Origin of the sequence: Trichocoleus sp. FACHB-90 (genome assembly GCF_014695505.1) — a bacterium.
Classification (GTDB): Bacteria; Cyanobacteriota; Cyanobacteriia; order Cyanobacteriales; family FACHB-T130; genus Funiculus; species Funiculus sociatus.
On record NZ_JACJOK010000054.1, the window covers coordinates 57,672 to 115,342 of the forward strand.

Below are 57,671 nucleotides of genomic sequence, written 5' to 3' on the forward strand. Positions count from 1 at the left end.
ATTATCTAACTTTCCCTTCAAAGCAGTGAAAGTCACCTGCTGAATTAATGTATTTCGGTTGGGGTCGGTGAATATGGTTTTTTTAATTTGATATTTACCATTTTTGGCTTTGTTGGTGATATTCCAAGAAAGCGATCGCGTATTATTTAAATTAACCTGACTGGTAGTATCCTGCTTCTCTTCATCAACCCAACTGTTAGCAGCATCCCCCACTAAAAACTGCCAGTCTACCGTAGCCGCCTTATCAACAGAAGGGTAAAATACCTCACCAATAATGCCATTAAAACCAGTGAACCACACTTGGCTAGTAGGATTTTGGGCAGTACCAAGAAAGGTAAGGGTTGAAGGCGACCAAATCGGACAAGCACCCGGATAACCAAAAGCTTCATCTTTGGTCATAGCAACCGAAAATAAAACTTTATTTAATATAACCATCATCAACGCAATGACTATGATGGCACTTGCAACCCAATTAAACTTCTTCAAAGACTTTCTCGCACCAGATAACAGATGTGATTTAATCTTACACCGTTATAAACAACTAGATGGTAGGGCAGAAAGTCTGTCTACAAACGAAAAACTATTTTACAATCTATTTAAGATTGCTATATATAGCAATTCAAGGGTTGGGTGCGATACATATTTAGGGACATGGTAATGCCATGTCCCTAGCAAGGTGGGGAGAACATCAGAACCGCGATATATTCCGCCCAACTGAGAAACGCTATACACTAATATTTATTAAATCAAAAAGTCTAATGTGACAACACCGGAGGCTTAGCAATAGAGAAACCCCGACGTGTTTGCCTATACTCAGCCAACTGAACTTGAAAGCTTACCTTATCCATCATTTCACCGCTTTTAGCTTGCAAAGTCCACTTACCAGGACGAAGCTGCCAAAATAGAGAATTGGACGACTGCGTAGCTAACTTTTCCCCATTCAACCACCACTCTACAGGCTGCGTAGGCATTGCCGCCAACCTAAACTCCAACCGTTGCTTTCCTCCTCCCTCTGCGTCCTCTGCGCCTCGGCGGTTCGTTTCTTCACCTGGATGCAACAGGAAAAAATCGCCATTGTGAGGAGACAAAATCTTCAGACTACTAGAAGTAAAACTCGGTTGATCCTGTCTTGCCAACCACTCATCATACTCTAAAGGTAAGTTAACAGTGTGTGACTGACGCTCATAATTGCTAATATCTTCTGTAAACAAATATTCTTGCACTACCGAGGGACAATCTGGCGTAGGCTTCAACCCAGAAATTGCACAGATAGGACGTTGCACGAGGTTTTCTGGAAGCGGAAAAGCGGCGGGTTCTTGATGTGAGTGCAGGTGTAACATAATTCGATTCCATAGAGGTGCTGCACCTGTCACTCCAGAAACTTGTCGCATCGGTTCGCCATTGAAATTGCCTACCCAAGTTGCAACAGTATAATCGGTAGTAAAACCCACAGTCCAAGTATCTCTAAAATCGGAAGAAGTGCCAGTTTTAACTGCCGCTGGAAACGGTAAAGCTAGTACAGATTCTACACCAAAAGCTGTAGCACGAGCATAGCGATCGCTTAATATATCAGTAATTAATTCCCATTCCGATTTTCGATTTTGAAATCCCTCCTTTTGCAGATTTCCCGCTTGATAAAATGTAGTTACAAGCGGTGTCGCTTCTCCAAGTCTTGCTAAGGTGACATAAGCCCTCGCCAACTCCCATAAACTAACTTCACCGCTACCTAAAATTAATCCCAAACCGTAATATTCTGGCGACTGAGTTAAATGCTCAAATCCCAATTGATGCAGACGATTAAGAAAATTTTGTACGCCTATCTTTTCTAACACCCGCACCGCTGGAACATTTAGAGAATTTGCCAAAGCTAGGCGCACCCGCACTGGCCCTAGAAAGGTTTCATCGTAATCGGTAGGACTATACAGTTTTGCGCCGGGAATAGCGTAATGAGTCGGCACATCAGCTAAAATTGTATTAGGGCTAATGGTACGATTTTCTAAAGCTAATTCGTATAGAAAAGGTTTGAGAGTTGAACCCGGTTGACGTAATGCCTGAACTCCATCATTGCGTCCCAATGATTCTTCATTAAAATAATCGGGAGAACCGACATAAGCCAAAACTTCTCCAGTGTGGTTGTTAATTACTAAAGCAGCCGCATGATGAACATTATTTGGAGTGAGGGTGCGAATTACCTGCTGAACTTGTGCTTCCACAAATTGCTGTAAGGGACGATCTATAGTGGTGCGAATTTGAGAATAATTCTGCTGAGGTAATTGACTGGCTGCCCAGAATAAAAAGTGAGGTGCGGCAATAATTCCCTGTTGTCGAGGTGCTAGGGAAATTTCTTCTTTATATGCTCGTTCTGCTTGATTAGGTGTGATATAATTGTCTTCAACCATGCGATTTAAGACATAAATTTGCCGCTTTTTTAAGCGTTTCCAATGGTCGTAGGGATTGAAGTAGGTGGGATTATTAGGAACGGCTGCGAGAAGACTAGCTTGGGCAAGATTAAGATCGCTTGCAGGAATATCGAAATAGTTGCGGGAAGCAGCTTCTAAACCATAAATATTTCCTCCCATTGGCAGGCGGTTGATGTAAGCAGCGAGAATTTCATCTTTATTCATGCCAGCTGCTAGTCGCCAAGATAGCCAAATTTCACGCATTTTGCCTGGCAAAGTGCGGGGAACAGGATCTAACATCCGGGCTAGTTGCATAGTAATAGTGGAAGCACCGGACGTAATTCTTCTCGCCTGAATTGCATCTTTAAGCGATCGCGCTACAGCCTTCATATCCAACGCCCCGTGATGATAAAATTGTTTATCCTCGGCAGCTAAAATAGCGTTGATAAACTGGGGCGAAACTTGATTGAGCGGCACAACAGCAGTATGCTCTTGATCGCGGGTGAGTAACGTGCCGAGAGGAAGTCCATTGCGATCGCTAAATTCTATCGCTTGCGTGTCCTGGGCAATATCTTTAACGCGAACAGGTGCCAGATAAGGAAGCGATCGCACTGTCAAACACAGCAACACTAAAGCTAACAATACGCGAAATTTCTTGTTTATACGCCAAATCAACCAATTTTTGGGTTGTCTCATCACATAACCCCACTAAAACAAAGACTTACCATTACTTCATTGTGGCGATCGCCTTTACCGGATGAGGGTGTTTTTAGGGGAAGTGCGATCGCATCTTCCCTATAAGCGCTTGAAACTGGCAGATGGTACGCTTCCACCTCAAGACAATGATGGGTAATTCTTCCTAATCACCCAATAGAGTCCACCAATCGGGTGAAGAAAGTACCCTTAAACCGCCGTAGTTTTGTAGTAATACAAGTAACTCATCTATAAAAAGATACGGTAGCCATTATGAAGATTGTTCTACACACTTATGGTTCCCTAGGCGACCTGCATCCTTATATAGCGATCGCCCTAGAATTAAAGGCACGCGGACATCAAGCGGTAATTGCTACATCTGGGTTCTACCGTAACAAAATTGAAGCTGCTGGTATTGAGTTCCACCCAGTCCGTCCCGATTTTCCCACAGACGTTGAACAGCAACGAGAAGTTTTGCGTCTGTTCATGGACAAGCAAAATGGCACAGAATACGTCTTTCGCCAAGCACTCTTACCGTATCTCCAAGAAACTTATGAGGATATGATGTCGGCAGTGCGTGGTGCTGACCTGCTAGTGACGCACCCTATCAGCTTCGCCGGATCGCTTGTTGTTGAGAAAACAGGAATTCGTTGGGTTTCCAGTGTGCTTTCTCCAATGTCGTTGCTCTCCGCCTACGATCCCCCAGTGGTGGCTACTTTGCCCAGTTGGCTGAATCTACGCTTGCTTGGCCTTGGCGTCAATAAAGCGTTCATCCGCCTCGCCAAAAATCGTTTGAGTTCGTGGGGCGAACCCATCCGGCAGTTACGGGCGCAGCTTGGTTTATCTCCCCTTGCCAATCCAATGGTTGAAGGGATGCACTCCCCTGACTTAGTGCTGGCTTTATTCTCTAGCGTTCTGGCAAGTCCCCAACCCGACTGGCCAAAACAGACTTGCGTCACCGGATTTACTTTCTACGATCGCAATGGCAATACTGGTCTATGTCCAGAACTGTCCTCATTTCTGGATGCGGGAGAGCCGCCAATTGTCTTTACTTTGGGAAGTTCCGGGGTGTGGGTTGCTGACGACTTTTACCTTGAAAGTGCTAAAGCTGCTTTAAACTTGGGCTGTCGGGCTGTATTGCTGGTTGGGAACGATAGCCGCGCCCTGCCAAAAGAGTTGCAATCTAAGGATATTGCTGTTTTTGACTACGCTCCCTACTCGGAACTGTTTGACCGGGCTGCTGCTATTGTGCATCAAGGAGGCGTAGGCACAACTGCACAGGTGTTGCGTTCCGGTCGCCCGATGTTGGTGGTACCCTTTAGTCACGACCAACCAGACAATGCAGCACGCATTACTCGTTTAGGAGTAGGACGTACAGTTGATCGCGATCTCTACACAGCTTCTCTTGCGGCTAAGGAACTCGATTGCCTATTGCGCGAACCTCGCTACCAGGCTAAAGCCTCAGAAGTTGGCACTAAGGTACGGGCAGAAAATGGAGTCAAGGTTGCCTGCGATGCGATCGAAGCACAATTGAAAAAAGACAAGAACGCTACCAGCCTTCAAGGTGCCATCGCGTCGCCTGTTTAACTATTTTGTGGAGAGTGCGATCGCGTCTTTAGAAGATTGGAGCGATTTTTGATGGACGCGATCGCACCTCTTGCATCAGTAAAATTTGCCAAAACCTTAATAACGAAACAAGGGGATGACATTCTAGAGTTTTATGTTATAACATATGTAGTTACTATCCAATTAAGAGGTGATAGTATGCATACTCTAAAGATTCGACGGATTGGCAATTCTTTGGGAGCAACGTTCCCTAAAGAAGTATTGCAGAAGCTGAATGTCAGTGAGGGAGACAGCATTTTCCTGACAGAAACTCCAAATGGAGTTCAAATAACTGCTTACGATCCTGACTTTGAAGCCGCGATGCAGGCTTTTGCAGAAACCCGCAAAAACTACCGTAATGCCCTTCGTGAATTAGCTAAATAGGATGGAACCCAGATGGGTGCCTGAGGCAGCAGTAAGCGCCATTCATGAAGAGCTAATTGCAGAACATGGGGGGAGGTCTGGATTAAGAGATGCGGGGTTACTTTCAGCGAGTTTAGCCAGACCTCGCCACTTATTCTCTTACAGTGAAAATGCAACTCTGTTTGATCTGGCAGCAGCCTACGGCTACGCTTTGGCAAAAAATCATAGTTTCGTTGATGGCAACAAGCGCGTTGCCCTTGCTGTCATCGACGTTTTTTTACGATTGAATGGCTATAAGTTAGTAGCACCAGAACCAGAAGCAGTAGTAATAATGATTAATCTTGTGGATGGTTTGGAAGATCAAGAGAGCCTAGCCGCTTGGATTGCTGAAAACTCTCAAGAACTCTAAATCCTCAACCGTGCAGTAAATGGGAACCAAGGAAGGATGCGACCGCACTTTTCGGCGCATCAGTACCTAGATAAGGAATTTGGAGGATGGGTTACTGTTTGGATCTTAGCTAAGCGAGAGTAGTATCAATCTCCCATAAAGTAAAGATTTTAGTCTTTAATTGTTAAGCTCCCCGGAAGGCTGACAGATTGAGATGTAGAAGATTGATTAGTAAGTCAGTCGGCAGTTGTCATGCAAAATATCGGCATTTTTAGAACTTGGGCGCAGTTTTTATTCGTCCTCATACTTACATTAGGCATGGCTGGATGCGGCGTGATTAATCTCTCTGGAAATGAGCCACTTCCAGCCGTTCCATCTTTACCCACTCCGCAATTACCAGATTGGATTGAGCAAATTAGTCCGACTGGGGAAGCTGAACCTCTAAGCCAAATCTTGATCCGGTTTAAAGAGGCTGTAATTCCAGTTGAGAGTCTTGATAGTCCAAATCAGCAGGAAAAACTGCAAAAATTTGAAATTATACCGCCTTTGCCGGGGCAATTTCGATTTTTGACACCACGAATGGTGGGATTTCAGGCAGATAAAGCACTGCCAAAAGCAACGCGAGTCAAAGTCACCCTGAAGGCAGGTTTAGCGGATCTAAAAAATCATCGTCTGGATAAAGATTTGGCTTGGACTTTCAATACTGAAACAATTAAACTAACTAATTTACCTAACACTAATAGTGAAAATTCCGATAATCAAGCCATTGATTTAAAACCAACCCTGAAATTTAACTCAAATGTGGAATTGGATCTTGCTTCAATACAAGAACATTCGCAGCTAATTCCAGAAGGGAAGAATAAGGGCGTGCGGCTCAAAGTTGACTTGGAAAAAGATGCAACTCCAGCGGATAATGAGCAGCCGCAGGATAAATCTGACCCTTCAAATCCCACCTGGACGTATACTTTAGTACCGCAACAAACTCTCTTAAAGGCAACTCGTTACCGTTTACAGTTTTCTCCTGGTTTGCGTCCGGCGCGTGGTAATTTGCTTACTGAAATGCCAATTATCAGTAAAGTGGCAACCTACTCGCCGCTGAAATTTCAAAAAATCCAATATTACGGACAGCCGGATGCAGGCGGAACCTACGGGCGGTTTGTGAAAGGTAGCCCACAACTGCAATTTAATAACGGCATTCTTGCAGATTCAGCTATAGATAATATTACCATAAATCCTGCACCAAAACAAGCTCCTAAACTGGTTCAAGCAGTGGATGGGGATAGTTTGGTTAGTCTCAATCCTTGGGCATTGGAACCTGCTACGAATTATACAATTACCATTGGTGCCATCAAAGATAAGTTCGGGCAAACCTTGGATAAACCAGTCACTGTGCAATACGAACCAGGCGATGTAGCTGGGGATATTTGGGTGCCTTCCAGTTTGAATATTTTTCCCGCAGGTAAAGATTTAGAACTGAATATTTCTACAACAAATTTACCGGAATCGAAGTATAAAGCAGCTTATCGAGTAGTTCAGCCAACAGAGTTGGTTTATAGCGATTCTGCTTATCCGAGAGGAGACGGAAACGATTTATTGCCTAATCCCAACTCTTGGCAAAGCTTCAAGGTATCGGGTAAGAAAAATCAGTCTATTGATGTTACTGTTCCTTTGCGAGAAAAATTGGGTAACGCTACGGGAATGTTAGCTTATGGCGTTCAGGCGCGAACCAATCGCTACTTAGAAAATAATAAGCAGCAATGGCGCGAATCGACGAATTATGGAATGGTGCAATTAACTAATTTGGGTGTATTTACACAGTGGTTTCCAGAGTCAGGTTTAGTTAGAGTGCATCATCTTTCTGATGGTTCTCCTGTAGTAGCTGCACGCCTTGAGATTTATGAATCAAAGTTGGAAGCAAAATCTCGTCCTCAACCTACGGCTTGTGCAACTGGCGAAACCGATCAAAATGGTACGCTGTTGTTAAATCGTCAGAATTTGCAGCAGTGTTTGGGTGGAAATTCTGGCTTTGAGAAAGCACCGAGATTGTTAGTAATTGCTCGTGAAAATCAAGATTGGGCATTTACCCGAACGGAGGAATATAGCGGTGCTTATGGCTATGGTGTTGATTCTGGCTGGGATGATGGGAAGCCACAATCGCGGGGGGTAATTTTCTCAGATAGACAGCTTTATAAACCTGGAGAAAAGGCGGCATTTACTGGTTTTGCTTACTATTTAGAAAATGGCAGTATCAAGCAGGACAAAAATGCTAGTTACAAAGTAACGGTGTTAAATCCAGATGGTCAAAAGACAGATTTAGGCACTCAAAGCACAAATGAATTTGGCACGTTTTCCCTAGAATTGCCGTTGCGAAATAATCAGCCTCTAGGCTATTATTCCATTCAAGCTAAAGGTAAAAATGGTAGAGAAATTTCTGGCGACTTTCGGGTTGCTGAATTCAAACCGCCCAATTTTAAGGTTGAGCTAAATTTAGACAAAGAATTTGCTATAGGTGAGCAACAAGTTGAGGCAAAAGCTGCTAGTAATTATCTGTTTGGTTCGCCTGTAGAAGGAGGAAAAGCTCAATATTATGTCACTAGGTCACAAATTGATTTTATCCCGAAAGGTTGGGAGCAATTCTCTTTTGGGCGTAAGTGGTTTTGGCCAGAGGAAAGTCCTACTATCGCCAGCGATGTGCTGCAATCAAATCAGGCGTTAGATGGTGGCGGGAAGAGTAGCCAAATTGTCAAAATTGCTAAGGATTTGCCTTACCCGATGACTTATCGGGTGGATGTGCAAGTTGCGGATGTTTCTAATCTGTCTGTCTCTGATTCTAAAACGTTTACGGTATTGCCAAGTCATCGCTTAATCGGACTTTCCACCAATTTCGTCGCTGATGCTCTTCAACCTTTCCCCGTCCAGGTTATCGTCACCGATGCTACCGGAAAAGCGATCGCAGGTCAACGGGTGCGCGTCCAACTACAACAGATAAAGTACAGCAGCGTCACGCGAGTAGTGGAAGGCAGCAATACTGCTAAAAATCAGGTTGAATATAAGACGGTAGGAGAAGTAGAGGTAAAATCGGGAAATAGTCCTCAATCTGTATCGCTGACTCCGACAGAATCGGGTTCTTATCGGATTCGCGCTAACTTTGTTGATTCTAAAGACGAAGCAACCGCTACAGATTTGCAGATTTGGGCAACTGGCGAGAACGCGGTAAACTGGGGAGAGAGAGAAAGCGATCGCTTAGATGTAAAACTCGACAAAGACACCTACAAACTCGGTGAAATTGCCACAGCTTTAATCCAGTCTCCCTATCCGGAAGCAGAATTATACTTTGCAGTTGTCCGCGACAAACCTCTTTATAAAACAATTACCAAAGTTAAAGGTGGTGCGCCGCAAATTAAATTCCAAGTGACACCAGAAATGCTGCCAAATGCAGCAGTAGAGGCTGTCTTGGTTCGACAAGGCGCTAATATAAATCAGGTGGATTTGGGAAATCTGAAAAACCTGATGCGAATTGGTTTTGCACCTTTCAAAACCAACTTGGACGACAAGTATTTAAAAATTGTCGAGACGGTGAATGCACCATCTTTACAACCCGGTGCAGAACAAACAGTACAACTAGAATTGAAGGATGCTACCGGAAACCCAGTAAAAGGACAATTTACTGTCATGGCGGTGAATGAGGCGGTGTTGCAATTGAGTGGATACCGTCCGCCGGATTTGGTAAAAACCGTTTATGCAGAGCAGTCTATTTCTACTCGCTTCAGCGATAATCGTCAGAATGTAGTAGTACAACCCAATCAATTAGCTAAACCCAAAGGCTGGGGTTATGGCGGGGGACAATCAGCAGTCGCAGCAAGTACGCGCATCCGCAAGGATTTTCAAGCTTTAGCTTACTACAATAGCGTTGTCACAGACGAGAGTGGACGAGCTAGCGTGACTTTTAAGTTACCAGATGACTTGACGACTTGGCGGGTGATGGCTGTTGCTACTGATGGAAATTTGCGCTTTGGGAACGCTGAGACGACGTTTATCACAACGAAACCGTTGCTGTCTAATCCTATATTGCCGCAGTTTGCGCGTCCAGGCGATCGCTTGGAAGTTGGTTTATCTGTCACTAATAACACCCAACAAACAGGAAATTTGGCGATTAACGGTGTTGTCGGTGGTTCCTTACAGTTTGCAGACAATCATCGGGGGATACAAACCACAGCAGAATCTGGAACTCGCGCCTATCGCTTTCCTATAGTTGCAGGTAGTGCAGGCGAATCTCAGGTGAAGTTTACCACGCAGTTGAACGGTATATCTGATGCTTTTGAAGTGCCTTTGCAGGTGAAGCCGTTAGAAATTACTGAACAGGTTGTAGAATCGGGAACGATCCCCCCGAACCCTCCTTCAAAAAGAGGGGGAGAGGTGAAGATTCCTGTGAATGTTGATAAAAATGTTGTTCCTGATGCGGGAGGTTTGGAGATTTCCCTAGCTAGTACGCTGATACCGGAAATTACCGCACCAGCGAAACAAGTTTTGCAGGATGAACAATTACCTTTCTTGGAACCTGCGGCGAGTCAGTTAGCGATCGCATCCAGCTTACAATCTCTTTCTGAAAAATATGGGAATTTCAAACAGTTTAACCCAAGCCAGCAAGCAGAAGAGGCTGTCTTAAAGTTGCAAAAACTCCAGCAGGCTGATGGTGGTTTTGCTGCTTTCCCCGGACAAGAGAAATCAGATCCTTTTGTGACTCCCTACGCCGCACAAGCTTTGGCTAAAGCATCTCAAGCAGGATTGACGGTAGATTCTCGAATGATCTCTCGGCTAAAATCCTACTTAAAGAAAATCCTAGCAGCTCCCGGTCAAAATGATTTTTGCTCTCAAGAATGCAAAAATCAGTTGCGACTAAAAGCACTGATAGGATTATCAGAACTGGGAGAAAAACGCAATGACTTTTTAGCAGATATCTATGCACAACGCAGTCAATTTGATTTAGTTACTCAGATTAAACTGGCGCGTTACTTATCTGGGTTTCCAGAGTGGCAAGAAGAATCGCAAACCCTCTGGAATCAATTGCAGCAGAATATCTATCAAACAGGTCGTACAGCTACAATAAATCTTCCCCAAGGCTTATCGTGGCTAAGTTCGCCAACAACTGCACAAGCTGAAGCTTTGCGTCTTGCTATTTCTCAAAAGAGTAACCCTGAAACTTTGGATCGCCTAGTGCAAAGTCTCCTGGGACTGCGGCGCGATGGCACTTGGCCGAATATTTATGATAACGCCCAAGCATTGACAGCTTTGGTGGAATACACTCAACTCCAGCCAACACCGCCTAATTTTGCCGCCACTGTGAAACTAGCTTCGCAAAATTTAGGTTCAGCTCAGTTTAAAGGTTACACCAACCCCAGCCAGGATATCAAAGTGCCAATGGCACAGTTACCGCGATCGCGTCACGACCTGATTCTGCAAAAATCCGGTCAGGGTACGCTACACTACCTCGTTGCTTATCGCTATCGCTTACAGGGAAATCAACCGGGGAGATTCAACGGTTTGCGAGTGGTGCGGGAAATTCGTCGGGTTAGCCAAGAAAAAATCTTGCAAAAACAAGGTCTTTATGGTAAAGATGAGCCGTTGACTGTGGAAGCGGGACAGGTGTTTGATATCGGTTTGGAGATTATCGCCGATCGTCCTGTGGATCGGGTTGTGATTACCGATCATCTCCCGGCGGGGTTTGAGGCGGTGGATGCCAGTTTCCAGACTAGCGGTGTCAACGTGCGATCGCAGTCCGATAACTTTGCCTTCAAGACGATTTATAGCGATCGCATTGTCGCTTATAGCGATCGCCTTGAACCTGGAGTTTACAACCTGCACTACCTCGTCCGTTCCGTCACCCCAGGCACTTTCCTCTGGCCCGGTGCAGAAGTTCATCTGCAATATGCTCCCGAAGAGTTTGGACGCACTGCTTCTTCTACATTGAAGGTGTCACAACCGAAGTAACAACGCAAAAGCAACGTGTAGAGACGTTGCTTTTGCCTATTTTTGCCTTTTGCCTTTTGGTTTGGTTGCGATCGCCCATAGCCGTGCAAATATTATGATTATTTGCCACAACGGCAATTATTGCGATATCAAGACCTAAGTATATTCAATAAGCAACATGGCTGGAAAACCCGTAAATAGTAGTGCAGGTGGTTGCCTGGTTGTCCTTTTGCCAATTGCCTTTGGAATTGCCTTTCTGTTTGTAGCATGGCCTGTGCTGTTAGCACTGCTGTTGCTGGGAATTATTTTGAGGCTTTGGCAAAACTATCAATGGCAAAAGTGGAGTCAGCAAGTAAATCCTTTTTTTCATCAGCTGATCCAAGAAACTCAAGGGCGCGTTACCGCACTTGACTTGGCAATGAAAGCAAATCTGCCTGCATCAGCAGCGCAACGGTACTTAGAGACAAAATCTCAGGAATTCGGCGCTCGCGCCCTTGACTATCAAGACCAAGGCACAGTTTATTACTTTGTTACCGCTAGCACTCTAGGCACCATATTTGACGATAGTGAAGAGTACAGCCTAGATGATGATAGCGATGATGCCTCAGAAGACGAAACAACCTCACTAGATGAGCAGCCAAGCACGCGCTTACAAGACAAACAAACCACTGAAAAACAAACAAGCTCTAAAGGTATCATCCAATCCGAACTGGCAAGGCGGCTTGATGTTCACTCCAGCACTGTTTACAAACGTAGAAGTGAGCCATACTTTTCCGATTGGAGCAAGAGCCGAGATCCAGAAGGAATTGCCTGGAAATACTCCTCTAAAAGTAGGCTGTTTTTTCCCATAGAATCCTAGCCAAAAGAAAATAAATCAGCCAATAGGAAGAAGGTAAAAATACTTATTTTTGCCTTCTTCACTTCCAGAAACAGCCCAGGTATTATTTTGCCTGCAAAATATGATAATAATAATAACTTTGTTATTTTGCCTTGCCTTCACACGAGCAATCGTAGCTTCATACAAACAATATATCAATCCTGTAAAAGATTGAGAATAGTTAAGAAATAACAAGAATATTAAAAATTAATAAAAATAGTAAAATATTAGTTATAAAACGGTTTTGCAGCCTATATATACCCATGCTTAAATGAGTATTTATAAATGATAAAACCACAACTAGCTAGTAATCGAAAAGTTAAACTAGAGACAAATCACCAACCTCGTATCATTGATGCCAATATGACCCTAGTGCCGCGCCAGTTCAGCCCAAAACAGGCAGAGGCACTGCAAAGTTTAGCACGCCAGATCGTTGCCCAACAAGAATTACGCCGCGATTTGGCTCGTTTGACCTATGCCCCAGGACGCCAAGAAGTAGAAAAATTAGGGCGTTTCTTCACGCTTTCTGAGGAGCGCCTGCGCCTACTAGAGTCAGCAGTGGTCAACGCTAATGATGGGATTGTGATTACCGAAGCCGAACCGATTGAGGCGCCGCTTGGCCCTAAGATTGTCTATGTCAATGAAGCCTTTACCAGGATGACAGGTTATAGCCTGGAAGAGGTTGTTGGCAGGACTCCCCGGTTTTTGCAAGGGCCCAAGACCGAGCGATCGCAATTAGACAAAATACGTCAGGCTATTTCGCGCTGGGAGTCAGTCAGAGCCGAGTTAATCAATTACCACAAAGACGGTTCGCAATTTTGGGTAGAGCTGAATATCGTGCCACTGGCAGATAGTAGCGGTTGGTTCACCCATATGCTGGCAGTGCAACGCGATATCACTGAACGCAAAGCCGCTGAAGAAGAACTAAGATCCCATGCGCGTGCCTCAGCAGTGATAGCGCAACTCGGTCAACGGGCGCTTTCTGGCACCAGTCTTGACAAGCTGATGGATGAAGCCATCACCATTGTTGCCCAAACCTTGGAAGTGAAGTATTGCATGGTTTTGGAACTGATGCCTGGGGGTAATGCTTTCTTTCTCAGAGCGGGTGTCGGTTGGCAGGAAGGGTTTGTCGGGTCTGCGAAAGTAGGCGCTCACGACCGTTCCCAAGCCGGATATACACTGCTGACAGGGAAGCCAACGATTGTCGAAGACCTCCGCATCGAAACGCGCTTTTCTGGAACACCATTGCTGCACAACCACCGGGTCATCAGCGGCATGAGTGTGATTATTCATGGTCAGGGCGAACCTTTTGGGGTGTTGAGCGTTCACACGACGACTCACCGAAAGTTTACTGAAGATGAGGTACATTTCTTGCAAGCTGTGGCGAATGTTTTGGCGGCAGCTCAGGAGCGCCAGCAAGCAGAAGAGGCGCTGCGGGAAAGTGAGGAGCGCTATGCACTGGCGGTTCGTGGCAGCAATGAGGGACTGTGGGACTGGAACCTGAAAACAGAAACAATCTATTTTTCACCCCGCTGGAAATCCATGCTGGGGTGCCAAGACGACGAAATTAGCGACAGTTCTCAAGAATGGTTTAACCGAGTGCATCCGGAGGACTTTTATCGCGTCAAAGCAACACTGGACGCGCATCTGGAAGGGTTGACTCAGCACTTCGAGAAAGAGTATCGGATGTTGCATAAAGATGGAACTTACCGCTGGATGATCTGTCGGGGATTGGCTATTCGAGATGCCGATGGGAAAGCGTATCGGATGGCCGGATCGCAAACTGATATTACAGACCGGAAGGTGGCTGAGGAACAGTTGATTTATGATGCGTTTCACGATCCGCTGACTGGTTTGCCAAATCGAGCATTGTTTATGGATCGACTGGGACAAGCGATCGCGCGATCTAGAAGACAGCCAGAGTATCAGTTTGCAGTTTTATTTCTGGATCTGGATCGGTTTAAAGTAGTCAATGACAGCCTGGGTCATGTTACGGGCGATTCTCTGCTAATTGCGATCGCAAATCGTCTGCAAATTTGTCTGCGAGAAGGCGATACGGTGGCGCGGCTTGGGGGCGATGAATTTGTCCTGTTGTTAGAGGATGTTTGCGATCTCAGCTTTCCGATTGCGATCGCCCAACACATCCAAGAGGAACTGCGGACACCTTTTAATCTAGATAGACACGAGGTAGTTATTACCGCCAGCATTGGCATTACTCTGAGTGGCGGACAGATGAGCGATGGCTCATCCGGCATCCAGAATGTATGTCCCTATCCTGGAGACATTCTGCGCGACGCTGATATCGCCTTGTATCGCGCCAAAGCTCTTGGCAAAGCCCGCTACGAGGTGTTTACTACCGCTATGCACGCCCATGCTGTGGCTCGCTTGCATTTAGAAAATGACCTCAGACGCGCCCTTCCAGAAAATTCTGAATCCTCAATTAATAATTCTCCATTAACTCAAAATTCAAAAAACCAAGCTAATAAATCAAAACTCTTGCTGCACTACCAGCCAATTGTCTCCTTAGCCACTGGCAAACTTGCTGGCTTTGAGGCATTGGTGCGGTTGTCTCACCCGATGCGCGGCTTGGTTTCTCCAATTGAATTTATCCCCGTTGCAGAAGAAACTGGTTTAATTGTGCCTATGGGAATCTGGATTTTGCGGGAAGCTTGTCGTCAGATGCGCCTCTGGCAACAAGAATTTCCTGACTTAGCGCCCTTAACGATGAGCGTCAATTTATCCGGCAAACAGTTTTCCCAACCCGATTTAACTGAACAAATTAAGCAAATTCTTGAGGAAACCGAGTTACCAGCGCACTGTCTGAAACTGGAGATTACTGAAACTGTGGTGATGGAAAATGCCGCCGCTGCTACGGCGATGCTTCAGCAATTAAGTAACTCTGGAATTCGGTTAAGTATTGATGATTTTGGCACAGGATATTCTTCTTTAAGCTACCTGCACCGTTTTCCCCTCAATACGCTAAAAATTGACCGTTCCTTTGTTAAGGGTATGCGGGGAGAAGGGGAAGATTCCGAAATTGTAAAAACAATTCTTACCCTGGCTCACAATCTAGGACTGGATGCGATCGCAGAAGGGATAGAAACGGCGGATCAGCTGGAGAAATTGCGATCGCTAAACTGCGAATTCGGGCAAGGATACTTTTTCTCTAAGCCACTTGATAGCAATGCGGCTGGTTTATTCATTGCCGCAAATTTTGATAATAATTATTAATTTGATATTTCTCGTTTCAGTTAGAGGCTGTCCCAGAAGTCTCAAAAGTTAGTTTGATCCCCCCCAGTCCCCGCGCTAGAGAAAAGGGGGGAGAATCAAGTCTTAGTCCCCCTTGAGAAGGGGGATGCAAGGGGGATCTCCACCCTTGAAGCGTCTCAATTATTACTTTTCAAACTTCCTCTCAGAGACTAGAAACGAGAAATATCAACTTAATATTTCAATAAACTCATCAACGCTTCTTGCACTGGTCGTTGACTGATGTAAACCCTTGCAGCTTCAACCAGATTTGCAATATTCACCGGACTAGCATCATCTATATCGTCACTCAAGCGTTTTCCGGTCAATTTGCTATCTAATCTAAATTGCAAACGCAAGTAACGATTATCCTGAATAATCTGCTTAGCGATGTAATTATTAATGTCAGATGAGGCATCAAAAATTACATCAAGAATTGGTAACGCCCATTGTGTTGCACCCCATTGTTGGGCAGATTCTAGGGGAATTTCACGGGTAAGACTTCCTGTACCCACCGAGAGGACAGAAAGATCCTTGGGTTCATAGCCAAGTCGCAATGCTTCAGCGATCGCGCAAGCTGTCGGATTATTTGCGCCTACACCGCCGTCAATAACTGAATATACCTTCGTCACTCGGTATATAGAAGTAGTGTCAGGCACCACCGCCCAAGGTTCATCAACTATCGCCTGATGAATTGTCCCTCTGTACCCGATGATAGTACGAGTTTGTCCCCTTCCCGTACCACTGACGATCTCAATAAGCATTTGATTGTAATCACTATTGTCGTCTGCTGCCTCTGGACTCAGCGTTATAGTGTTTATATCTCCACCTTGAGCTTTGCCTTCTTCTTTCCGATCCAATCTGTGTGCAGGAAAAAAGGTAGGCGCAGACGCAGAACAAACACACGCTTCCCACACAGGAAGATCGCCAAAAATTTTGCGCCAGCTTTTAAAAATCAGCGGTTCCCGGCCAATTGTATCGTAGGCAGTAACCAGCAGATTTGTTGAAGTGATATCTGACAGTTTTTTGTATTTGAATTCTTCTTTGAGAACGGCAATTAAACCGTTATCTGAATACTTAGGAGCAGAAATTCCATACTGAAGAACTAATCCCGCCCGTTGCGGCGACCAAATGCTTCTATAGGGAAAGATTCTAGAACCTTTTCTTTGGTATAGTTCCACCATCTGGGAAGGTTGAAGACCTGTGGCAATCCCTGCTGCCAAAACTGCTCCCGTGGAGGTGCCAGCAATTAAGTTGAAATACTGATTTAAAGGTTGGCCGATCATTTTTTCGATTGTTGCCAGCATCGTTGCAGCAATTACGCCTCGAATACCGCCACCGTCAAAGCTTAAAATCCGAAAAGTCACGCTTTTTCTCCCTATGAATAATTTTATTGTTGGTCAGGTTGCTAATAGCTAATAATCATCAACAATGAGCCATTAGCTATTAGACTTCTTCCTTCCTTCTTATCACTTCAAGGGTGATTTTGCCGCCAAAGTCTGGAATTGGTGCGGCGGGTTTGCTGAGTCGAATTTGAACTTGTGTCACTTGCTCTAATTCTAAGATGTTCGATGCGATCGCGCTGATTAATCGTTCCACCAAGGCAAATTTAGACGTTTTCACCAGATGCTTTACTGTTGAAATCACTGTGCGATAATCCAGAGTGTCTTCTATAGCATCGCTTTTTCCCGCTGGTGCCAAATCCAGCCATAAAGTCACGTCCACTTCAAACCATTGTCCCAGTACCTGTTCCTCTGGTAAATAGCCTGTGTAGCCGTAGCAGCGAATTCCTGTTATCTGAATGTTATCCATTGCAATTTTGAGTTTAATTTTTCAGAAGCCAAAATTTATGCTATATCCTTTACAGATACATTCGCACTTAAGACTTCTGCCTCCTGAGGTTTATCAATTAAATCCTCAATATTCTGAATCATTGAGCTACAAATCTCATCTAATGGCAAATCATTAGTATCATGTCCGAAAGGATTCTCTATCTCATTACCGATTTGTTCGATTCCAAACAAAACAAAGCTTAGTAAAATAACGATTATACCTGTCCACCATCCGGATTTTGCAACTAATTGAAAAGGTAACAAAAAGCAATATATTAGCAATAATCGCTTGAGGTAGATAGAATAAGCTAAAGGAATTGGCGTTTTTAAAATGCGTTCACAGCCAGTTAAAGCTTCTACCATTTTATCTAGCAATTCGTTCATAGCAATCAACTGATTGCTACTTAATAAATTTCGGTTATGCTGCTGTTGTAGGTAATCGCCAATCCAAAGAGCAACTTCTAACGGGGGATTGTTCACACTTTTGAGCTTGAGCGATTGGGATGGGGTAATTATATCTTCCAACTCGCTTATCGGTTCTTGGCGCAACTGTAATTTAGTAGTGATCGCAAAAACACCCAATAGGCGCAGCGTTGAATCTTTGTTTTCTTTATCTATCCGTTCTGTAGTAGCGATCGCTACCCGAATCTGACGCGCTAAGTTGCGGACATTCACAACTAAAATACCCCATGATTTCCTACCTTCCCAGAACCTATCGTAAGCCGTGTTTGTCCGAAAAACCAATAATAAACCTAATACCAAGTTGTAGACAACATTAGTAACTAAGCTAGCCAAACTATTCTCTGATACGGGTAATCCCCAATAATAAAATAGAGAAATTAAAAAGCCAAATCCTCCGCACAACAAAACACGAGGAAAAATGATGGGAGCCACTGACCCCCGCAATTGTAAAGCCATTGCAAACCAGTTTAATTCGTCATTAATCATTAATTATTAGCCCTTAGCCATTCTCTCGCTCCCCAGCTAGAACCAGGGAATGCACTCGTAAAGGCTCTGCCTCTGGTTCCGAAATTCTGTAAGTTTAATCGCAAGCTAATAAGGTAGAACTATACGGATTTCTTAGTAGAAAGTCGGCTGATTGGCATTCCCAAGCTCCGCCTGGGAACGAGAGATTACAAATCGCGATGGGTAAAAGGTTTGGCATCTGCACCGCTGTAGGTGGCGGCAATATGCCCATCACCTACAATTTGATATTTGTATGTCACCAATCCTTCTAAACCCACTGGCCCGCGAGGCGGCATTTTTTGAGTGCTAATTCCCACTTCTGCACCGAATCCGTAGCGGAAGCCATCAGAAAAGCGAGTGGAACAGTTGTGGAAGACACCAGCAGCATCAACTTGAGCGAGAAATGTTGCAGCAGCTTCAGAATTTTCGGTCACAATAGCATCTGTATGCTTTGAGCCATAAGTGTTGATGTGGTTAATCGCTTCCTCCAAGGAATGCACAATTTTAATAGAGAGAATTAAATCGCTGTATTCTGTCACCCAGTCTGCTTCTGTCGCAGCTGCAATGTCTAGAATTTCGCAGGTTTTCTCATCTCCCCGCAATTCCACATTTTTTTCTTGCAAAGATTTAGCAACTTTCGGCAAAAATTCGGAAGCGATCGCGTTATGCACCAACAGCGTTTCTAAAGCATTGCAAGCGGCTGGATAGTGGGTTTTGGCATCTACAGTAATGGCCACAGCTTTCTCAATATCAGCAGCTTCATCCACATATACATGACAAATTCCTTCTGCATGGCCTAAGACCGGAATCCGAGTGTTATCCTGCACAAATCGGACAAATGAGTTAGAACCTCTGGGAATAATTAAGTCCACATACTGATCTAACTTCAGCAATTCCAGCGTTTCTTCTCTAGTAGTTAGCAACTGCACAACATCTGGATTAATGCCAGTTTGGGTTAATCCTTGACGAATTGCTTTTACTAAAGCTTCGCAAGAACGCACTGCTTCCTGTCCGCCTTTGAGAATGACACCATTGCCGGATTTAATCGCCAGAGTAGAAATTTGCATGACCGCATCCGGACGCGCTTCAAAAATCACTCCTAGAACACCTAGAGGACAAGTTATGCGCTTGAGAATTAAACCTGTATCTAGTTCCCGATGAATTTGGACTGCGCCGACAGGATCGCTCAAGCGTCCCACATCTCGCACACCCGCGATCGCGCCCTGCAATTTTGTCTCATCCAACTTTAACCGAGCATAAAGCGGTTTAGGAATTCCTGCCGCCTGGGCCGCCTTGCAATCAGCCGCGTTAGCCGCCAAAATTTCAGGTGTTGCGGCTTCAAGCGCGATCGCGATCGCCACGATTGCTTGATTTTTAGCATCGGTTGAGAGAACCGCCAGCTGACGTGCGGCTTCGCGGGTGAGTCGAGCAATGTCGTCAATTATGGATGAAGAAGCAATCTGGGAAGCAGTCATAGTATTGAATCGAGTACCGCCGTGCAAGCCAAAGTCTAGTCAAAAATCTCTGTATACCTTTACTTACATCTTGCCTGACGGCACTTTTAGATGTTGATAATTGGATATAAAAGTTTAATTTTACTACAGGGTGAATTCTGGTCACTGCCACAGTGCAAAATCAATCTTGTTGAAAGTTTGGCTTCCTTAAGTGAATTGCGCTTTAGCCTAGCAACTTTGGTATTCTACCCAAAACCGCTAGTTGTGCTAAGGTGAACGTAAAACTAGCAGCTCTAACGAGTCTAATAGTTCCCCACTCTGCAACAACCTTTACATGAAGCGCGCTCGCCTGATCATGAACCCGATTTCGGGCGATACTCAGCCCAATCCGATGAAGTTGCCCGAAATCATCGCGGGGATGGAAGCCCAAGATATTCGAGCTGACCTCGCATTTACTACTGCTTCAGAGTCACCTTCCTTGCTTGGACAACGAGCAGTAGAAGAAGGCTACGACATGGTTGTTGTCGGTGGTGGCGATGGAACTGTAAGCGAAGTTGCCAAAGGCTTAATCCACGCACCAATTCCGCTCGGCATTATCCCCATAGGCACCTATAATAACATCGCCCGCAGCCTCAACCTGCCAACTGATGTCGCCGAAGCTTGCGCTGTGTTGGCGCACGGTGAAATTAAAAGCATTGATGTAGGTCAAGCCAACAATGAAAATTACTTCTTTGAGGCGGCTGGTGTGGGACTGGACGCAGCCCTGTTTCCATTAGGTGAAGAAATCAAAGGTGGGCGTTGGGGTCGGATGCTCCAAGCTGCTCAACTGGCAATTGGCTATAAACCGCAACGGCTAAATATCCAGTTTGACCGTCCAATATCTGAGGCTATCCTTCAACCTGCCTCTCGGCGGCGATTTTTGCTGCGGCGACTAGGACGCAACCGAAGTAAGTTTCGGATAGAAGCTTTGCTGGTAGCGATCGCCAACGGCCCTTATTACGGTACTGGTTTTACTGTAGCTCCAGATGCCATTATGGATGATGGTTTGCTGACGGTGAGCGTCTTCCGAGACTTTAGTAAATGGGAACTGATTCGTCACTTCTGGTCAATTAGCAAGGGACAATATCATCGCAGTTCTAAAATCGAAACTTACCAAGTTGCAGAGGTAAGACTAACATCAAAGGCGAAGTTACCAGTCCACATCGACGGTCATCCGTTGGGAGAATTGCCCGTCACCCTCAAAAGCATCAAGCACGCGCTTAAAGTTATTGTGCCAGCAGCAGATATGCCTAGCTACAAGCGAAAAGACGACCCAAATCCTCCGGTAGCCTTGCCAGTAGCCTCTGCTGATGGCTTGGATTAATAAACTGAGTGTGTCAGATGCGGGTAACGCAGAGGAGGTGGCGAGAGGTCAGAATGTAGTACACCCAATTGCAAACTCCTATCTGAGATCAAAGCCAAAAGTTAAATTGTAAACGGTTCAAGTTCGCTACTGTTCCACTGTTTTCTATATTTCTCAGCGATAAACGGTCGAATTTTGAACTTGGGGGGGCGACCGTCTTGGACATCGATCCGCAAAAACGAGTACGGTCGTCGCATGTAGAAACCTTGACCATTGCGCCCGACAAAAAGCAATGATTTCGCTATCAAGCGGGTGCGATCGCTCTGACTATTCCGAAAAGTTTCTGTCAATTCCGGCCCTTCGGAGCGTTGGCGGCGGAGGCTGTAACCGCTGCCACCACACACGATCCAGTTCAGGTTAGAATCTGCGTGTCCAGTATCGCCAGTACGGATATATTCCAAGCAGTGAGCATGACCGCTGAGAATTAGATCGACCAGTGGATGCCCCGCCGCCTGCTTGCCAACTGCATTAGCCACCGCATCCAGCACCTCGCGGAGTCGGTAGCGAATCGCTAAAGTTTGTGCTTGGTGCCACTTTGTCGCTTCCGTGACATAGGGAGGATGGTGAAAATAAATCACACGTCCGCGCACCTGGGCTGTATTCCAAGATTCAATTAGCTTTTGTCGCAGCCAGTTGAGTTGTTCCAGGTCAATGACAGTTGTTTCGTCGGCTGCTAGTTGTTTCTCAATGTCGAGCAGAAGCTCGTCGATTTGCTCTAACTTGGTACGATTGTCATCAAGCTGTTCCGCATCGTCAGGTTGGTTAGAGTCAAGTTCAGATGAAGTTTCAATAATTTGCAGCTTTTGCCGCTCCAGGTCATCCCGACGCTTTTCCAGTTCCCGGCGGTAAGCGTCCCCCTCTTTTGTGGCTGGAAGTGGTGATGGCGCGTTAAAAGTATTTGAGTCAAGTGCAAAGAAATCAATCCCGCCGCTACGGAAGGTGTAATAGCGGTTAGGTAAGCGGGTAAAACGTCCCGGTTGATAACGAAGACAGCGACCTGTTTCGGTTTTGGCGGTGTAATGACTGTCTAGATGATGTTCCAATTCTCCCTTGGGGTCAAACGCCTTCAGGTAGTCAAGAAACGCCCGTGCATAGGCATTGCCTTGTCCCGAACCATGCCAGCCAATGTCGAAGCCGCCATCTAACTTCGACTTCAACAGGCGGCGCAGTGGCAGAGCCGCGTGTGCTATCAGACCGTAGATAATCGGCACGTCATAGTAATCGTGGTTCCCTGGTACGGGAAGAAACGGCGTATTGAAAACCATCTGGTCATAAGTAATGCGCTCTGGTTGTTCGCCCCCCACCAAAAATTCTCGGTAGGGAGAAATGAAGTTTTTCAGGTAGTATTCGCTGGAGCCAACCAGATAAATCACATCCCCCGTGTGCAAGACGAAACGACTCTCTTCGCGGTGCGGCAGCATTAGTTCTGCAACTTGTCGTTGAGGGTTTTCTCCCCGATAGGCACCAGAACCACTATCACCCACAACTAAAAATGAAAACTCTGGACTCTCAGAGCCGCCATCATCTAAAACCATCCGGGTTTGATCGATTCCCCGCTCCACAAGACTCGGTTCCAGCCACCGCACCCGCTCCTTCATTTTGCGGATTTTGACTGATATCGGTGGGTCGGACACGAATTTCATAGTTCATTACTCCCGGATTTCTCTGTTCGCTGGCTAACTTCCATGCTTGCTGATTTTACCTGTCTGCATCGCAGAAGACCTCTAGGCTTTGATATAAATGGCTGCACTGCGCCAGTTTTAGATTTTGCAAAGCTCCTGCCCCCGCAAAATCTAAAATTAGGTTGCTCATAGCTATTTAATTTCTCTACCTTTTGGGGGATGAAATGTCAACCTCTTGCGAAATGAAAGTGACGAGCGGTGTAGATAGTGAGTATTTATTCATCTACCACTGCTCCTTCTTTAGGGAGATTCAATATGTCACTCGAACCCGGATGGGATGTCCTTAAACAAGGAGTTGTCAACAGGCAATTTAGTCATCACCTGGACTACGCTTCGCGCTTTGGTCTGGCTGGTAACTTCTTGTTTTGTTGAACTCAAGCTGAGAACAAAATTGGATCGCAAGTTACTGTTGTTGGCTGGTTTCGGCGCGGGATGGCTGCTTGGGTAGATTTGATTGTGATGGATACTAACAGAGGCTGGAGTGTAAACAGCTACCACCGTTTCTGGACACTGACTCTAGGTGTGGGAGCGATCGCTTTGGGTTTTGTATTTCCGTCACTGTTCTAAATCTTTTAACTTTTCCCACTCCCACACGTTTAAGACTGGTAAAGGGGCAAGGAGCGCTCATCGCCCCTTTGTTTTGGCAGCGAATAGAGCCAGAAAAGCCACTTTTTTACAAAAAATTTCATCACAAATTTATCCAAGTATGGCTTTAATTTAAAGAGTATATGAAGATACACACATTCAGCATTTTTACGGAAGACCTGAGAATCGAATCACCCTTAAGTTAGGAGATACAATCAGGAAGTGGTTAAAGAAAATGAGCGCGGTATCAGAGAATGAATGGTTAGTCTGGAGACTGGCATCAGTAGCGATCGCTAAAAATGCAATAGCTTTGGAGCAGCTATCAAATGAACTGATTTCGCAGTACACAGACTCAGAGTTAGCTGGGATCTGGCGACAAGCAAGGCTAGTGTTGACAGAAGAAGATGAGTGCTGGCTGGAAGATGGATTGTATCGCATCCTTGTTCACAACTCACAACTAGCAGCTTAAAAGTTATAAGTTTTAAATTAATATATCAACATTAAAAACTCTCTTGGTTTTGCTTAGCTAGGTCAGCTTTTGCTTGTTGCCAAAGATTGTCTAACTCATCCAAAGTGTAATCTGAGAGAGGACGGTCTGCGATCGCGTCCATTTTTTTTAGCCGCCCGATAAATCGCTTATTTGTTCCCTGTAAAGCTTCTGACGGGTCTAATTTATACCAACGGGCGAGATTAATTACAGTAAAAAGTAAATCTCCTAGTTCCGCCTGCTGATGAGCTTCATCTTCCTGTTGCAATGCTTCGTCAAATTCTGCCAACTCTTCTTTGAACTTCGCCCAAACTCCTTCCACATTCTCCCATTCAAACCCAGCCGCCGCCGCTTTTTGGGATATTTTCATCGCAGCCATCAGCGGCGGGAGTGTGCGAGAATAGCGATCCAGTTTGTGAGTCAGTAACTGGGTTTCTTCAGCGGTTTCGCCTTTTTCAGCTGCCTTAATTTGCTGCCAATTCTCGTGAACTTCCTCCACACTTTTGACTTCAACATCTCCAAAGACATGAGGATGACGGCGAATCAACTTTTCGGTGATACCAGCAGCCACCTCAGTTAAGCTAAATTGACCGGATTCGCTAGCAATTTGAGCTTGCAGCACTACCTGTAAAAGTAAATCTCCCAGTTCTTCTGCGATCGCATCCTTCTCACCACTACGAATTGCATCCACTACCTCATAAGCTTCCTCAATCACGTAAGGAGTCAGCGTTTCGGGAGTTTGTGCCAAATCCCACGGACAACCACCCTGAGGCGATCGCAACTTTGCAACTACCTCAATCAGCTGTTGCAGTGCAGACAATGCAGATTCAGAAGAATTAGACATAAATATCGGCTAATGGCTAATGGCTATTAACTCTTTTCTATCTTACCTTCCTTGTCCTTTGCGTCTTTGCGGTTCCTTTCTTCCCTCTTTGCTTACGCTTAACTCGCTTAGGCATCAAAGCACCCACACCACCCTTTTGCAACCGCTTATAAGCAGAACCACCCCAATCGCTGAATGAGTGACTCATCGCACCCAATTCCAAACCTGCAAAAAGTGCCATCCATTCAGAAGGGTATTGAGACAATTGCAAAACCACATTCGCCACCACTTGCCAATTCCACTCCCCGCCCCAGACTAACTGCACAATAACCTTTATCAGTAACAAGAACAGCAAGAGCCAGAATAATAGATAAAGCGATCGCAACGTCGTCCCAATAATTAGCCCATGCGAAAAAACAGAGCGATGGCGCAGACTTTTCTGGTAAGGTATCCAGATCCATCGCAACCAGCCCCAACGCTTATAAGGACGCGAGTTGAGATCCAAGTCTGGGCTAAACATCAGCCCGCTGAATAAAAATCCCCCCGAAACGATTAAAGTCAGATCGCTACTGCGAGTCAACCCCATCGTCGCGCCTGCCACCATTGGCAAGCACCATAGAGTTATGCGATCGTGCGTTGCACCAGAAGGCATCAGGTGTAAATTTCTTCTTTCTGCAAACTATACACTTTTCAGAAAACATCTGCTATTATTGATTTTATTGTGTGAAATTGGGCGGTTAGCTCAGCGGTAGAGCGCCTGCCTTACAAGCAGGTGGCCACTGGTTCAAATCCAGTACCGCCCATTTATTTTAGGAAAAAAGCATAATCCAACGTACCACTTTTAGGCGGTTGAAACCTGTTATCTCACACTGGTACGCGGATTGGTACACAGGGTTATAACATCTCTGGCAGCTTAGGTCTGCTCTGTAAGTAACCTGCGTAATGTTCAAACAGAACTTTTGGGTTATGCCCTGTCTGCTGTTGAACTGGTATTGACACACCATTCTAACCCATTGTCCGCCGCATGAATTAGCTTCAGTTAGGATTGTTTTGAATAACTACCTCTCTGAGGTGATGCCTCAAATTCATGTCCATAATTGGTAAGTTATTAATTTCATTGAAAAGCCAATTTCTTGGTACTGCTGATATACGTCGCCGCAGATGGCACTGCACTACTTGGTAAATTGGATACCTAGATACAGAAATTTACCCAAAATTAACACAACATTTAACAATCTTGAGTTGCGCCCCATTCCTCCCTAAAATTAAACCATTCTGGATTTGCTCTTGACCTGGAGGAATTATGACCCATCGTCCAATTATTCTTGGCATAGTCGGCGACAGCGCCGCTGGTAAAACAACGCTGACGAAGGGAATTGCTCAAGTCTTGGGTGAAGAGGATGTCACAGTCATCTGTACTGATGATTATCACCGCTACGACAGGAAACAACGTGCTGAATTAGGAATCTCGGCGTTGCACCCAGACTGCAACTACGTGGATATCATGGAACAGCACCTGTCCCTGCTACAAAACGGACAACCCATACTTAAACCAATTTATAATCACCACACAGGAGCCTTCGATCCGCCAGAGTATATCAAACCAAGTAAGTATGTGATTGTTGAAGGATTGCTCGGTTATTCCACTCGCGTAGCGCGTGATTGCTACGATGTGAAAGTGTATCTCGCACCGCCGGAAGAACTGCGATACGAGTGGAAAATCAAGCGCGATACCATGAAGCGCGGGTACACAAGAGAACAGGTTCTCGAACAACTGCAAAAACGAGAATCCGACTCAGAAGAGTTTATCCGTCCTCAGCGTCAGTGGGCAGATATGATAGTAACTTTCTACCCGCCTCAGGATGATGCAAAAGAAGTAAATTCCCATCTGAATGTGCGTTTGGTACTTAGACCGACTATTCCACATCCAGACATGACCCATATTTTGAGTCCAGGGAGTGACAATTCTCAATCGCCAATCCGTCTTGAACTAGACCGGGATATGAGCAAGCCAGTTGATGTGCTTGAAGTTGACGGTCATGCTACTAGCGAACAGGTTGTGCAGGTAGAACGAGTTCTATGCAGCACAGTACCAACCTTAATGCCTTTCTGTAGCCGGGAAGGAAACCCCGATATTGGTAAGCTTATTGGGACAACTGGGGAAACGCTTCAGAGTTACCCCTTGGCTCTGACGCAGTTACTCGTAGCCTATCATATGCTCAAGGCTGCTGATATTCACCAGCCGGTAATTCAAAGTTAAAAATTTAAGAATTGGGATTCTTAAATTTGGTGCTATTTGGGAAAACTAAATATAGTCTTTCCCAGTGCATTTATGACTTATTGCCTCAGAATTGCAGATATACCCCTGAGTGAGCGACCCCGCGAACGATTAATGGCTCAGGGAGCCAAAAATCTCGCTACAGCTGAACTAATTGCAATTCTGTTAGGCACGGGTCAGGGACATGGTAAACTGTCAGCTGTTGGGCTTGGGCAATACATATTGCAGGAATTAAGTCAACACCAACGCGAACCTTTAGAAGTGCTGCGGGATATTAGCGTTCAGGAGTTGATGAAGATTCCTGGTGTGGGTATTGCAAAGGCAGCGACAATTCTGGCGGCGGTTGAGTTGGGAAAACGGGCGTTTCAATCTCGTCCAGGCGATCGCACTACTATTGATTCTCCAGCAGCAGCAGCAGCAGCGCTAAGTCACGATTTGATGTGGCAGGTGCAAGAGCGATTTGCAGTGGTGCTGTTGGATGTCAAAAATCGCTTGATTGGCACTCAAGTCATTACTATTGGCACGGCGACTGAAACTTTGGCTCCTCCCCGCGAAATTTTCCGGGAGGTGCTTCGTCAGGGTGCAACGCGGCTAATCATAGCCCACAATCATCCATCTGGGAGTGTTGAACCAAGTGAAGAAGATATTAATCTGACACGCCAGTTGTTGATAGGAGCGCAATATTTAAGTATTCCCCTGCTGGATCATTTGATTTTGGGACATGGAGAGCATTTGAGTCTGCGTCAGACGACAAGTTTATGGGATGAGTATCCGCAGGGAGATTGAAAAAAGGCAATCATGCAATCATGAAAGGTATCTCGAATGTTGGAAACCGCATCTCTTCAGAGTGCGGAGGAAAACAAGAGAAATTTTGTAGGCTGGGGAGCCACCCCGTGCGGGGTTTCTCCCGTTGATGGGCGTGGCGTTTGAGGAACCTCACCCAGCACTACTCAGGGTAATTAATCGAGTCGTCACCTTCCATAAAATCCTCTAAGTCATCGAAATCTCCGAAAAAGGCGTCTCTCTCGTCCCCAGTCAGAGACTGGAAATGCCAATCATGAAGCTCAGCCTCATCTGTTGGGGGCGGCTGAGTCTCCCAGAGTGCGCTCTCAGGCTCAGCCTGGGAGCGAGGATATGTAGTAGTGTCTTCTAAGGAAGCGTATTCTAGGCAATGTCCTGCCGGATCGACGACTAATCCTGAGAGGGGACTATCAGCACATTGGCATTGACTTTTTTTATTGTTAAAGTGCTGACACATCGCACAACATTTAACTCCGGAAACTTGCGCCGTTTCTATTGCGAAATGCTGCTCGTTTAAGGGACTCAACTTTAGATTAATACCGTCCCACTTGGCTCTGAGTATGCCTTTGGCGGATAACATTTGCCAACGTGGGTCAGATTCTACTACTGAGGCGGGGATACGCAACCAAGCACCATCAACTTCGGCTTCAACGTTTACCTCAAACTCTTGTGGTAGGGAAATTTGGGCGACGCGAGATCGAGAAATATGGGCAGGTACAGATCCAAATTCAACTGCTTCTCCAACTGCGGGGATGTGGATGTAGTGTTTCTTTTGCAGTTCTCCGGAACGCGCTAGCTCGTGCAAAGCGTCGCGAGAACCGTGAATCAAAATCAGGTGTTTGGGATTGACGCGGTGAATTACTTGTGTTAATCCTACTTTGTCGGCGTGGGCGCTGAGGTTAAACCGCTTGACTTGCGCTCTGACGGTAATTTCTTTCCCGTCTAATTCGATGGTGTCGCCTGTTTGCAGGTTTTGCAACATTCTACCGGGTGATTCTTCGTCAGTGTAGCCGGAAATAAAGACGGCGGCATTTTCTCTTTCTAATAGAAGTGTTGCATAGTAAACTGATGGCCCTCCGGTGAGCATTCCGGAACTGGCGACAATTACACTGGGTTTAGCGATCGCAAGTGGTCTTTCTCTGGGCGAAGCTATCGGGATAATAGGTGGCTGGGACTTTTCATCAAAGAATGGTTCCTGCTTCTGCGATGCGAAATTCTGCACCTTCAAAGGCAGTAATTCTAGATTGTCCCGAAACACATCTGTCACCGCCCGCACCAATCCATCCACGTAGACAGGGATAGAGAGTTTGTGAAATAATTCAGAGGTGCGAATTGCCAGTAAGATTTCCTGCGCGCGTCCAAGAGCGAAGGCGGGAATCAGAACGTTACCGCCTGCTTGAACAACGGATGCGATCGCGCTAATCAAAGCTGTCTCTTGATTCTTTCTAGCAGGATGCGTATCACCGCCATAGGTTGACTCGGTAATTAATATATCCGCTTGGGGCAAGTCTGCCAAACGCAATCCTTCCGTCGTTCGGGAACTGCTGGTGTTATAGTCGCCCGTATACAGCAGACTCCGCTCTCCATACCTGAGATAGATGCAGGCTGCCCCAACAATGTGACCAGCATTGATAAACCTCACCTTTAGTCCTGGTAAAGGTTCAAAGTCTGTGCCGATGGGTTGGGTTTCCAGGCGGAACAAAGTGCTAGTTAAGTCAGCTTTATCGAATAACGCCGGACTATCCTCATTTAATTGCTGCACCTTCAGGCAATCTTGCAACATGATGTGAGCAATTTCTCTAGTACCTGGAGTGCAAATCATCCGCACACCAGAAAATCTGCTGTGAAAGACTGGTACAGCGCCGATGTGGTCTTGATGGGCGTGGGAAATGAGAAGTAAGTCGGGGTTTTTTAGGTAATTCAGCGCTGGGAGCGGGTCGTATCCTTTGGGACGAGTGCCACAATCCAATACAATTTCGTAAGGGCCTATTTCGACTTGGAAGCAAGAAGCCCCGATTCCCAAAGCTGCCCCCAACGGTCGAACTACGAGGTGTGTAGCGTCTGTTGCGACTGGTAAATCAGACGCAGGCGGGGGGTAATGATAGATTTTAGCCTTTGATGACCGTCCGCCTACGTGAATTCTTGCTCGTTGACCAGTCAAGCTATTTGTTGCTTCCCACTCCCACCCTACTCGGCGACGAGTTGGGGTTGAAAGTAACCAGTTATCTGGTTCAGTGGATAGTTGTTCTAGCGCCGCAGTTGCTAGGTGGGTAGGGGCTTGGGGTTCAGGGGATAAAGGAAGGGATGATGCGGATTCTGGTGTTGAGTTGCGATCGCACTCCTTCGATAATGGTTGATTATCCGTTGTTTCTGTTGTTTCCTCCAACTGCATTCCTTCCCTAACGTGGAGGGCGCATCCCACGCGCACAGCAGTACAAGACCACATCTGACCCACTTTCATCTGGGAGTCTGGGCTGAGTAAAGTAAGCTTTAGGGTTTTTTCGTCGGTACGCTTTACCTTGAACTGTACGCACTGATGACGCTTCCCAAGTTGCACCACCCGTCCCACAATCTGACAAACGTCTGCGATCGCGTCTTCTGTGGGAGTTGGCTTGACATCAACTATACTCAAATTTGATATTGTGCCTGTGGAATCTGTGCTAGGAATTACCTGCCATAACATCTCCCCTGAGGGGTATTCTTCTTTAGGTTTACTAATGCTTATCGTTGTGGAATCTCGACACACAAGGCACAGCCCTTTTTCAACGGCAGTAAGTTGCCCAACAATGGTAAATTCAAAGGTGTTTGTCGTAGATGGGTCAACATCTGTTAAAAGGCTTTCTTGACACTCTGCTTTCTGGTTAGTTTGGGTCATTACTTCTTTCTGGTTGGAGGAACCCAATAGCAGGATTTTAGCTCTGAAAGGCTTTTTATACCATTTTTTGATTTTGCTGCTATATTTACGCTTACTCTAGCAGCTTGCCTTGCGAAATCCCCAGTAACCCACCATTCGTTAATTGGCGGGTATTGCCCACGCTACAGTAGGTTCAGATTAATACTGCTAAACAGGTGAGAAAGTTGCAAATATCAAGCAAATGGGCGTCGCCTGATTGGTTGACCCAAAAGAATGATGTTCTTTGCTGGCGTAAGAGCAAAGATTTATATATAGCAGTCCTTATCTGTCGCAGGCATGACGCTTGTGCTACAAACAAATATTTCACTTGCTTAGGACTGCTATAGATTACTTAATTCTTTTCATATCAAATGAAAACTATTTTGAAACCGCTATTTGCCCATATTACCGGGACTTGTGCTTTGTTAATTACGTCCGTTTCCTTATTTGGCGGGCAAACTCCTGCGGCTGCTAACCCAGAGTTCAACTCGATATCTCCTGCACAAGCACAACAATTCAATCGCGACTTAATTCCTTCAAGTTCGCAAGAGTTTTTTAGGCAAGGACGGGAGAAGCTGGAAAGAGAAATCGAAATTTTGAACAGGCGGCGGCTTTTGAACTCACCTATTCTCAAAAATGATAACTTGCCAAGGGTAGAGGATTCTTTCCCAGAAAAGGAAAGCGATTTTAGGGAGAATTCTAATAACTAACTGAGCGTCTTTTGGTCGGTTTGGGTGGGAGAGCGATCGCGCAACCTGTTGAGTGTAGAGTTTAACAGGGTTTAGGGGATGCGATCGCTCTCAAATGCTAACAAGCTTTGCAAAACTGACTGGTATGCAGTACAGCTTCACCATGATCGGGAATCCAAGCTACCCATTCATCCTCAGACTTCTGACACAGTAGCAGTGCCTCATCATAGCTGAAACTACTCGGAAGCTCCAGCAGCTGCACCCACATCGACTCTTGGTAATCTAATTCCGATGGGGTTGACCAGTTAAAAGTACGCTGACGTAACCCAACTTCACGGTAATCCAATTTCATATCTGTCTTCCCTCCGATAAGCAAAACGGCACGCAGTTGAGGCTATTTGCTCTCAAGGCGCTTGATAGCCTCACCTAGTGGGCTATATCAAATTTATTTCTGTAACATATGCTACGAAACTTTTTGGGATGAAAGCAACTACCTGTCTTAAAACTTTATGTTTATCAAGACAGTACCAAAGAGGGATGTAACTGATTTGCACCATTCGGGGAAGCCGCATAATCCGCCCGGAGCTTGAGTTCTGGGCTAATAGCTAAAGTCCTATGCAAAAGGACTTTAGCTATTAAAGAGGGGTTTTAACCCCAAGCGCGTTAATGCAACAGGCGTAAGATGTGCGTTAAAAGAAACTCTTTTGGCTACCCGTTACTTAATGGTGAAGAATGGTTGGGTACAGGAGTTGAGGAATCCGGCGGGGGAGGCGCGGCGGCGAGTTGGGCTTGTTGTTCTGCTGCCAGTTTGGGCTTTAAATAAAGATTCTCCACCAGCACCGCAGCACCAGCCACCCAAGGGGGGACAATCACCGCGCCAACAATACCTAACACCTGCGTTCCTCCTAGAACCGCTAAGAGTTGATACAAGGGGTAGACTTTCACTGAAGAACCCACCAGCAGGGGGTCAAGCACATAAGTTTCCAAATTCTGGATAATCACGAACAACAGCAGCACCCAGAGGAAGGTTAATCCGCCTTGGGAAATTGCCACGATGAGGGCAGGAACGGCTCCCAGAACAGGGCCAAGGAAGGGGATTAAATTTGTGAAACCTGCGATTACACCCAAGGCTAAGGCAAATTCTGATAGTCCCAAAATTCGCAAGCCGAGAGTAATCACTACCCCCAAAATCGCTGACACCAAAACTCGACCCTGGATGTAACTGCCCATTCGCTGGCTGGCGGGTGCGACTTGCGCCGCCAGACGTTCGTCCCAAGGCGAGGGAAACAGCTGCACCAGACCTTTAACAAGTTCTTGACTACCAGCCACCATGTAGCCGGAAATCAATAACGCCAAAATAAAACTAAAAACGCCACCGATAATTCCCCGCGTGATGCCGTAAGAACGCAGCAGCACCTGTTGACTGGAACCAATTACCCAGTTAGTAAGAGATTGGGTATTAAGGAGGCGGCGGGCTAAGTCCGGTCGTGCGGCGTTGAGATTAACCAGAAAATTTTCAACTTGTATCCGGAGATTCTCCAGGTATACAGGAGTATTGACCGCAAGGCGTTGACTCTGCTCCACCACTGTAGGGCCGATTAACAAACCTGCGCCAGTGACGATAGCGATTAGCGTTAAATATACGGTGATAACTGCCAACCACCGGGGCATTTGCAAGCGTTCTGCGCGATCGATGGCGGGTGCAATAGTGGCTGCCATGACCACTGCAACCATCAGGATGACTACCAAACTCCGCAGCTGCCACAGCAACACCATTACTAAAGCGATCGCTAAAATCAGCAGGATGTTAGACAGGGAAATGGTGATGCGCTGCTCAGGTATGATTCTCAATCACACTGCCTCCCAATAGTAAACTTTTCTGGTAAAACGCTGCCTGAAAAAGGCGTGATGCCCAATTAAGACGCTCTAAACATTAGTTTACATATGCAGTTGGGAATGGGGAATGGGGAAAAGTCTTACCGACGAGAAAACCTGGAAAGATGTGCAAAATGGTGTTGACTTCAGCGGTAAGGATGACTTTGACAAAACCCCTCGCTTTATCCGCAACTTCCGTGACTTGGCTACTTATGTCCACTTTGATGCTCTGTATGAAGCTTACCTGAACGCCTGCATCTACTTACTGACAAAGATGAGGGAAAAGACCGGGCAGGTAGGGATGGATATGAGGGGACAAGGAGGCAATAAGTTTCAGTTTCCTTTCGATACGGGCAACCCTTACCACGACTCGCTGACTCAAATGGGCTTTGGCACTTTTGGGGGGCCGCATATTCTCAGTCTGGTTACTGAGGTGGCGACACGGGCGCTGAAAGCTGTTTGGTTCCAGAAGAGTTTGATGGCACGGCGATCGTAATCTAAACCTAGCGTTTCTTAATTTTCTGTTGGTGTAATTGTCTCCCTCTGAGCTGTCCCTGATTTACCCCCAGAGAAATTGATGAGTGAGTTTTATCGTCAGTTTAAGCTTAACTGGCGATAAGGCTCAATCTCTGCGAATCGCCCTGCTAGGAGAAGAACAGATATTGCGCGATCGCACTCTTGGGAATCTTCGGCTCTCAATAAGTTAAGTAAATTTTTGCATAATTTCCCTAAAATGGGAGCGAGATATAAGCAGTTCGCTAACCCACTGACAGAGAATTTTGCTATGTATCCTCATCTTCATCGCCTTAGCGTTATTACTGCCACCTTGCTCATCTCGTTGAGTTGTCCGTTACAAGTTGTAGGGATTACTTGGGGAAGCAATGCGGCTTTGGCGCAAGCACCAACTAGAGAACAACGCAATGACGAGGCGTTGCGGCTGTATCAAGTAGGAATTAAGCAATTTCAGCAAAGTCAGTTTCGAGAAGCTTTAGAGACGTTTCAATCTGTTTTAGTTATTGTCAGAGCAATTGGGGAGCGCCAAGGTGAAGGTAGGGCGCTCAACAATATTGGGGAAGTTTACCGCAACCTGGGACAGTACCCAAAGGCGTTGGTGTATCTTCAACAAGCTTTAGCCATTCGCCAAAAAATTGGTGACAAGGAGCAAGAAGGTACGACGCTCAACAATATTGGGGCAGTTTACCATAACCTGGGACAGTACCCAAAAGCGTTGGAGTATTATCAACAAGCTTTAGCCATGCGCCAAAAAATTGGTGACAAGGCGCAAGAAGGTACGACGCTCAACAATATTGGGGAAGTTTACCGCAACCTGGGACAGTACCCAAAGGCGTTGGTGTATCTTCAACAAGCTTTAGCCATGCGCCAAAAAATTGGTGACAAGGCGCAAGAAGGTACGACGCTCAACAATCTTGGGGCAGTTTACCGCAACCTGGGACAGTACCCAAAAGCATTGGAGTATCTTCAACAAGCTTTAGCCATTGCCAAAGCAATTGGTGACAAGGCGGGAGAAGGTACGACGCTCAACAATCTTGGGGAAGTTTACCTCAACCTGGGACAGTACCCAAAGGCGTTGGAGTATTATCAACAAGCTTTAGCCATTCGCCAAAAAATTGGTGACAAGGGGGGAGAAGGTACGACGCTCAACAATCTTGGGGCAGTTTACCATAACCTGGGACAGTACCCAAAGGCGTTGGAGTATTATCAACAAGCTTTAGCCATTCGCCAAAAAATTGGTGACAAGGCAGGGGAAGGTATCACGCTCAGCAATATTGGGTCAGTTAACTACAACCTGGGACAGTACCCAAAAGCCTTGGAGTATTATAGACAAGCTTTAGCCATTGCCAAAGCAATTGGTGACAAGGCGGGAGAAGGTACGACGCTCAACAATATTGGGTACGTTTACGACAGCCTGGAACAGTATCCCAAAGCGTTGGAGTATTATCGACAAGCTTTAACCATTGCTCAAGCAATTGGTAACAAGGCGGGAGAAGGTACGACGCTCAACAATATTCGCGAAGTTAACCGCCGCCTGGGAAAATAACCTCAAGCGTTGGAGAATTATCCACAAACCTTAGCGATTGCCCAAGAAATTAGTGACAAAGTAGGGGAAGCTGCAAGACTCAACAATCTTGGGGAAGTTTTCGCGGTATCAATCGGCTGTGGTTGAGGTGGATGACAGCTGCGGGAGATGGGATTCTCTTCCCCAGTGAGCTTGCTCACTGGAATTGAAAACGACCAAGCTCACCGGATACAAGCAACCTCTGCAACCCAGCCAGCTTGTCACGTTTCGGTGCAGAGGCTTGTTAGCTGGCGATGACTAAAACTTTGATTTGTTAGCAAAAAGGGGTTTACGGTATTAGCGGTTGGACAGAAATTCTCGAAAGTAGCGAGCAATTGCCTCTAGCTCGCGCTTCTCACCCATACCAATTGCCAGATCCAAAGCAAGTGCTTTTCTGGAATTTATTAGAAAGTAAAGTTGAGAACGTATGTGTGTATATCCATACCCGATGTAATGTGAGTCTAGAAACGTTACTTCTGCTGAGCGAATTTCATGGAGTGGCAATTCAACAACTTTAGATTGTCTCAAACCTTGAAACTCTATAGTTGCTTGGTTAGTAGCTTTATTTAATCTATATATAGTTACTATTTTTTCATTTGACAAAAAACGACGAAGTGCAAGCCAAAGAAGCCATAGTGCTAAAGGTGAGAAGAGAAATCCCCACCATCCGATACCAAGGCTTACGCTGATTGCGAATAAAAATCCTCCTATCATGAATAGACAACAGAGCATCACAAAAGCAGTGCCGAGCAAAAACTCTGCTTTCGTTCCTCTTTGAATAATCAAGACTTGTTCGGTTTTCGTTAGGATCTTCATCGTCGTTCAATCCTTGAAAATACTATTGACGCGATTACTTTTCGATATCTTCAAATGACCATCATTTCAAATGAGCAACGATTGGCTTGAAATGGTGTTACCTAAGCTTACACTTTCTCAAGGCTTTCTTGCATAAATGATTGCGGAAAAATAAGCCAGCTACACTGTCCGCTAATACCAATTCCTAATAACCGCCAAGCAAGAAGCTGAATCGGCTAAACGTGCTGAACGATTCCCACTTAGCTCGGCGAAAGCGATCGCGCTTATTTTGACCTCAAAATCGCCCAAATTGCCCTCGATCATATCGTCCCAGATACCCCTGTTTCATTGATTCGGAAAAGCTATAGAGGAGCATTTTGGTTTTTCTGACGTGATCAATAAACTCAGGCTTAACTCGTTTAAAAATTCCCTGGTAACGCTGACGAAATGCTTCTGTTTGAGCTTTCAATGCTTGCTTCTTTTCTTCTTATTTATTTTCTGATTATCGTTAAGTTTTAGATAAAAATCTGTTTTTTAACTGAAGGCTCGTTAAGGAGGGCGCGTGCTAAAAGTAACACCACTTTGCGCCCTCACCCTTCCTCTAGGTTGCCGCTCATGATGTAATAATGATAATCATTATTATAGAACCGGAGGAATCCATCATGGTAGAAGCGCCGACAAACACCATTCCCGTCACCGTTCTCACCGGATACCTGGGCGCGGGGAAGACAACGCTCTTAAATCGCATCCTGACTCACGAACACGGGCTGAAGGTAGCGGTGATTGTCAACGAGTTCGGGGAAGTGGGGATTGATAACCAACTGATTGTCAATACCGATGAAGAAATCTTTGAGATGAACAACGGCTGCATCTGCTGTACCGTCCGCGGCGACTTGATTCGGATTATCAGCAACTTGATGAAGCGGCGGAATAAGTTTGACCATTTGGTGATTGAAACCACCGGACTCGCCGATCCTGCGCCTGTGATTCAGACATTTTTTGTGGATGAGGATATGCGCGATCGCGTAAAGTTAGACGCTGTAGTGACCGTTGTAGATGCTCTTCACATCTGGAATCACTGGGAGGCGGAGGAAGCGCAGGAACAGATTGCCTTTGCCGATGTAATTTTGCTTAACAAAACTGATTTGGTGACACCAGAACAACTTGATGAGCTTGAAAAGCGGATTCGCTCAATGAATGCGATCGCCAAAATATACCGCACCCGCAACTCTGAGTTAGAGATGGAGGCACTTTTAGGAGTAAAAGCATTTGACTTAAATCGGGCGTTGGAAATTGACCCACAATTTTTAAATGAAGATGCCCACGAACACGATGAAACAGTGTATTCAATCGCCTTGGTAGAAACGAAACCACTTAATTTTGAAAAGCTCAACAATTGGATAAGTTCCCTATTGCAAACTCAAGGACAAGATATCTTTCGGATGAAAGGTATTCTCAATATTGCAGGCGAAGACCGCCGTTATGTATTCCAAGGCGTACATATGCTATTTGAGGGAAACCCTGACCGCGCCTGGAAACCCGACGAAGAACGCAAAAATGAACTCGTTTTCATCGGTCGCAATCTCAACGAATCCCAACTAAAAGAGGATTTTCAAGGATGCCTAGCGTAAAGGAACCACTGCTTAAATTGGCGAAGCAAGGAACCCTCTCCGATTACGTGACAGTTGTTGCTTGGTCGCCCGATGGCACAATAGCAGCAAGTTCCGCCGCCGGAGAAGTGATGCTTTTGCAAAGTGAGGAAAGCACCCTCTTAAAATCAGCTAACGGTAATTCTGTAGACTGTTTAGCTTTTTCTAAAGACGGGCAATTTTTAGCAGCAGGCGGACAAGATGGAGGGGTGAATATTTGGCAATTAAATTCCGGGGAATTAATTGCCACTTTGAAGAATGCACCCGCTTGGGTTGACCAAATGGCTTGGAGTCCCAACAGTAATTTGTTAGCTTTCAGTTTGGGGCGCTTCGTACAAGTTTGGGATGCCGATCAACGCGAAATTGCCGCAACTCTAGATTTTGCCGAATCTTCCGTTTTAAATATTAATTGGCATCCAAACGGTCAGGGGTTAACAGTTGGCGGCTATCAAGGGGTGAAAATTTGGAATCCCCAAGATTGGGACGACGATCCTTATATGATGTCGGTTGATTCTGCTAGTTTAGCGATCGCTTGGTCGCCTGATGGCAAATACCTCGCCTCTGGCAATCTAGATCGCACCATCACTGTCTTAGAGTGGAACAATCCCCACCCCTGGATTATGCGAGGCTTTCCCGGTAAAATTCGCCACCTAGCTTGGTCGCAAGCACTGACAAAAACAGGTGCGCCCCTCTTAGCCAGCGCCAGCGCCGAATGTATTGTCGTCTGGGAAAAGCACCCAGATGTCTCTCGCGCTTGGGAAGGTCGAGTGATAGAAAGGCATAAAGAAGTCGTACAAGCCATTACTTTTCAACCAAACACCCTCCTCCTAGCTTCAGCATCGGAAGATGGCTGCGTGTGTCTGTGGCACAAAGCCAAGAGTCTAGCGCAACACCTGAAAGGCGCACCTGACGGCTTTTCCTGCCTTGCATGGCATCCCCAAGGGCATCAACTCGCCGCCGGGGGGAACAACGGCGAAATACTAATTTGGTCGCCAAGCCAACGCGGTCAAGGATTTGGTCGCCGTTGAGCGAAACTTAGCTGACTGTTTATTGGCTATAATGCCATCAAAAACTGTCAGCTTTTAAATTATGAACAAAACTGCTCTGGCAATGCTAGCCTCTCCTGTAATTTTGGCATCAATGTTACTGTTAGCTAATGCAGCGCAAGCCGCTGAAGCTTCAAATGCCATGCTGTCTGCACCATCTGCACATGCACAAGTTGTTGTAGCGGATCAACAAGTTCCCGCATCTGTACAACCGAGTAATCCGATCAAAGACCAAATGGGTTGCAGCTGCGCTGCTTGCACAAAGGCTTTGAGTCAAATGCAAGGTCAGTTTACCCTTTAGTCAGGATGCAGAGGCGGCGATGCGCTAACCCCCATCACCGCCTCAACTGTATCATTTGTCGCAAAATCTTTGTCGAACGATTAGCTGTTCCCGCCTGAGTCAAAATTCCTTGGGAAGGACTAAACAGCAAGGCTAGTAAAAACAATCCAGAGACAACTAACACAATTGCTGGCCCAGATGGGACATTCAAGTAATAGCTAATATACAAACCGCTGACACTAGCAATTACGGCAATTATTGCACCTAATCCCATCATTAGGTGCAATTGTTTTACTAATAAATAGGCAGTAATTCCAGGGCCAATTAACAGTGAAACGACTAAGACAACTCCCACCGCTTGCATACTAGCAATAATAGTGAGAGTAATCGCCGCCATCAATCCAAAGTGAATGAAATTACCTGGCAATCCGATAGCTTGAGCGCCTAACGGATCGAAAGTATAAAACAAAAGTTCTTTATAAAAAAGCTTGACTAACAATAAAACAATAATAGTAATAATGAAAGTTCTCAGAGCATCTGCACTGGTTACGCCCAAAATATCTCCGAATAGAAAACTATTCAAATCCAATTTACTTCTCAAAAGAGTAATCAGAGTAACGCCCAAGGCAAAGAAACCCGAATAAACCAACCCTAATGCGGCATCAATCTTCACTCGTGATTGAGACTGAATCCAGGCAACCACAAAAGTGCTGATAGTACCTGAAATAAAAGCACCAACGAGAATATCAACGCCCAAAAAGAATGCGATCGCTAGCCCCGGCAAAACCGAATGAGCAATCGCATCCCCCAGTAATGCCATACGTTGGACAATCAAATAACTGCCCACCACAGAGCAAAGAACGCCTACCATAACCGCAGTCGCGATCGCCAGACGCATAAACTCAAAACTCAATGGTTCAATTAGCCAGTTAGCCATTAGTTATTAGTCATTGGTTATTAGTAATTCAATTAAAACTCTGTTCAAGTCGCAAACCAATTCAAATCGTAACCATAAGCTTCTTGAATATTAGCAGCAGTAAAGACTTCCTGACGCGAACCAGTCGCAATTAACTGTTTATTCAATAACAAAAAATTATCATATTGACTCAAACTTTCACCCAAATCGTGACTAATCACCAAAAGAGTTTTTCCAACTGCCTTCAGTTCCGCAAAAATATCAAAAATAACTTCTTCCGTCTTCTTATCAATCCCGACAAATGGCTCATCAAAAAAGAATAACTCAGCTTCCTGTGCAAGACTTCGTGCCAAAAATACCCGTTGCCGCTGTCCCCCCGACAACTCCCCTATCTGCCTTTTTCGCAAATCCAGCATCCCCACTCGCCGCAACGCCGCCGCCACAACTTCCTCCGATTGACAAGTGGGTTGGCGAAACCAACCTGTATGACGAGTCCGCGCCATCATCACCACATTCCAAGCCGTAATCGGATAATCCCAGTCTATTTGCGATCGCTGTGGCACATACGCCACCTGCTGCAACTGCTGTTTTAGAGAACGGGCGCGAAACTTCACCACCCCACTCCTTGCCGGAATCAAGCCCAGAATCGCCTTAAGCATCGTACTCTTACCCGCTCCATTCGGCCCAATCACTCCCACCACTTGCCCTGGTTCCAAACGGAAACTGACATTCTCTAACGCGCAAACTCCCCGGTAGTTGACAGCTAAATGCTGAACCTCTAACATGACCTGCTATATATGATAATGATTATCATTATTAAAACATCAATCCGCTAGGAATGTTACAGAACATGAAATTAAACTTGGAAATTCTCAGAGTAGCGATCGCCTTTGGGCTACTGGGGTGTAATTCAGCACCAGTTGACCCAATTAAAATACCGACAAATACCAACACGAATCAGCCGCAAGTCGTAGCAACCACCGATATTCTGTGTGACTTAACAGAAGAAATTGCCGGAAACACGATCGATCTCACTTGCTTAATTAATCCTGGCACCGATCCGCACCTATATCAACCAAAACCGGAAGATCGCCAAGCCATTGAGAACGCCAAACTGATTCTCTACGCAGGCTATGATTTTGAACCAGGTTTAATTAAATTAATCCAGGCAACTAAAAATCCAGCTTCTAAAATTGCCGTGAATGAAGTTGCAGTTCCCAACCCAGAACCATTTGAAGAAGATGGCAAAACCGTTCCCGATCCTCACGTTTGGCACGATGCCAAAAATGGCATCCGGATTGTAGAAACCATCCGCAGCAACTTGGAAAAATTAGCCCCCAAAAATGCGGCACTTTATAACAGCAACGCCGAAAAATTAACAAGTGAACTCCGGCAGGTAGATACTTGGATTAAAACTCAAGTTGCCACAATTCCCCCCACTCAACGCAAATTAGTTACAACTCATGATGCCCTAGGTTACTATGTCAAAGCTTACGGCTTGTCTTTTGAAGGGGCTTTGGGTGGACTGAGTACAGAAGAAAAACCCGCAGCCGCGCGAGTGAAAGAACTGGTTAAAGACATCAAAAATGTTAGTGTTCCCACGATTTTTGCGGAAACGACGACAAACCCCAGACTGATTGAAGCGGTAGCTAAAGAGGCGAATGTCAAAGTTTCAGACAGAGAACTGTTTGCCGATAGTCTCGGTGCATCAGGAACGGAAGGAGAGAATTACCAAGGACTATTGATAGCTAATACGCGCACCCTTGTCGAAGGATTGGGAGGTAAATATACTCCTTTCAAGGCGAAAACTTCTAGCCAGCCTTAATAATATAATAAGCAATTTTTACCTTACTTAAGGTAGAGCTTCAAGCTAACAATTCATCTAGCGCAACACTAAATCCTGGGAGTACCAATTGTGTACTTACTACATCACTGGTGTTAAACCCTAATGTCTGATTTTGAGTAATTAATAATACCCGACGGCTCTCAGGAAATACCAGCCAAACTTCCTCACAACCCGATTCTAAATACTCGCTTGCTTTGGCAAACAAATCCTCTGCTGAATCGGTTGGAGAAGCGATTTCAGCAATCAGCGGCGGACTTTGTGGCAAACCTCCTGCCTCGCCAAACTGCGCTACCAATTCCGCTGTGAGGTAGGATACATCAGGACGACGCCCCTGCTTCAAAGTTCGACAGGGAAGTTCTACATAAACATTTCCTCCTTGTCCAGATTGGGTTATGTAATTTTTCCAGTACCAAGCTAAGTTAGCTTGAACCCCACTATGTCTTACAGTCATTCCCGTTTTCTCCACAAGTTGTCCATCTACCCACTCCATACCATCGGGAGGGTTAGCTATAAAGTCTTCTAGAGAGAAGCTTTCGGTTACAGTAGCGATCGCCATATTCATCTACTCGCTTTGGTCAGGTACTAATATTATGGCAGGCTGCACATAGCCGATACCCCCAACTTCCCGATAAAAAGAAGTTGGGGGTATTATATTGTCTATAAATCAGGAAATATTATTAACGAACCCTAACTGTTTCGTACTCCAAACGAGGTGAAGTTAAGTGGGATATCGTCTTATCTGGAAAATGTTTATCTATAATTTCAGGAATTTCTTTAGCGTCAATGCGAGTGTAGCGGGTTTTATCTGGCATGACGATATTCGGCCCTGCTTTGCAACGCTTCATGCAGCCAGTCCCCTTAATCGTAACCTGGTCGTCTAAGCCGCGATCGCGCAAACCTTCTTCCAAAGCCTGACAAACTTTATTCGCCCCCAACTTGCAACAATCTGACTTTTTACACACCAAAATTGTCGCTTTGACGCCGGAAGGTAGAGGTATTTGTTTTGCAGGTGTAGGCAATTCCTGAATTGCTTCTACTTGTGCAACTTCCCTCTCTTGATTCGGCGCAACACTTGGTTTAACAATATAAGCTTTTAGTTTAATTTCGCCACTTTTAGGCTTTAGCTTTCTTTCGCCAAAAACTTCCACCCAAGAACCCGGCTTTACTGCCGATCTGAAAAGGGAAATTCGGCCTTCTTTGGAAAGCTTGATTTGAGCTTCACCCTCAGAAGTGGCGAGTCGCAGACTTTTTATTTTATAGCCATCTTCAACTACAAAACCCAGTAACCATCCTTGAAGATGAAATTGTGCTACTTGATAGTTTTCTTTAGACATAGCTGTTATTAAATCCTCTTCTTAAAGTTCTTTTGGATAGTTACAGGGATTGCCAACATCGCTCAAGATGCCTCGCTAAGTCGCGGCGGGATGCCGTTAACTGTCTGACAACACTCCACACCTGGACAGCGCCGGTAACGCTGTGAACATCAACCCATAAAGGCTGGTTAATCGAACATCCGCACTGTATGTCTAGCTCTTGCAAGCGGTAATAGACTTGCCACCGATCTCCTGGCTTGACTGCAACAACAAGGCTGGCTTCGACTTTTGGCTCTATTGGATTCATTTGTCTCTACAAACGCGAGAAATTACCATTTACTTTTTCTCCTCCACTTCCTGACATCCGGTGAAATCTTCGGTAGCAAGGATTTTAGCCCGTCTTTTCCTACATAACTACATATAACCCAAACGCTAACAATTCTCAACTAGCTTAGCCAAAAATTTAAAAATCTGACAGAAATTGGATCGATCCCTAGGCGGATGCGGAAGGCTCGAAACCCTTTCTCCAGGGAGTCATAGAGGACAAATTTGGCAAGCTAAAAGGCTTTGTATTTAGCAATAAACTTTGGCAGGAATGCTTTACCCCTGCTAGTTTTGAGCCAAAACAGGGAGTGCGTGATACACTGACTTTATTGGCAACAACGGTTGCTTAATGAAAAGGAGAACACGATCATGTCGGAAACTCAGAGTGTATTACGCTCCTTTGGTCAGGTTTATGACAATCCGGTGTTGCTGGAGCGCAGCGTAACTGAACCAGTTTGTGAAGGCTTCAATATTGCTCTAGCAAGTTTTCAGGCGCTGTACCTGCAATATCAAAAGCATCATTTTGTAGTGGAAGGTTCAGAATTTTATATGCTGCACGAGTTCTTCAGCGAAAGCTACGAACAGGTGCAGGGACACGTGCATGATATTGGCGAACGTTTGGATGGACTCGGTGGCGTACCAGTTGCTGGCTTTGCCAAGTTAGCAGAACTGTGCTGCTTTACTCCAGAAGACGAAGGTGTTTTTTCCTGCCGTCAGATGGTTAAACACGATTTAGCTGCTGAACAAGCTATGATTGGGTTGATTCGTCGTCAAGCAGCGCAAGCAGAAAGTTTGGGCGATCGCGCTACTCGGTATCTCTACGAACAAATTTTACTCAAAACTGAAGAGCGTGCTTATCATCTGGCTCACTTCCTTGCCCATGACAGCTTAACTCTGGGATTTGTCCAGTCTGGCAATAACTAAGATTTAGCTGTACAACTTGGTCAATTTCAGGTATAATAAGCCAAAATATTCAAACGAAAGACAGCTTTAAGCACCCCAACTGCCTTTCTTTCAATAGAGGAGAACCTATGGCAGAGACGAGATACTTTATCTCTCTCTGTCATTTTCGTTATTGATGCACAGGGAAATACAATCTAAGACTATAAATTTATTGATTGGATTTGTCAACGCTGCTTAACAAAAAAAATCCACTTTTGCCAGAAACAACCTGTGCTATACGCACCAGTTTCTCTCGTTCCTAGGGAGTCGCCTGGGAATGCGAGTAACGAAAGTAAGCTCCCACTCCCTAAGTCATAAGTCATCAAATCTTGGAAAAATAGACCCAATAACCCGCCAGGAATAGGATGAAACCCCGTAGAATGATCAGGACTTGACAACGGTTACGCTAGGACTAACGAATATGCCCCGTCGCAATGATATTCATAAAATTTTGCTACTAGGCTCCGGGCCAATTGTCATAGGACAAGGCTGCGAGTTTGATTATTCAGGGACTCAGGCCTGTAAAGCCCTTCGGGAAGAAGGATATGAAGTGGTGTTGATCAATTCCAACCCAGCTTCGATTATGACCGACCCGGAAACCGCTGACCGCACCTACATTGAACCAATGACACCAGACGTGGTGGAGAAGGTGATAGAAAAAGAGCGACCTGATGCTTTATTGCCAACGATGGGGGGTCAGACTGCTCTAAATTTAGCCGTGGCGCTGGCGAAGAATGGAGTATTGGACAAGTATGGCGTTGAGTTAATCGGAGCCAAATTACCAGCTATTGAGAAAGCCGAAGACCGCTTGCTGTTTAAAGAAGCGATGGCGCGAATTGGGGTGCCAGTTTGTCCGTCGGGAATTGCTAGTACATTAGAAGAAGCGAAAGCGATCGCTCGCGAAATCGGCTCCTACCCCTTAATTATCCGTCCCGCTTTCACCCTCGGCGGCACTGGCGGCGGTATTTCTTACAACCAAGAAGAATTTGAAGAAATGGCACAGGGAGGTATAGATGCTTCTCCCATGTCGCAGATTCTGGTGGAAAAGTCGCTTCTGGGTTGGAAAGAGTACGAACTGGAAGTAATGCGCGATTTGGCAGATAACGTAGTGATTATCTGCTCAATCGAGAACCTTGACCCGATGGGTATTCACACCGGGGACTCAATTACCGTAGCGCCAGCGCAAACCTTGACAGACAAGGAATACCAGCGCCTTCGGGATGCCTCAATTAAAATTATCCGTGAGATTGGGGTAGAGACGGGCGGCTCAAATATTCAATTTGCCATAAATCCACTTACAGGCGAATTGATTGTAATTGAGATGAACCCGCGAGTTTCCCGCAGTTCCGCGCTTGCATCTAAGGCGACGGGATTCCCAATTGCTAAAATGGCGGCGAAGTTGGCGGTGGGTTACAGCTTAGATGAAATTCCCAACGACATCACTAAGAAAACACCAGCCTCGTTTGAGCCGACAATTGACTATGTAGTGACGAAGATTCCCCGATTTGCGTTTGAGAAATTTCCCGGTTCTCAATCGGTGCTGACAACGCAGATGAAATCGGTGGGAGAAGTGATGGCGATGGGACGGACGTTCTGCGAGTCGTTCCAAAAAGCTTTGCGTGGTTTGGAAACAGGACGCGCCGGATGGGGATGCGATAAGAAGGAGAAGTTACCTTCATTGGAGCAAATTCGGGCTGGTTTGCGAACACCGAACCCAGAACGGATTTTTACGGTGCGTCATGCCTTTTTGATGGGGATGACAGCGGAAGAGATTTATGAACTCACCGGAATCGATTTGTGGTTTCTGGATAAGATGCAGGAACTGTTGGAAACCGAGAAGTTCCTGAAGCGGAGTCAGCTCAAAGACCTGAAGAAGGAACAAATGTGGGATATTAAGCGGCAGGGATTTAGCGATCGCCAAATCGCTTATGCTACTAAAACCACAGAGGATGAAGTCCGCGATTATCGGAAATCGCTGGGGATAGTACCTGTTTACAAGACAGTGGATACTTGTGCGGCTGAGTTTGAAGCTTTAACTCCATACTACTACTCAACCTACGAGGAAGAATCGGAGGTGTTGCCTTCTACTAAGCGCAAGGTGATGATTTTAGGCGGCGGCCCGAACCGCATTGGACAGGGGATTGAGTTTGACTACTGTTGTTGTCATGCGGCTTATGCCTTATCCAAAGAAGGGTTTGAGACGATTATGGTCAACTCGAACCCAGAGACAGTTTCCACAGATTATGACACAAGCGATCGCTTGTATTTTGAGCCACTGACTAAAGAAGATGTCCTCAACATCATCGAGGCGGAACAGCCAGAAGGGATTATTGTCCAGTTTGGCGGTCAAACACCGTTAAAATTGGCTTTACCTTTACAGGAATATCTGCAATCCCACCCCGAAATAACAGCTAAAATTTGGGGAACCTCGCCAGATTCGATTGACACTGCCGAAGACCGAGAGCGATTTGAAAAAATCCTGCGGGAACTCGATATCAAGCAGCCAGCAAACGGTCTGGCTCGGAGTTACGAAGATTCTCTAGCTGTCGCCAAGCGTATTGGCTACCCGGTTGTGGTACGTCCTTCTTATGTATTGGGAGGACGGGCGATGGAAATCGTCTACTCCGATGAGGACTTGCAGCGCTACATGATTTATGCCGTTTTAGTAGAGCCGGAGCATCCCATTTTAATCGACAAATTCTTAGAGAATGCGATTGAAGTGGATGTGGATGCGATCGCAGACCACACTGGCAAAGTAGTAATCGGCGGTATCATGGAGCATATTGAACAGGCGGGAATTCACTCCGGAGATTCTGCCTGCTCGTTGCCGTATACTTCCCTCTCCGAACCAGTGCTAGAGACAATTCGCAGCTGGACGGTTGAACTAGCCAAATCCCTGAAAGTCATCGGATTGATGAATATCCAGTTTGCTGTTCAAGGCGAACAAGTTTACATCCTCGAAGCCAACCCCAGAGCCTCGCGTACCGTGCCTTATGTCTCCAAAGCCACCGGAGTTCCCTTAGCTGGCTTAGCATCCCGAATTATGGCAGGTACGACCCTGGAATCTCTCAAATTTACCGAGGAAGTGATGCCCAGTCACATTGCGGTCAAAGAAGCGGTATTGCCTTTTGAGAAATTCGCTGGCACAGATACCATTCTCGGCCCTGAGATGCGCTCCACGGGCGAAGTGATGGGAATTGGTGCCGACTTCGGGACAGCCTTTGCTAAGGCAGAATTGGCAGCAGGACAGCGTTTACCTTTATCTGGGACGGTGTTCGTGTCGATGAACAACCGCGATAAAGCGGCGGTTGTATCTGTGGTGAAAAACCTGATGGAATTAGGTTTCCAGATAATGGCAACCGAAGGCACTAGGAAAGTGTTGCGAGAGAACGGGTTAGATGTTGAATTGGTGCTGAAATTGCATGAGGGCCGTCCTCACGTGCTAGATGCAATTAAAAATAGCAAGATTCAGCTAATTATCACTACGCCTTCTGGAGAAGAGGCGCAGACAGATGGTCGGCTGATTCGCCGGAGCGCTCTAACTTACAAAATCCCGATGATCACAACTATTGCTGGTGCCAAAGCTACGGCGGCGGCGATTCGTTCTTTGCAGTCTCAACCCTTGCAGGTGAAGTCATTGCAAGAATATATCGGCAGCCACAAATAAACCCTACAAAAGCCCGTTTCTAGCCTCCCTTCCCTCGTTTCCTGGGAAGGGAGGCGACCGCCTCTATTTCACCTTGGTGCAATAAATTACTTGCAACAACCAACCAACGACCGACAGTTGACAAAAAACGATTAATTGATATTGCAATTTGAATAGGTGACAGCTTATTTTTTTCTATTCACTTTTAAGCAAATCATCGAGATTACTCCTCTATCCTGAAGTAAGTATTTTTAATTACTCCTTTGATAATAAAATGTTACATATAACATACTTAAAATAAAATCCCTAAGACATGTATTAACTATTATTAAGCTTACAGAAGTATTTTGGGATACAAGGCATAAGCAACGATTACTCAAATGACCTCTATCCCTATGTAGGTAAATTATGTGTGTTTTTTGTAACCAAACTTTCAGCCAAAAGGCGTAAAGATTGGATACCCATTAGCGTAATCCATTACAGTACAATGGTATTTTAAAACTAGATACAGAGACACTAAACAAATTACCCAGAGGTAAGTAATGCAATACCCAAATTGTGCAAACTTAAAACTAGAGCAACTGAAAAATAAAAATACCACTGAGCTGCAAAGCTCTTTAGAAGAAATTTTGACTCAGTTACAAAAAGAAAGTCTGGCGGCAGACTATCCTGATGCAGAGAAACTAGGCTTGAAAAACATTAGTCGTAACAAGAGGGCAGTGATAGAGAGAATTATTGCCCTGAGCGTCTCGGAGTCAAATATAAAACCTTATGCAGATCAGGCCAAGTGGGAATGTGCCTAATGAAAAATCTCTCCAGAGAATCAGAAACCTGATCCTGCGCGTCGTAGAAGCAGAGACGGATAATTTCTCTGAACTAGCGCAAATGGCTGGATTAAATCCTCTGAAAGATTTTGCTGGTGGGAACCTGAGTGGTGTTGACCTGAGTGGTGCCGATTTGAGCGGTGCCATTTTGAGCGGTACTATGTTACTGGCTGCTAACCTCAGTTGTGCTGACCTCAGTGGTGCTAACCTGAGCAGAGCCAACCTGAACAATGCTGACCTCAGCAACGCCAACTTGATCAGTGCCAACTTGATTTGTGCTGACACGATCAATATCAACTTGAGCGGTGCCAACCTGGTTGGTGCTAGCCTCAACACTTGCAACTTGCTTTGCGCTACTCTCAATGATGCCAAACTAATTGGAGTTGACCTGCGCCGCGCCAACTTGATGGATGCGAAATTGTGCTGTGTCAACCTAAGCGATGCTAACCTGAGTCATGCTTCTCTGCGCCGTGCCAACCTGAGTAATGCCATCTTGATTGGTGTGAATATGCAGGGTGTTGACCTGAGCAGCGCTGACCTACGTGGTGCTAACCTCAGCGATACTGACCTAAGCAGTGCGAAAGTCCAGAAGGCTCGATTTGGCGAGAATGAAGGATTGCCAGAGAGCATAAAGCGGGACTTGAGGCGACGCGGAGCAATCTGCTAAAAAATAAAAAAAGGCTATTTATAAAAAGTTAGGAGTTAAGAGTTAATAGCTCTTAATTTAATTACCTCATCTGGTGCAGAGGAGGAGTATGGCTCCTGAAGCCGACCAACTGCTAAAGCAAGGAATTGAGCAATATCAGACCTATCTAGAGACGCGATTAATCGCGTCTCTAGAGGCTGCAATGCAGTCTTGGCAAGAGGCGCTTTCTATGTATCGAGCCAGCCAAAATAGCATTGGAGAGGGAGCAGCTTTAGGAAATCTGGGAGCTGCATACAAAGCTTTAGGAGATTTACCGCAAGCGATCGCATTCTATCAGCAGCACTTGAATCTAGCTCAAAGTATCCAAGACCGACGCGGTGAGGGGAATGCCCTTGGTAACTTGGGAAATGCTTACTACCTGATGGGAGAGGAGCTAAAAGCGATCGCCTACCAGCAACAGCGTTTAACCATTGTCCGCGAAATTCCAGATCGTCAAAGTGAGATGCAAACGCTCTTGAATCTGGGAGCGGTTTACTATTCCTTAGAGGAGTATAGCCAGGCGAAGGAATGCTTTCAAGAGTGTCGAGCGATCGCCCTCCAATTGCCAGACAGTCGAACAGAGGGACTGGCGCTCAAAAATCTACGTTTAGTCTCAGATGCTCTTCTCGACTCACAAGCGGCGAACGACTACCAGCAACAGCACTCCTCTCTTGTCAGGAAACTATGGCAAGCTACGGATCTCGACTTCCTGACTCACGCAAAAATGCTTGGCATCAATCCATCTGAGGATTTTGCCAAAGCTGACCTAAGCGGTATTAACCTCCGCAGCGCCGACCTGAGCAATGCTGACCTCAATGATACCAATCTGAGCGACGCAGACCTAACATTTGCCGACTTGAGCCGTGCCAACCTAGAAAGTGCTAACCTGGCTGGTGCCTGCCTTTGTAATGCCAACCTCCGCGATGCTGACTTGCGCGGTGCTAACCTGAGTCGAGCCGATTTGCGTACCAAAATGCCCCGCGCTAACCTCAGTGGTGCCAATCTGGAGAGTGCAAACTTATACAGCGCTTACTTACCTAATGCCCAGTTGGTGGCAGCAGATTTGAGTGGTGCTACTCTCAGTGATGCTGACTTGAGTGGTGCCAACTTAAGCAGGGCGAATTTGCAAAATGCTGACCTCAAGCGTACCAATTTAAGCGGTGCCAATGTAGAAAATGCTCGCCTAATAGGGGCTTTAGGACTTTCCGAGGCGATGAAGCTTGAGCTGAAGCAGCGTGGGGCAATTTTTGACGATGGCTGAGGACAATTGTATGTTTCAATTGGTAGCCAATACCGTTGATGGATGGCACCTCTGTGTTAGCTTTATTAATACTTAAGTAATTGCCGAATGAGTCATACCAGGTAGGCAAAGCAACTGGTGCATCTTGCTGCTAAAGGAATAGACTAATTTACAACTGAAGTGGCAACTTTGCGGATTCTCTACCCAATGTATTTGCACTTCTTGAGATGCTCTAATGCAAAAGCCTCTCCCCCAGCCGCTTCGGGTGGTTCAGCTAGAAAACAAATCTGGTTGCCTGTACATGGAATTGAACGGGGAGCCAAAATCACCTAGACACATTGACCTCTACTTGACCGTGAGTTTCAAAGAAGATTGGGAGTCGTTCTTGGGCGGTCAAGTCAAGTTTGGTTTAAAAAGTGCAAAACTAAAACTGAAGCTGACAAATGGCGTGATGCCCTATGATTCGCGTAAGTTAACAGGCTCGCGTCAACTTTTGATTCACACGGATAGACAAAATCGGGAAGTTAATAAATCTCAAAATTCCAGAGACTTTGATGCTGCCCTAAGTGAGATTAAAGCGAAAGCGAAAGCAAACGCCACTGGGGAGCAAAAAGCAGATATGATGAATAAATTTGGAGTCACTGCTTATCAAGTTACAACTCAAGGGGAGCCAGAAAACCCGTCTTGGACTTTTACAAAAGAGAGGAGTCAGCCAGTATTGATTGGCGTGAGTTATCGGGAAAAACTGGGAACTTTGTATGTGACGAAAAAGCCTTGCATTGTGACAGGTTTCTTTGAAGTTTCAAAGAAAGATGTCTTGTTGAGGGATATCCAAGGATTGGGTTTAGAAGATATTAATTCTAATAAGAGGGTAGTGTTAAACACAATGATTACCCAGTGGCTAATAGATGCAAAATTAACGCCCTATTTAAGTCAGGCAGTGTTGCTATATGACTAAGACAAAATCTCTTCAGGAAATTGAAGAACTGATTCATCTGGTTGTAGAGGCACAAACTGATGATTTGTTTGAGCTGGCGGAAATTTCCGCTCTAAATCCTGCCGAAGATTTCGCAGGAGCCGACCTGAGCAATATCGATCTCCGTGGGGTCAATCTGAGCTGTTTCAACCTCAGCGATGGCAATTTGAGCTGTTCCGACCTCAGTGGTGCCGACCTGAGCCATGCTATTTTCAGCAGTGCCGATCTCAGTTGCGCCAACCTGAGTGGTGTGGATCTTCGGGGGGTGGATCTCCGGGGTGCCAACCTGAGCCATGCTGACCTGAGCGGTGCAGACTTGAGTAGTGTCGTCGATTTGAGCCATGCCAACCTGAGCCATGCTATCCTGGGCGGTGCCATCCTCAATGGTGCCATCTTGATTGGCGCTAACCTCAAGCGTGCTGAGCTGATTGGTGTTTCTCTGAGTAGTGCGGACTTAACTGGTGCAGACTTGAAGGGTGCCAACCTGAGCCGTGCAGACCTGAGTGGTGCTGACTTGAAGGGTGCCATCTTCAGTGGTGCTATCCTGAACGGTGCAAAAGTTAAGAATGCTGAATTTGGATGGAATGTAGGACTTGGTGAGGAGATGAGGCTGGAGTTGAAGCGGCGAGGAGCAATATTTGAGGATTCTTTAGCGATCGCTCCCACTTTAGTCAGGCGAATTTAATGCGATCGCTCTTATCCTAAATTCAACACTCCTAACGGAAAATCTACCACCATCCGTCGCGTTTTTAGCCACTGCAAACCGATCAACATTTCTGGAAGCTCTTCTCCAGAAACAACTGGAATAGTAAATTCCTCTCCATCTAGCCGCACCTTTCCCGTATAGAAATCAAAAAATTTCTCTCCTTGTGCTGTTTGCATAGCTTGTCTAGGTTCGAGCAAAGACCAGCCTAAAGCATCTATGTCTTGAGTATTAATCGCTAACCAGCCGCTAGTAAAACCTGTATCTAGTAGCGCTTCGACCTGAATAGGCTCTCCATCAGCAGCAATTAATTCAATTTCAAAAAATAGCTCACCGATGTCGCCGAATCTGCCTGAAATCATATTCTGCCGCAGGCTCCTGTCTCATTGAGACGGAAAGCGCCAAGCTTTGTATGGGGGTGCTTTTGACGAGCTTTTTCTGATGCCACCTCTTCGTCAGCATCAATGATATAGTCTCCACTATCTGGCTCAATGACGATAAACCAGTTGTAGTGGTCGGCTATTAACTCAGGACGGACTCGCTCAAAAATTGCGCGACAACGCTGATAAAAGGCATCTAGTTCGGCTTTGCGTCTTGCTAGTTCTTCTGGAGGAATAGTGTATTCGGGGAATATTCTGCCACGGCGGGGAGTGCGATTAGAGGAAAGCTGGGTCATATTTTTGTCGTACCTATGCAACGACTAATTTATCCTTTTATTATGAATTATTCGTGGGTTGATTTTGACATAACTGGGAGAAAGGACGGTGGTAGTCTGCTATCGTTTTGTCTGCCACTAATATTTATTTTCTCGACTAATCCGCCAGCTTCTCTCTAAAGTTTCAATCTGTTCCAGCAGAAGAGTAGCACGATGTTTAGGACGAAACTTTTTATATAAAACAGCTCCTAAAACAATGCTCAAAGGAATAACAATTAGGAGAACACCAGCAACAGTATTCCCCGAAACATCAGCCTGAGTCAGCGCGTTTTGATCGGCAGGTTTTACAGAAGAAGTTACTGAATAAGACGTTGGCATATTTTTATTCCTCTCGATAGTGGACTTATATCTTCTTCAAAGATGTTCGTTCAAATTCACCATCAAAATAGGTGATCTCCAGCTTTTAGAGGCGCGATTCTCATCAGAGAAAAATGTGATTTACGTCAAAAGGCAAATTATAGGGACAAAATTGTGGTACTGGGCGCTAAATATAGTTTCTGATTGCCAGATGGGGAAAGAGAAAGCGATCGCCCTCTTAGAACATCGCTGCCCCTTTAAGTGTTGGGTGTTACAGTCACCACCCGCTCAACTTCATCTATAGTTATCGATGCAATGCCAAACTGATGAATCACCCAAGCATTGGTAGTTAAATGGGTGCTAATCTCAGCTACTCGGTATTGACTCGTCTCGGAACCCAACGCCGCAGGTAATAGCAACTGATCCGCCAAATGCTCCTCAACAGGTGCATTAGTTTTATGAAAATTCAGCAACTCCTGACAAGCTATTTCGGCTACTTTATCAGCTGGCAACCCCAAACGCCCCAAGGCACCAAAACCAGCCAAACTGTCTTCATACTCAGCTGTGAGAAAAATACCCGCCCCTGGTGCAACACCCCTTTCTCGCAATGGACGCACCGTGGCTTTCAGATGTGCCTCGTGTAACAAATTCTCTGCACGGCTTGCCATCCGTTGCGGAATGTGGGATGGGAGTTGTGTCACCACAGCTAAACCCCGCACTTCCTGCAATTTTCCTCGTTCGAGTAAATTAATGCTGCTGAGGGTGCTACCGCCGCCCAGGCGCAGTTCCACTTCTCCGCCGCCTTGCGGATACCATCCCCAACGGTGTAGCCTTACTTCAGCTTGCACCCCCATTCGTTTCAAGATGGGCAGGTAAACTTGCTCAATGTAGGAGAGTGAGGGGCTATAAGCTACGTGGGTGCCGCCGCGCAGTATTATTTGAGAATCGCCGCGAGCGAGAGCTAAGGGCAGCAAGATAGTCTGCAAAACCAAAGTGACAGCACCCGCCGATCGGCCTTCCCGTGCGTCGCTGACATCAAAGGTGTATTTTCCAGCTTGAACAGAGTAACTGGGGGTAAACTCTAAATTCGTTGAACCCAACTCATCCCCCTGTACTTGGGCGTTGCAAATTGCCGCAGCCGCCCGTACCCCTGTCAGGTGTTGGGCAGCTAGTCCGGGCTTTTTGCGTCCCGCCCGAATGCGTTCGATGCGTATCGGTTGACCTGTGATAGTGGCAAGGCTGAGGGAAGTGCGTAACACTTGTCCGCCGCCTTCGCCGTAAGAGCCGTCTATGTAAATCATGAAGGGCAAGGGATGCTTCCCCCGTATCATAAAAGATAGGATAAGTTTTGAGCGCCTTGGTATGGGAACAGTTTGGGAATTAGATTTTTACTCTCGCCCGATTTTGGACGAGAATCAGAAAAAAATTTGGGAATTATTGGTGTGCGAGAGTCCTTTGGATACCCGCACAAAACCTGAGTCTTTGTTTCGTTATGCTCAGTTCTGCCCTAATAACCAGGTGAATTCGATATGGTTGCGGACGACGTTGGAGGAGGCGATCGCATCCTCCAAAACCGGCCCTCCCCAAAAAATCCGCTTTTTCCGCCGTCCGATGACCAAGATGATCGTCAAAGCGTGCGATGAATTGGGCATCTCAGCTCAACTTTCTCGCCGGACTTTTTCGCTGTATCTCTGGCTACAAGAACGGATGCAGGAAGTTTATCCCAAAGAACCGGGCTATCAACTTGTTGCGCCTAATCCGTCTGTGCAATACCAACCCCAGCAACCCCAGCCTCTACCAGATGCCTTGAGAGGTCAGCAGTGGGCGTTTGTAACGTTGCCTGCGGCGGAATTTGAGGAAATGCACGAGTGGGATATTGGCTTTGGGGAAGCTTTCCCATTGATAGGTGCCACAGATACCGCACCTCTTGCGCCTCAAACGCCGATTCCTGGCGTGGTGATTTTTTCCCCTAGGGCGACACCAATGGCTGGCTGGATGTCTGGGATTGAACCAGCTTTTATCAAGTTCAGCAGTGGTGCGTCGCCTAGGTTGTTATTGGAGACGGGGGAGAGTAATAGCTGGGTTCTGGCTAATCTCAAAGACCCAAAAATTCTGGAGGAAGCCAAAAACTTTGAGCAGGCTAAGCAAAAAGCGGGGATGGTGCATTTTTTAGCTTTACAGTCCAACCCCCAGACAGAATCGTTTGCGGGGTTTTGGCTACTGCAAGAGTTGCCTGTAATTAAGTAAAAAGACTCTGATGGCAAAGTAAAAAGGGAAAAAGAAAAAGACTCTCATAAAAAGTTAAAATGCCACCAGATGAAGATTGCTTACTACTTTAGACTCTCTTAAAAAAGTTAAAGGAAAAAAGCAAAAAAAAGCACCAGAAGAAGTTAAAATGCCCACCTAGAAGATTATTTACTACTAGGGAATATTTTCTCTTTTTTTTGCATTTTTACTGTCTTGCCCCAAGATTCGGGGAAGTATAGCTAGACCCTATCGTTGGGGCGCTTTTTCCTTTTGCCTTTTAAGAGCGTCTTGGCGGTTGCCTATTCCATAGTTATCAATAGATATGGGTTTTAACGATTTGCCACAAGAGACGCTAGCAGAGCAGCTATTGGATCTAGCCTTGCACTCAGGAGCAGAAGCAGCGGAGGTTTATCAGTCGCGATCGCTATCTCGACCGGTATTTTTTGAAGCCAACCGACTCAAACAGTTAGAAATAGCTCAAGCAGAAGGCACAGCCCTGCGGCTGTGGCAAAATGGGCGTCCGGGGCTAGCCGTCGCCTATGGATCGGTGGAAGCGCAAGCCTTGGTGGATCGGGCGATCGCGATCGCTAAGCTCAACCCACCAGAAACCGTGGAACTAACTGATGGTACTAAAGGCAACTATCCAGACTTGGGAGAGGTAGTACAAGTTGAGGATCTGGTGTCTATGGGCAAAGAAGCGATCGCCATCGTCCGAGACGCTTACCCAGAAGTCCTCTGTTCTAGCACCTGGGAATGCGAATCAGAAACTACGCGATTTATCAACTCTAAAGGGCTAGATTGCCGTTATACCGATACCACCCTCAGCTGCTATCTAGGAGCAGAATGGGTGCGGGGGGATGATATTCTTAGTGTCAGCGATGGGCAAACCCAGCGAGGCAAACTCGATCCAGTCGCCCTGGCTCTCCAAATTGTGCAGCGCTTGAGTTGGTCTAAAGAAAACGTTTCTCCCCCCATCGGTCGCGTACCAGTGCTATTCACCGCCAAAGCAGCGGAAATGCTTTGGGGGACAGTTGCAGCAGCACTCAATGGCAAACGGGTAATCGAAGGTGCTTCTCCCTGGAGCGATCGCCTTACCGAACAGGTAACATCAGAAGCCATCACCATTTCCCAAAACCCGCAATCGGGGCCATTCAGCTGTCCTTTTGATGATGAAGGCACCAGCACGCGGGAACTCATCTTTATCAAAGACGGCATTTTGCAACTATTTTACACCGACCGCACCACAGGGCGGCAGCTGGGCAGCGGCACCACAGGTAACGGGTTTCGCCCCGGTTTAGGCAGCTATCCCACACCAGAATTATTTAATTTGCTGGTTGGGCAAGGGAAGGGGACGCTGTTGGACTTGATGCAAAAATTGGATGATGGACTGGTGGTAGACCAGATGCTGGGCGGCGGTGCTGGTATTTCTGGCGACTTCTCGGTTAACGTTGAGCTAGGCTACCGCGTACAGAACGGTCAGGTAGTCGGGCGAGTGAAAGATACGATGGTTGCGGGTAACGTCTACACAGCGCTGAAACAGTTAGTAGCACTGGGAGGCGATGCCGATTGGAACGATTCGCTTTATACACCTTCTCTAATTGTAGAAGGGCTATCTGTCACCGGAAAAGTTATTAGTTAGTTGCAAGATGGCTAGTAGCTAATTGCTAATTGATCCACCATTAGCAATTAGCAATTAGCCATTAGCTATTGATTGTTTTGAGTGCATTATGAATTATTTGAGAGAGTTAAGTTCTCGGTTAAAGTCTTTCAAATCAAAACTCAAAACTCAGAAGCGATATATCGCCTCTTTACAATTCAAAACTTTCTTACGTCCCAGACGGCGGG

General features: G+C 45.9%; 52 protein-coding genes, 1 tRNA gene and 1 pseudogene (2 of these 54 cut by a window edge). 31 read left to right on the top strand and 23 right to left on the bottom strand.

Translation table 11 applies throughout. The annotated features are described in order from the left end of the window. Both H6F74_RS15790 and pbpC read right to left on the bottom strand, forming a co-directional pair. Positions 1–399: the 5' end (the start) of a glycoside hydrolase family 15 protein gene (locus H6F74_RS15790; RefSeq protein ID WP_190442733.1), read on the bottom strand. It extends 2,016 nt beyond the left edge of the window; only the first 399 of its 2,415 coding nucleotides appear in the window; its start codon is at positions 397–399; its stop codon lies off the left edge, out of view. A 356-nt stretch (positions 400–755) separates the two neighbouring features. After that, positions 756–3,095, bottom strand: coding sequence for a penicillin-binding protein 1C (pbpC, locus tag H6F74_RS15795; RefSeq protein ID WP_190442735.1), 2,340 nt, complete (start codon positions 3,093–3,095; stop codon positions 756–758). Between the two features lie 270 nt (positions 3,096–3,365). On the opposite strand from pbpC, the gene H6F74_RS15800 reads away from it, so the two are divergent. Further along, positions 3,366–4,679 carry a glycosyltransferase gene (locus H6F74_RS15800; RefSeq protein WP_190442737.1) on the top strand — a complete coding sequence of 438 codons (1,314 nt, stop codon included), beginning with the start codon at positions 3,366–3,368 and terminating at the stop codon, positions 4,677–4,679. Here H6F74_RS15800 and H6F74_RS30570 read toward each other — a convergent pair. Further along, a complete protein-coding gene (locus H6F74_RS30570) occupies positions 4,676–4,801 on the bottom strand; it encodes a hypothetical protein (protein WP_277875804.1) in 126 nt (41 codons plus the stop codon). The two genes, H6F74_RS15800 and H6F74_RS30570, sit on opposite strands and share 4 nt — an antisense overlap. Positions 4,802–4,856: 55 nt before the next feature. Between H6F74_RS30570 and H6F74_RS15805 the strand changes: the two genes are divergently transcribed. The 5 genes from H6F74_RS15805 (at position 4,857) to H6F74_RS15825 (ending at position 15,523) form a co-directional block, all read left to right on the top strand. Then, entirely contained in the window at positions 4,857–5,081 is a 225-nt protein-coding gene (locus H6F74_RS15805) for an AbrB/MazE/SpoVT family DNA-binding domain-containing protein (RefSeq protein WP_190442739.1), read from the top strand. A gap of 1 nt (position 5,082) precedes the next feature. Next, positions 5,083–5,469, top strand: a complete 387-nt coding sequence (locus H6F74_RS15810; RefSeq protein WP_190442741.1) for a type II toxin-antitoxin system death-on-curing family toxin — start codon at positions 5,083–5,085, stop codon at positions 5,467–5,469. A 231-nt stretch (positions 5,470–5,700) separates the two neighbouring features. Then, a complete protein-coding gene (locus H6F74_RS15815) occupies positions 5,701–11,436 on the top strand; it encodes an alpha-2-macroglobulin (protein ID WP_190442743.1) in 5,736 nt (1,911 codons plus the stop codon). A 157-nt stretch (positions 11,437–11,593) separates the two neighbouring features. Continuing rightward, a complete protein-coding gene (locus tag H6F74_RS15820) occupies positions 11,594–12,274 on the top strand; it encodes a hypothetical protein (protein WP_190442745.1) in 681 nt (226 codons plus the stop codon). Positions 12,275–12,577: 303 nt separating this feature from the next. Then, positions 12,578–15,523: an EAL domain-containing protein gene (locus H6F74_RS15825; protein WP_190442747.1), complete on the top strand. Its 2,946-nt coding sequence runs from the start codon at positions 12,578–12,580 to the stop codon at positions 15,521–15,523. 209 nt (positions 15,524–15,732) lie between these two features. Here H6F74_RS15825 and H6F74_RS15830 read toward each other — a convergent pair whose 3' ends face one another. The 4 genes from H6F74_RS15830 to H6F74_RS15845 form a co-directional block, all read right to left on the bottom strand. Further along, positions 15,733–16,905 (bottom strand): patatin-like phospholipase family protein, encoded by a 1,173-nt coding sequence (locus H6F74_RS15830; RefSeq protein WP_190442749.1) that lies wholly within the window; start codon positions 16,903–16,905, stop codon positions 15,733–15,735. Between the two features lie 79 nt (positions 16,906–16,984). Beyond that, positions 16,985–17,350 (bottom strand): dihydroneopterin aldolase, encoded by a 366-nt coding sequence (folB, locus tag H6F74_RS15835; protein WP_190442751.1) that lies wholly within the window; start codon positions 17,348–17,350, stop codon positions 16,985–16,987. A gap of 35 nt (positions 17,351–17,385) precedes the next feature. Beyond that, positions 17,386–18,318, bottom strand: a complete 933-nt coding sequence (locus H6F74_RS15840; protein WP_190442753.1) for a bestrophin family ion channel — start codon at positions 18,316–18,318, stop codon at positions 17,386–17,388. A 185-nt stretch (positions 18,319–18,503) separates the two neighbouring features. Continuing rightward, entirely contained in the window at positions 18,504–19,811 is a 1,308-nt protein-coding gene (locus tag H6F74_RS15845; RefSeq protein WP_190442755.1) for a glutamate-5-semialdehyde dehydrogenase, read from the bottom strand. A gap of 313 nt (positions 19,812–20,124) precedes the next feature. On the opposite strand from H6F74_RS15845, the gene H6F74_RS15850 reads away from it, so the two are divergent. Next, complete coding sequence (locus tag H6F74_RS15850) at positions 20,125–21,153, top strand: diacylglycerol kinase family protein (RefSeq protein ID WP_199301284.1); 1,029 nt, start codon at positions 20,125–20,127, stop codon at positions 21,151–21,153. Between the two features lie 101 nt (positions 21,154–21,254). Here the strand turns inward: H6F74_RS15850 and H6F74_RS15855 are convergent, their stop codons facing one another. After that, positions 21,255–22,835 (bottom strand): metallophosphoesterase, encoded by a 1,581-nt coding sequence (locus tag H6F74_RS15855; RefSeq protein ID WP_190442758.1) that lies wholly within the window; start codon positions 22,833–22,835, stop codon positions 21,255–21,257. A 471-nt stretch (positions 22,836–23,306) separates the two neighbouring features. Between H6F74_RS15855 and H6F74_RS30575 the strand changes: the two genes are divergently transcribed. Both H6F74_RS30575 and H6F74_RS15860 read left to right on the top strand, forming a co-directional pair. Continuing rightward, positions 23,307–23,441: a hypothetical protein gene (locus tag H6F74_RS30575; protein ID WP_277875805.1), complete on the top strand. Its 135-nt coding sequence runs from the start codon at positions 23,307–23,309 to the stop codon at positions 23,439–23,441. Between the two features lie 253 nt (positions 23,442–23,694). Continuing rightward, the gene (locus H6F74_RS15860; RefSeq protein ID WP_190442760.1) at positions 23,695–23,928 is read left to right on the top strand and encodes a hypothetical protein; all 234 of its coding nucleotides are present in this window, start codon (positions 23,695–23,697) and stop codon (positions 23,926–23,928) included. A 31-nt stretch (positions 23,929–23,959) separates the two neighbouring features. On the opposite strand, the gene mazG is transcribed toward H6F74_RS15860, so the two are convergent. Both mazG and H6F74_RS15870 read right to left on the bottom strand, forming a co-directional pair. Continuing rightward, positions 23,960–24,790 (bottom strand): nucleoside triphosphate pyrophosphohydrolase, encoded by an 831-nt coding sequence (gene mazG / locus H6F74_RS15865; RefSeq protein WP_190442762.1) that lies wholly within the window; start codon positions 24,788–24,790, stop codon positions 23,960–23,962. Between the two features lie 37 nt (positions 24,791–24,827). Further along, positions 24,828–25,421 carry a metal-binding protein gene (locus H6F74_RS15870; protein ID WP_190442764.1) on the bottom strand — a complete coding sequence of 198 codons (594 nt, stop codon included), beginning with the start codon at positions 25,419–25,421 and terminating at the stop codon, positions 24,828–24,830. A 79-nt stretch (positions 25,422–25,500) separates the two neighbouring features. Here H6F74_RS15870 and H6F74_RS15875 point away from each other — a divergent pair. The 3 genes from H6F74_RS15875 (at position 25,501) to radC (ending at position 27,833) form a co-directional block, all read left to right on the top strand. Further along, positions 25,501–25,572 (top strand) — tRNA-Val (locus H6F74_RS15875). 500 nt (positions 25,573–26,072) lie between these two features. Beyond that, positions 26,073–27,029 (top strand): phosphoribulokinase, encoded by a 957-nt coding sequence (locus tag H6F74_RS15880; protein ID WP_190442766.1) that lies wholly within the window; start codon positions 26,073–26,075, stop codon positions 27,027–27,029. 72 nt (positions 27,030–27,101) lie between these two features. Then, positions 27,102–27,833, top strand: a complete 732-nt coding sequence (gene radC, locus H6F74_RS15885; protein ID WP_190442768.1) for a DNA repair protein RadC — start codon at positions 27,102–27,104, stop codon at positions 27,831–27,833. Positions 27,834–27,993: 160 nt separating this feature from the next. Here radC and H6F74_RS15890 read toward each other — a convergent pair whose 3' ends face one another. After that, positions 27,994–30,723 carry an MBL fold metallo-hydrolase gene (locus H6F74_RS15890; protein WP_190442770.1) on the bottom strand — a complete coding sequence of 910 codons (2,730 nt, stop codon included), beginning with the start codon at positions 30,721–30,723 and terminating at the stop codon, positions 27,994–27,996. Between the two features lie 389 nt (positions 30,724–31,112). Here H6F74_RS15890 and H6F74_RS15895 point away from each other — a divergent pair, with 389 nt between their 5' ends. Beyond that, the gene (locus H6F74_RS15895; RefSeq protein ID WP_190442771.1) at positions 31,113–31,451 is read left to right on the top strand and encodes a hypothetical protein; all 339 of its coding nucleotides are present in this window, start codon (positions 31,113–31,115) and stop codon (positions 31,449–31,451) included. A 97-nt stretch (positions 31,452–31,548) separates the two neighbouring features. Here H6F74_RS15895 and H6F74_RS15900 read toward each other — a convergent pair whose 3' ends face one another. Next, positions 31,549–31,782, bottom strand: coding sequence for a hypothetical protein (locus H6F74_RS15900; protein WP_190442773.1), 234 nt, complete (start codon positions 31,780–31,782; stop codon positions 31,549–31,551). 356 nt (positions 31,783–32,138) lie between these two features. Beyond that, positions 32,139–33,272, bottom strand: coding sequence for an AI-2E family transporter (locus H6F74_RS15905; protein WP_190442834.1), 1,134 nt, complete (start codon positions 33,270–33,272; stop codon positions 32,139–32,141). 211 nt (positions 33,273–33,483) lie between these two features. Here H6F74_RS15905 and H6F74_RS15910 point away from each other — a divergent pair. The 4 genes and pseudogenes from H6F74_RS15910 to H6F74_RS30585 all read left to right on the top strand — a co-directional run. Beyond that, positions 33,484–33,795 (top strand): annotated as a pseudogene (locus H6F74_RS15910) (phosphoesterase); the annotation flags it as partial. A gap of 91 nt (positions 33,796–33,886) precedes the next feature. Next, positions 33,887–34,012, top strand: coding sequence for a hypothetical protein (locus H6F74_RS30580; protein WP_277875806.1), 126 nt, complete (start codon positions 33,887–33,889; stop codon positions 34,010–34,012). Positions 34,013–34,089: 77 nt separating this feature from the next. Then, positions 34,090–35,364: a tetratricopeptide repeat protein gene (locus H6F74_RS15915; RefSeq protein ID WP_190442778.1), complete on the top strand. Its 1,275-nt coding sequence runs from the start codon at positions 34,090–34,092 to the stop codon at positions 35,362–35,364. 147 nt (positions 35,365–35,511) lie between these two features. Beyond that, on the top strand, positions 35,512–35,640 hold the full coding sequence (locus tag H6F74_RS30585; RefSeq protein ID WP_277875807.1) for a hypothetical protein: 129 nt from the start codon (positions 35,512–35,514) through the stop codon (positions 35,638–35,640). A 39-nt stretch (positions 35,641–35,679) separates the two neighbouring features. On the opposite strand, the gene H6F74_RS15920 is transcribed toward H6F74_RS30585, so the two are convergent. Continuing rightward, positions 35,680–36,198: a hypothetical protein gene (locus H6F74_RS15920; RefSeq protein ID WP_190442780.1), complete on the bottom strand. Its 519-nt coding sequence runs from the start codon at positions 36,196–36,198 to the stop codon at positions 35,680–35,682. A 641-nt stretch (positions 36,199–36,839) separates the two neighbouring features. Here H6F74_RS15920 and H6F74_RS15925 point away from each other — a divergent pair. The 3 genes from H6F74_RS15925 to H6F74_RS15935 all read left to right on the top strand — a co-directional run bounded on the left by H6F74_RS15925 (position 36,840) and on the right by H6F74_RS15935 (position 39,173). Continuing rightward, complete coding sequence (locus H6F74_RS15925) at positions 36,840–37,808, top strand: GTP-binding protein (protein WP_190442781.1); 969 nt, start codon at positions 36,840–36,842, stop codon at positions 37,806–37,808. After that, positions 37,796–38,854 carry a WD40 repeat domain-containing protein gene (locus H6F74_RS15930; RefSeq protein WP_190442783.1) on the top strand — a complete coding sequence of 353 codons (1,059 nt, stop codon included), beginning with the start codon at positions 37,796–37,798 and terminating at the stop codon, positions 38,852–38,854. The genes H6F74_RS15925 and H6F74_RS15930 overlap by 13 nt, the downstream gene beginning before the upstream one ends. A 61-nt stretch (positions 38,855–38,915) precedes the next feature. Next, a complete protein-coding gene (locus H6F74_RS15935) occupies positions 38,916–39,173 on the top strand; it encodes a hypothetical protein (RefSeq protein ID WP_190442785.1) in 258 nt (85 codons plus the stop codon). A 34-nt stretch (positions 39,174–39,207) separates the two neighbouring features. Here the strand turns inward: H6F74_RS15935 and H6F74_RS15940 are convergent, their stop codons facing one another. Continuing rightward, the gene (locus H6F74_RS15940) at positions 39,208–40,089 is read right to left on the bottom strand and encodes a metal ABC transporter permease (protein WP_190442786.1); all 882 of its coding nucleotides are present in this window, start codon (positions 40,087–40,089) and stop codon (positions 39,208–39,210) included. A 44-nt stretch (positions 40,090–40,133) separates the two neighbouring features. Beyond that, positions 40,134–40,853 carry a metal ABC transporter ATP-binding protein gene (locus H6F74_RS15945; RefSeq protein WP_190442788.1) on the bottom strand — a complete coding sequence of 240 codons (720 nt, stop codon included), beginning with the start codon at positions 40,851–40,853 and terminating at the stop codon, positions 40,134–40,136. A 65-nt stretch (positions 40,854–40,918) separates the two neighbouring features. Here H6F74_RS15945 and H6F74_RS15950 point away from each other — a divergent pair, with 65 nt between their 5' ends. Next, a complete protein-coding gene (locus tag H6F74_RS15950) occupies positions 40,919–41,893 on the top strand; it encodes a zinc ABC transporter substrate-binding protein (RefSeq protein WP_199301286.1) in 975 nt (324 codons plus the stop codon). A gap of 40 nt (positions 41,894–41,933) precedes the next feature. Here H6F74_RS15950 and H6F74_RS15955 read toward each other — a convergent pair whose 3' ends face one another. From H6F74_RS15955 to H6F74_RS15965, 3 genes are all read right to left on the bottom strand, one after another. Beyond that, on the bottom strand, positions 41,934–42,470 hold the full coding sequence (locus tag H6F74_RS15955; RefSeq protein WP_190442792.1) for a Uma2 family endonuclease: 537 nt from the start codon (positions 42,468–42,470) through the stop codon (positions 41,934–41,936). A 121-nt stretch (positions 42,471–42,591) separates the two neighbouring features. Next, entirely contained in the window at positions 42,592–43,248 is a 657-nt protein-coding gene (locus H6F74_RS15960) for a (2Fe-2S) ferredoxin domain-containing protein (protein ID WP_190442794.1), read from the bottom strand. A 40-nt stretch (positions 43,249–43,288) separates the two neighbouring features. Further along, positions 43,289–43,534 carry an Asr1405/Asl0597 family protein gene (locus tag H6F74_RS15965; protein ID WP_190442796.1) on the bottom strand — a complete coding sequence of 82 codons (246 nt, stop codon included), beginning with the start codon at positions 43,532–43,534 and terminating at the stop codon, positions 43,289–43,291. Positions 43,535–43,920: 386 nt separating this feature from the next. On the opposite strand from H6F74_RS15965, the gene H6F74_RS15970 reads away from it, so the two are divergent. The 7 genes from H6F74_RS15970 to H6F74_RS16000 all read left to right on the top strand — a co-directional run bounded on the left by H6F74_RS15970 (position 43,921) and on the right by H6F74_RS16000 (position 52,549). After that, on the top strand, positions 43,921–44,475 hold the full coding sequence (locus tag H6F74_RS15970) for a Dps family protein (RefSeq protein ID WP_190442798.1): 555 nt from the start codon (positions 43,921–43,923) through the stop codon (positions 44,473–44,475). A gap of 439 nt (positions 44,476–44,914) precedes the next feature. After that, positions 44,915–48,160: a carbamoyl-phosphate synthase large subunit gene (gene carB / locus H6F74_RS15975; protein ID WP_190442805.1), complete on the top strand. Its 3,246-nt coding sequence runs from the start codon at positions 44,915–44,917 to the stop codon at positions 48,158–48,160. Positions 48,161–48,681: 521 nt separating this feature from the next. Continuing rightward, the gene (locus H6F74_RS15980) at positions 48,682–48,942 is read left to right on the top strand and encodes a hypothetical protein (RefSeq protein WP_190442807.1); all 261 of its coding nucleotides are present in this window, start codon (positions 48,682–48,684) and stop codon (positions 48,940–48,942) included. Continuing rightward, the gene (locus H6F74_RS15985; protein ID WP_190442809.1) at positions 48,911–49,630 is read left to right on the top strand and encodes a pentapeptide repeat-containing protein; all 720 of its coding nucleotides are present in this window, start codon (positions 48,911–48,913) and stop codon (positions 49,628–49,630) included. Before H6F74_RS15980 ends, H6F74_RS15985 begins: the two co-directional genes overlap by 32 nt. 88 nt (positions 49,631–49,718) lie before the next feature. Further along, a complete protein-coding gene (locus H6F74_RS15990) occupies positions 49,719–50,909 on the top strand; it encodes a pentapeptide repeat-containing protein (protein ID WP_190442810.1) in 1,191 nt (396 codons plus the stop codon). Positions 50,910–51,123: 214 nt separating this feature from the next. After that, positions 51,124–51,846, top strand: coding sequence for a hypothetical protein (locus H6F74_RS15995; RefSeq protein ID WP_190442812.1), 723 nt, complete (start codon positions 51,124–51,126; stop codon positions 51,844–51,846). Next, entirely contained in the window at positions 51,839–52,549 is a 711-nt protein-coding gene (locus tag H6F74_RS16000; protein ID WP_190442814.1) for a pentapeptide repeat-containing protein, read from the top strand. Before H6F74_RS15995 ends, H6F74_RS16000 begins: the two co-directional genes overlap by 8 nt. Before the next feature lie 11 nt (positions 52,550–52,560). On the opposite strand, the gene H6F74_RS16005 is transcribed toward H6F74_RS16000, so the two are convergent. From H6F74_RS16005 to rtcA, 4 genes are all read right to left on the bottom strand, one after another. Further along, positions 52,561–52,929, bottom strand: a complete 369-nt coding sequence (locus tag H6F74_RS16005; protein WP_190442816.1) for an aspartyl protease — start codon at positions 52,927–52,929, stop codon at positions 52,561–52,563. Further along, the gene (locus tag H6F74_RS16010) at positions 52,926–53,243 is read right to left on the bottom strand and encodes a hypothetical protein (RefSeq protein WP_190442818.1); all 318 of its coding nucleotides are present in this window, start codon (positions 53,241–53,243) and stop codon (positions 52,926–52,928) included. The genes H6F74_RS16005 and H6F74_RS16010 overlap by 4 nt, the downstream gene beginning before the upstream one ends. Before the next feature lie 117 nt (positions 53,244–53,360). Then, positions 53,361–53,600, bottom strand: coding sequence for a hypothetical protein (locus H6F74_RS16015; RefSeq protein ID WP_190442820.1), 240 nt, complete (start codon positions 53,598–53,600; stop codon positions 53,361–53,363). 236 nt (positions 53,601–53,836) lie between these two features. Continuing rightward, the gene (gene rtcA, locus H6F74_RS16020) at positions 53,837–54,880 is read right to left on the bottom strand and encodes an RNA 3'-terminal phosphate cyclase (RefSeq protein ID WP_190442821.1); all 1,044 of its coding nucleotides are present in this window, start codon (positions 54,878–54,880) and stop codon (positions 53,837–53,839) included. A 61-nt stretch (positions 54,881–54,941) separates the two neighbouring features. Here rtcA and H6F74_RS16025 point away from each other — a divergent pair, with 61 nt between their 5' ends. From H6F74_RS16025 to H6F74_RS16035, 3 genes are all read left to right on the top strand, one after another. Beyond that, entirely contained in the window at positions 54,942–55,826 is an 885-nt protein-coding gene (locus tag H6F74_RS16025; protein ID WP_190442823.1) for a Tab2/Atab2 family RNA-binding protein, read from the top strand. A gap of 322 nt (positions 55,827–56,148) precedes the next feature. Continuing rightward, on the top strand, positions 56,149–57,465 hold the full coding sequence (locus tag H6F74_RS16030; RefSeq protein WP_190442825.1) for a TldD/PmbA family protein: 1,317 nt from the start codon (positions 56,149–56,151) through the stop codon (positions 57,463–57,465). Between the two features lie 88 nt (positions 57,466–57,553). After that, positions 57,554–57,671, top strand: the start of a protein-coding gene (locus H6F74_RS16035; RefSeq protein WP_190442826.1) for a chloride channel protein. Its footprint extends 2,561 nt past the window's final position; only the first 118 of its 2,679 coding nucleotides appear in the window; it begins with the start codon at positions 57,554–57,556; the stop codon falls past the right edge of the window.

Bases quoted from the DNA above. Each gene is read 5' to 3' on its own strand.
- H6F74_RS15810 (WP_190442741.1), top strand. From the start codon at position 5,083: ATGGAACCCAGATGGGTGCCTGAGGCAGCAGTAAGCGCCATTCATGAA.
- H6F74_RS15870 (WP_190442764.1), bottom strand. From the start codon at position 25,421: ATGCCTTCTGGTGCAACGCACGATCGCATAACTCTATGGTGCTTGCCA.
- H6F74_RS15940 (WP_190442786.1), bottom strand. From the start codon at position 40,089: ATGGCTAACTGGCTAATTGAACCATTGAGTTTTGAGTTTATGCGTCTG.
- H6F74_RS15945 (WP_190442788.1), bottom strand. From the start codon at position 40,853: ATGTTAGAGGTTCAGCATTTAGCTGTCAACTACCGGGGAGTTTGCGCG.
- H6F74_RS15825 (WP_190442747.1), top strand. From the start codon at position 12,578: ATGATAAAACCACAACTAGCTAGTAATCGAAAAGTTAAACTAGAGACA.
- H6F74_RS15820 (WP_190442745.1), top strand. From the start codon at position 11,594: ATGGCTGGAAAACCCGTAAATAGTAGTGCAGGTGGTTGCCTGGTTGTC.
- H6F74_RS15920 (WP_190442780.1), bottom strand. From the start codon at position 36,198: ATGAAGATCCTAACGAAAACCGAACAAGTCTTGATTATTCAAAGAGGA.
- H6F74_RS15805 (WP_190442739.1), top strand. From the start codon at position 4,857: ATGCATACTCTAAAGATTCGACGGATTGGCAATTCTTTGGGAGCAACG.
- H6F74_RS15860 (WP_190442760.1), top strand. From the start codon at position 23,695: ATGAGCGCGGTATCAGAGAATGAATGGTTAGTCTGGAGACTGGCATCA.
- H6F74_RS16015 (WP_190442820.1), bottom strand. From the start codon at position 53,600: ATGCCAACGTCTTATTCAGTAACTTCTTCTGTAAAACCTGCCGATCAA.
- folB (WP_190442751.1), bottom strand. From the start codon at position 17,350: ATGGATAACATTCAGATAACAGGAATTCGCTGCTACGGCTACACAGGC.
- carB (WP_190442805.1), top strand. From the start codon at position 44,915: ATGCCCCGTCGCAATGATATTCATAAAATTTTGCTACTAGGCTCCGGG.
- H6F74_RS15900 (WP_190442773.1), bottom strand. From the start codon at position 31,782: ATGAAATTGGATTACCGTGAAGTTGGGTTACGTCAGCGTACTTTTAAC.
- H6F74_RS15930 (WP_190442783.1), top strand. From the start codon at position 37,796: ATGCCTAGCGTAAAGGAACCACTGCTTAAATTGGCGAAGCAAGGAACC.
- H6F74_RS15935 (WP_190442785.1), top strand. From the start codon at position 38,916: ATGAACAAAACTGCTCTGGCAATGCTAGCCTCTCCTGTAATTTTGGCA.
- H6F74_RS15985 (WP_190442809.1), top strand. From the start codon at position 48,911: ATGCAGATCAGGCCAAGTGGGAATGTGCCTAATGAAAAATCTCTCCAG.
- H6F74_RS15925 (WP_190442781.1), top strand. From the start codon at position 36,840: ATGGTAGAAGCGCCGACAAACACCATTCCCGTCACCGTTCTCACCGGA.
- H6F74_RS15965 (WP_190442796.1), bottom strand. From the start codon at position 43,534: ATGAATCCAATAGAGCCAAAAGTCGAAGCCAGCCTTGTTGTTGCAGTC.
- H6F74_RS15845 (WP_190442755.1), bottom strand. From the start codon at position 19,811: ATGACTGCTTCCCAGATTGCTTCTTCATCCATAATTGACGACATTGCT.
- H6F74_RS15995 (WP_190442812.1), top strand. From the start codon at position 51,124: ATGCAAAAGCCTCTCCCCCAGCCGCTTCGGGTGGTTCAGCTAGAAAAC.
- H6F74_RS30585 (WP_277875807.1), top strand. From the start codon at position 35,512: ATGGGATTCTCTTCCCCAGTGAGCTTGCTCACTGGAATTGAAAACGAC.
- H6F74_RS15990 (WP_190442810.1), top strand. From the start codon at position 49,719: ATGGCTCCTGAAGCCGACCAACTGCTAAAGCAAGGAATTGAGCAATAT.
- H6F74_RS15970 (WP_190442798.1), top strand. From the start codon at position 43,921: ATGTCGGAAACTCAGAGTGTATTACGCTCCTTTGGTCAGGTTTATGAC.
- H6F74_RS16000 (WP_190442814.1), top strand. From the start codon at position 51,839: ATGACTAAGACAAAATCTCTTCAGGAAATTGAAGAACTGATTCATCTG.
- H6F74_RS15840 (WP_190442753.1), bottom strand. From the start codon at position 18,318: ATGATTAATGACGAATTAAACTGGTTTGCAATGGCTTTACAATTGCGG.
- H6F74_RS15955 (WP_190442792.1), bottom strand. From the start codon at position 42,470: ATGGCGATCGCTACTGTAACCGAAAGCTTCTCTCTAGAAGACTTTATA.
- pbpC (WP_190442735.1), bottom strand. From the start codon at position 3,095: ATGAGACAACCCAAAAATTGGTTGATTTGGCGTATAAACAAGAAATTT.
- H6F74_RS15815 (WP_190442743.1), top strand. From the start codon at position 5,701: ATGCAAAATATCGGCATTTTTAGAACTTGGGCGCAGTTTTTATTCGTC.
- H6F74_RS15950 (WP_199301286.1), top strand. From the start codon at position 40,919: ATGAAATTAAACTTGGAAATTCTCAGAGTAGCGATCGCCTTTGGGCTA.
- rtcA (WP_190442821.1), bottom strand. From the start codon at position 54,880: ATGATTTACATAGACGGCTCTTACGGCGAAGGCGGCGGACAAGTGTTA.
- radC (WP_190442768.1), top strand. From the start codon at position 27,102: ATGACTTATTGCCTCAGAATTGCAGATATACCCCTGAGTGAGCGACCC.
- H6F74_RS15850 (WP_199301284.1), top strand. From the start codon at position 20,125: ATGAAGCGCGCTCGCCTGATCATGAACCCGATTTCGGGCGATACTCAG.
- H6F74_RS15880 (WP_190442766.1), top strand. From the start codon at position 26,073: ATGACCCATCGTCCAATTATTCTTGGCATAGTCGGCGACAGCGCCGCT.
- H6F74_RS16010 (WP_190442818.1), bottom strand. From the start codon at position 53,243: ATGACCCAGCTTTCCTCTAATCGCACTCCCCGCCGTGGCAGAATATTC.
- H6F74_RS30570 (WP_277875804.1), bottom strand. From the start codon at position 4,801: ATGTCATCCCCTTGTTTCGTTATTAAGGTTTTGGCAAATTTTACTGAT.
- H6F74_RS16030 (WP_190442825.1), top strand. From the start codon at position 56,149: ATGGGTTTTAACGATTTGCCACAAGAGACGCTAGCAGAGCAGCTATTG.
- H6F74_RS15980 (WP_190442807.1), top strand. From the start codon at position 48,682: ATGCAATACCCAAATTGTGCAAACTTAAAACTAGAGCAACTGAAAAAT.
- H6F74_RS15890 (WP_190442770.1), bottom strand. From the start codon at position 30,723: ATGACCCAAACTAACCAGAAAGCAGAGTGTCAAGAAAGCCTTTTAACA.
- H6F74_RS15800 (WP_190442737.1), top strand. From the start codon at position 3,366: ATGAAGATTGTTCTACACACTTATGGTTCCCTAGGCGACCTGCATCCT.
- H6F74_RS30575 (WP_277875805.1), top strand. From the start codon at position 23,307: ATGGCTGCTTGGGTAGATTTGATTGTGATGGATACTAACAGAGGCTGG.
- H6F74_RS15960 (WP_190442794.1), bottom strand. From the start codon at position 43,248: ATGTCTAAAGAAAACTATCAAGTAGCACAATTTCATCTTCAAGGATGG.
- H6F74_RS15915 (WP_190442778.1), top strand. From the start codon at position 34,090: ATGTATCCTCATCTTCATCGCCTTAGCGTTATTACTGCCACCTTGCTC.
- H6F74_RS16005 (WP_190442816.1), bottom strand. From the start codon at position 52,929: ATGATTTCAGGCAGATTCGGCGACATCGGTGAGCTATTTTTTGAAATT.
- mazG (WP_190442762.1), bottom strand. From the start codon at position 24,790: ATGTCTAATTCTTCTGAATCTGCATTGTCTGCACTGCAACAGCTGATT.
- H6F74_RS15855 (WP_190442758.1), bottom strand. From the start codon at position 22,835: ATGAAATTCGTGTCCGACCCACCGATATCAGTCAAAATCCGCAAAATG.
- H6F74_RS15895 (WP_190442771.1), top strand. From the start codon at position 31,113: ATGAAAACTATTTTGAAACCGCTATTTGCCCATATTACCGGGACTTGT.
- H6F74_RS16025 (WP_190442823.1), top strand. From the start codon at position 54,942: ATGGGAACAGTTTGGGAATTAGATTTTTACTCTCGCCCGATTTTGGAC.